This window comes from Bradyrhizobium sp. SZCCHNRI1009 (assembly GCF_032487575.1).
In the GTDB taxonomy this organism is placed as follows: Bacteria; Pseudomonadota; Alphaproteobacteria; order Rhizobiales; family Xanthobacteraceae; genus Bradyrhizobium.
The window spans coordinates 1-56,639 of sequence record NZ_JAUEUL010000030.1 but is presented as its reverse complement, the minus strand read 5'-3'; the positions used below and the strand labels follow the sequence as shown (position 1 = coordinate 56,639).

52 protein-coding genes (1 of these 52 running past the window's edge) are annotated in these 56,639 nt (G+C 66.8%); 13 read left to right on the top strand and 39 right to left on the bottom strand.

The genetic code is table 11. The annotated features are described in order from the left end of the window. Nucleotides 1-179: the 3' portion of a catalase/peroxidase HPI gene (gene katG / locus QX010_RS30415; protein ID WP_316183331.1), read on the top strand. The gene continues 2,002 nt to the left of window position 1, outside the view; only the last 179 of its 2,181 coding nucleotides appear in the window; its start codon lies off the left edge, out of view; the stop codon is at nucleotides 177-179. A gap of 95 nt (nucleotides 180-274) precedes the next feature. On the opposite strand, the gene QX010_RS30410 is transcribed toward katG, so the two are convergent. Further along, nucleotides 275-1,090: a lytic murein transglycosylase gene (locus QX010_RS30410; protein WP_316183330.1), complete on the bottom strand. Its 816-nt coding sequence runs from the start codon at nucleotides 1,088-1,090 to the stop codon at nucleotides 275-277. A gap of 592 nt (nucleotides 1,091-1,682) precedes the next feature. Here QX010_RS30410 and QX010_RS30405 point away from each other — a divergent pair. Then, nucleotides 1,683-2,270 carry a PepSY domain-containing protein gene (locus tag QX010_RS30405; protein WP_316183329.1) on the top strand — a complete coding sequence of 196 codons (588 nt, stop codon included), beginning with the start codon at nucleotides 1,683-1,685 and terminating at the stop codon, nucleotides 2,268-2,270. A 9-nt stretch (nucleotides 2,271-2,279) separates the two neighbouring features. Here the strand turns inward: QX010_RS30405 and QX010_RS30400 are convergent, their stop codons facing one another. The 9 genes from QX010_RS30400 to QX010_RS30360 form a co-directional block, all read right to left on the bottom strand. After that, on the bottom strand, nucleotides 2,280-2,972 hold the full coding sequence (locus tag QX010_RS30400) for a helix-turn-helix domain-containing protein (protein WP_315803482.1): 693 nt from the start codon (nucleotides 2,970-2,972) through the stop codon (nucleotides 2,280-2,282). 148 nt (nucleotides 2,973-3,120) lie between these two features. After that, nucleotides 3,121-3,843: an HAD-IA family hydrolase gene (locus tag QX010_RS30395; protein WP_315803481.1), complete on the bottom strand. Its 723-nt coding sequence runs from the start codon at nucleotides 3,841-3,843 to the stop codon at nucleotides 3,121-3,123. After that, nucleotides 3,840-4,784, bottom strand: coding sequence for a CbbX protein (gene cbbX / locus QX010_RS30390; RefSeq protein WP_316183334.1), 945 nt, complete (start codon nucleotides 4,782-4,784; stop codon nucleotides 3,840-3,842). The genes QX010_RS30395 and cbbX overlap by 4 nt, the downstream gene beginning before the upstream one ends. 162 nt (nucleotides 4,785-4,946) lie before the next feature. Further along, nucleotides 4,947-5,366 (bottom strand): ribulose bisphosphate carboxylase small subunit, encoded by a 420-nt coding sequence (locus QX010_RS30385; RefSeq protein ID WP_316183328.1) that lies wholly within the window; start codon nucleotides 5,364-5,366, stop codon nucleotides 4,947-4,949. Nucleotides 5,367-5,441: 75 nt separating this feature from the next. Next, nucleotides 5,442-6,902 (bottom strand): form I ribulose bisphosphate carboxylase large subunit, encoded by a 1,461-nt coding sequence (locus tag QX010_RS30380; protein WP_315803479.1) that lies wholly within the window; start codon nucleotides 6,900-6,902, stop codon nucleotides 5,442-5,444. Nucleotides 6,903-6,937: 35 nt separating this feature from the next. Then, entirely contained in the window at nucleotides 6,938-8,020 is a 1,083-nt protein-coding gene (gene fba / locus QX010_RS30375; protein ID WP_315803478.1) for a class II fructose-bisphosphate aldolase, read from the bottom strand. Between the two features lie 44 nt (nucleotides 8,021-8,064). Next, nucleotides 8,065-10,092, bottom strand: coding sequence for a transketolase (gene tkt / locus QX010_RS30370; RefSeq protein WP_316183327.1), 2,028 nt, complete (start codon nucleotides 10,090-10,092; stop codon nucleotides 8,065-8,067). Further along, nucleotides 10,089-10,964, bottom strand: coding sequence for a phosphoribulokinase (locus tag QX010_RS30365; protein ID WP_315803476.1), 876 nt, complete (start codon nucleotides 10,962-10,964; stop codon nucleotides 10,089-10,091). The genes tkt and QX010_RS30365 overlap by 4 nt, the downstream gene beginning before the upstream one ends. Nucleotides 10,965-10,999: 35 nt before the next feature. Continuing rightward, on the bottom strand, nucleotides 11,000-12,055 hold the full coding sequence (locus QX010_RS30360) for a class 1 fructose-bisphosphatase (protein WP_316183326.1): 1,056 nt from the start codon (nucleotides 12,053-12,055) through the stop codon (nucleotides 11,000-11,002). A 146-nt stretch (nucleotides 12,056-12,201) separates the two neighbouring features. Between QX010_RS30360 and QX010_RS30355 the strand changes: the two genes are divergently transcribed. After that, nucleotides 12,202-13,122, top strand: coding sequence for a LysR family transcriptional regulator (locus QX010_RS30355; RefSeq protein WP_316183325.1), 921 nt, complete (start codon nucleotides 12,202-12,204; stop codon nucleotides 13,120-13,122). A gap of 48 nt (nucleotides 13,123-13,170) precedes the next feature. Here the strand turns inward: QX010_RS30355 and bchJ are convergent, their stop codons facing one another. The 16 genes from bchJ to bchF form a co-directional block, all read right to left on the bottom strand. Further along, nucleotides 13,171-13,836 carry a bacteriochlorophyll 4-vinyl reductase gene (bchJ, locus tag QX010_RS30350; RefSeq protein ID WP_316183324.1) on the bottom strand — a complete coding sequence of 222 codons (666 nt, stop codon included), beginning with the start codon at nucleotides 13,834-13,836 and terminating at the stop codon, nucleotides 13,171-13,173. 1 nt (nucleotide 13,837) lies between these two features. Further along, nucleotides 13,838-15,442, bottom strand: a complete 1,605-nt coding sequence (gene bchE, locus QX010_RS30345; protein WP_316183323.1) for a magnesium-protoporphyrin IX monomethyl ester anaerobic oxidative cyclase — start codon at nucleotides 15,440-15,442, stop codon at nucleotides 13,838-13,840. 95 nt (nucleotides 15,443-15,537) lie between these two features. After that, nucleotides 15,538-16,749 (bottom strand): 5-aminolevulinate synthase, encoded by a 1,212-nt coding sequence (gene hemA, locus QX010_RS30340; RefSeq protein ID WP_316183322.1) that lies wholly within the window; start codon nucleotides 16,747-16,749, stop codon nucleotides 15,538-15,540. Then, nucleotides 16,746-17,798: a putative photosynthetic complex assembly protein PuhE gene (gene puhE, locus QX010_RS30335; protein ID WP_316183321.1), complete on the bottom strand. Its 1,053-nt coding sequence runs from the start codon at nucleotides 17,796-17,798 to the stop codon at nucleotides 16,746-16,748. Before puhE ends, hemA begins: the two co-directional genes overlap by 4 nt. Nucleotides 17,799-17,811: 13 nt before the next feature. Further along, nucleotides 17,812-18,873 carry a magnesium-protoporphyrin IX monomethyl ester (oxidative) cyclase gene (gene acsF / locus QX010_RS30330; RefSeq protein WP_316183320.1) on the bottom strand — a complete coding sequence of 354 codons (1,062 nt, stop codon included), beginning with the start codon at nucleotides 18,871-18,873 and terminating at the stop codon, nucleotides 17,812-17,814. Next, the gene (locus QX010_RS30325) at nucleotides 18,870-19,175 is read right to left on the bottom strand and encodes a hypothetical protein (RefSeq protein WP_316183319.1); all 306 of its coding nucleotides are present in this window, start codon (nucleotides 19,173-19,175) and stop codon (nucleotides 18,870-18,872) included. Before QX010_RS30325 ends, acsF begins: the two co-directional genes overlap by 4 nt. Beyond that, nucleotides 19,172-19,651 carry a photosynthetic complex assembly protein PuhC gene (puhC, locus tag QX010_RS30320; protein ID WP_316183318.1) on the bottom strand — a complete coding sequence of 160 codons (480 nt, stop codon included), beginning with the start codon at nucleotides 19,649-19,651 and terminating at the stop codon, nucleotides 19,172-19,174. The genes QX010_RS30325 and puhC overlap by 4 nt, the downstream gene beginning before the upstream one ends. A 13-nt stretch (nucleotides 19,652-19,664) precedes the next feature. Then, entirely contained in the window at nucleotides 19,665-20,288 is a 624-nt protein-coding gene (puhB, locus tag QX010_RS30315; protein ID WP_410051993.1) for a photosynthetic complex putative assembly protein PuhB, read from the bottom strand. A gap of 26 nt (nucleotides 20,289-20,314) precedes the next feature. After that, complete coding sequence (gene puhA / locus QX010_RS30310) at nucleotides 20,315-21,094, bottom strand: photosynthetic reaction center subunit H (RefSeq protein ID WP_316183316.1); 780 nt, start codon at nucleotides 21,092-21,094, stop codon at nucleotides 20,315-20,317. Between the two features lie 19 nt (nucleotides 21,095-21,113). Further along, entirely contained in the window at nucleotides 21,114-22,544 is a 1,431-nt protein-coding gene (locus tag QX010_RS30305) for a BCD family MFS transporter (RefSeq protein ID WP_316183315.1), read from the bottom strand. After that, entirely contained in the window at nucleotides 22,541-23,242 is a 702-nt protein-coding gene (gene bchM / locus QX010_RS30300) for a magnesium protoporphyrin IX methyltransferase (protein ID WP_316183314.1), read from the bottom strand. The genes QX010_RS30305 and bchM overlap by 4 nt, the downstream gene beginning before the upstream one ends. 13 nt (nucleotides 23,243-23,255) lie before the next feature. Continuing rightward, on the bottom strand, nucleotides 23,256-24,161 hold the full coding sequence (gene bchL, locus QX010_RS30295) for a ferredoxin:protochlorophyllide reductase (ATP-dependent) iron-sulfur ATP-binding protein (RefSeq protein WP_315803462.1): 906 nt from the start codon (nucleotides 24,159-24,161) through the stop codon (nucleotides 23,256-23,258). Beyond that, nucleotides 24,158-27,748 (bottom strand): magnesium chelatase subunit H, encoded by a 3,591-nt coding sequence (locus QX010_RS30290; RefSeq protein ID WP_316183313.1) that lies wholly within the window; start codon nucleotides 27,746-27,748, stop codon nucleotides 24,158-24,160. The genes bchL and QX010_RS30290 overlap by 4 nt, the downstream gene beginning before the upstream one ends. Continuing rightward, the gene (gene bchB, locus QX010_RS30285) at nucleotides 27,723-29,279 is read right to left on the bottom strand and encodes a ferredoxin:protochlorophyllide reductase (ATP-dependent) subunit B (RefSeq protein WP_316183312.1); all 1,557 of its coding nucleotides are present in this window, start codon (nucleotides 29,277-29,279) and stop codon (nucleotides 27,723-27,725) included. The genes QX010_RS30290 and bchB overlap by 26 nt, the downstream gene beginning before the upstream one ends. 1 nt (nucleotide 29,280) lies before the next feature. Then, complete coding sequence (locus tag QX010_RS30280) at nucleotides 29,281-30,567, bottom strand: ferredoxin:protochlorophyllide reductase (ATP-dependent) subunit N (protein WP_316183311.1); 1,287 nt, start codon at nucleotides 30,565-30,567, stop codon at nucleotides 29,281-29,283. Further along, entirely contained in the window at nucleotides 30,564-31,157 is a 594-nt protein-coding gene (bchF, locus tag QX010_RS30275; RefSeq protein WP_316183310.1) for a 2-vinyl bacteriochlorophyllide hydratase, read from the bottom strand. The genes QX010_RS30280 and bchF overlap by 4 nt, the downstream gene beginning before the upstream one ends. Nucleotides 31,158-31,386: 229 nt before the next feature. Between bchF and QX010_RS30270 the strand changes: the two genes are divergently transcribed. The 6 genes from QX010_RS30270 (at nucleotide 31,387) to QX010_RS30245 (ending at nucleotide 37,539) form a co-directional block, all read left to right on the top strand. Next, a complete protein-coding gene (locus QX010_RS30270) occupies nucleotides 31,387-32,283 on the top strand; it encodes a B12-binding domain-containing protein (RefSeq protein ID WP_316183309.1) in 897 nt (298 codons plus the stop codon). 138 nt (nucleotides 32,284-32,421) lie between these two features. Next, a complete protein-coding gene (ppsR, locus tag QX010_RS30265; RefSeq protein WP_315803456.1) occupies nucleotides 32,422-33,789 on the top strand; it encodes a transcriptional regulator PpsR in 1,368 nt (455 codons plus the stop codon). A gap of 14 nt (nucleotides 33,790-33,803) precedes the next feature. Then, entirely contained in the window at nucleotides 33,804-34,718 is a 915-nt protein-coding gene (gene chlG / locus QX010_RS30260; RefSeq protein WP_315803455.1) for a chlorophyll synthase ChlG, read from the top strand. Further along, the gene (locus QX010_RS30255; protein WP_316183308.1) at nucleotides 34,715-36,049 is read left to right on the top strand and encodes a BCD family MFS transporter; all 1,335 of its coding nucleotides are present in this window, start codon (nucleotides 34,715-34,717) and stop codon (nucleotides 36,047-36,049) included. Before chlG ends, QX010_RS30255 begins: the two co-directional genes overlap by 4 nt. Nucleotides 36,050-36,052: 3 nt before the next feature. Then, on the top strand, nucleotides 36,053-37,264 hold the full coding sequence (locus QX010_RS30250; protein ID WP_316183307.1) for a geranylgeranyl diphosphate reductase: 1,212 nt from the start codon (nucleotides 36,053-36,055) through the stop codon (nucleotides 37,262-37,264). A gap of 11 nt (nucleotides 37,265-37,275) precedes the next feature. After that, the gene (locus QX010_RS30245; RefSeq protein ID WP_315803452.1) at nucleotides 37,276-37,539 is read left to right on the top strand and encodes a hypothetical protein; all 264 of its coding nucleotides are present in this window, start codon (nucleotides 37,276-37,278) and stop codon (nucleotides 37,537-37,539) included. 258 nt (nucleotides 37,540-37,797) lie between these two features. On the opposite strand, the gene QX010_RS30240 is transcribed toward QX010_RS30245, so the two are convergent. Next, complete coding sequence (locus tag QX010_RS30240) at nucleotides 37,798-38,232, bottom strand: c-type cytochrome (RefSeq protein ID WP_410051992.1); 435 nt, start codon at nucleotides 38,230-38,232, stop codon at nucleotides 37,798-37,800. Between the two features lie 329 nt (nucleotides 38,233-38,561). Between QX010_RS30240 and ppsR (QX010_RS30235) the strand changes: the two genes are divergently transcribed. Both ppsR (QX010_RS30235) and QX010_RS30230 read left to right on the top strand, forming a co-directional pair. Then, a complete protein-coding gene (gene ppsR / locus QX010_RS30235) occupies nucleotides 38,562-39,932 on the top strand; it encodes a transcriptional regulator PpsR (RefSeq protein ID WP_316183306.1) in 1,371 nt (456 codons plus the stop codon). Next, entirely contained in the window at nucleotides 39,933-42,107 is a 2,175-nt protein-coding gene (locus tag QX010_RS30230; protein WP_316183305.1) for a GAF domain-containing protein, read from the top strand. A 435-nt stretch (nucleotides 42,108-42,542) separates the two neighbouring features. On the opposite strand, the gene QX010_RS30225 is transcribed toward QX010_RS30230, so the two are convergent. The 12 genes from QX010_RS30225 to QX010_RS30170 all read right to left on the bottom strand — a co-directional run bounded on the left by QX010_RS30225 (nucleotide 42,543) and on the right by QX010_RS30170 (nucleotide 53,618). Next, a complete protein-coding gene (locus tag QX010_RS30225; protein WP_316183304.1) occupies nucleotides 42,543-43,226 on the bottom strand; it encodes a biliverdin-producing heme oxygenase in 684 nt (227 codons plus the stop codon). Between the two features lie 18 nt (nucleotides 43,227-43,244). After that, on the bottom strand, nucleotides 43,245-44,171 hold the full coding sequence (gene pufM, locus QX010_RS30220) for a photosynthetic reaction center subunit M (RefSeq protein WP_315803447.1): 927 nt from the start codon (nucleotides 44,169-44,171) through the stop codon (nucleotides 43,245-43,247). 18 nt (nucleotides 44,172-44,189) lie between these two features. After that, on the bottom strand, nucleotides 44,190-45,035 hold the full coding sequence (gene pufL / locus QX010_RS30215; RefSeq protein WP_315803446.1) for a photosynthetic reaction center subunit L: 846 nt from the start codon (nucleotides 45,033-45,035) through the stop codon (nucleotides 44,190-44,192). A gap of 129 nt (nucleotides 45,036-45,164) precedes the next feature. Next, nucleotides 45,165-45,353 (bottom strand): light-harvesting antenna LH1, alpha subunit, encoded by a 189-nt coding sequence (gene pufA / locus QX010_RS30210; protein ID WP_315803445.1) that lies wholly within the window; start codon nucleotides 45,351-45,353, stop codon nucleotides 45,165-45,167. 16 nt (nucleotides 45,354-45,369) lie between these two features. Next, nucleotides 45,370-45,600 (bottom strand): light-harvesting antenna LH1, beta subunit, encoded by a 231-nt coding sequence (gene pufB / locus QX010_RS30205; RefSeq protein ID WP_315803444.1) that lies wholly within the window; start codon nucleotides 45,598-45,600, stop codon nucleotides 45,370-45,372. A 150-nt stretch (nucleotides 45,601-45,750) separates the two neighbouring features. Further along, complete coding sequence (locus QX010_RS30200) at nucleotides 45,751-45,978, bottom strand: hypothetical protein (protein WP_315803443.1); 228 nt, start codon at nucleotides 45,976-45,978, stop codon at nucleotides 45,751-45,753. Between the two features lie 29 nt (nucleotides 45,979-46,007). Continuing rightward, a complete protein-coding gene (gene bchZ, locus QX010_RS30195) occupies nucleotides 46,008-47,459 on the bottom strand; it encodes a chlorophyllide a reductase subunit Z (protein WP_316183303.1) in 1,452 nt (483 codons plus the stop codon). Next, nucleotides 47,459-49,009, bottom strand: a complete 1,551-nt coding sequence (bchY, locus tag QX010_RS30190) for a chlorophyllide a reductase subunit Y (protein ID WP_316183302.1) — start codon at nucleotides 49,007-49,009, stop codon at nucleotides 47,459-47,461. Before bchY ends, bchZ begins: the two co-directional genes overlap by 1 nt. Before the next feature lie 31 nt (nucleotides 49,010-49,040). Then, a complete protein-coding gene (locus tag QX010_RS30185) occupies nucleotides 49,041-50,051 on the bottom strand; it encodes a chlorophyllide a reductase iron protein subunit X (RefSeq protein ID WP_315803440.1) in 1,011 nt (336 codons plus the stop codon). Beyond that, nucleotides 50,048-50,989, bottom strand: coding sequence for a chlorophyll synthesis pathway protein BchC (bchC, locus tag QX010_RS30180; RefSeq protein ID WP_316183301.1), 942 nt, complete (start codon nucleotides 50,987-50,989; stop codon nucleotides 50,048-50,050). The genes QX010_RS30185 and bchC overlap by 4 nt, the downstream gene beginning before the upstream one ends. A gap of 89 nt (nucleotides 50,990-51,078) precedes the next feature. Continuing rightward, on the bottom strand, nucleotides 51,079-52,221 hold the full coding sequence (locus tag QX010_RS30175; RefSeq protein ID WP_316183300.1) for a methyltransferase: 1,143 nt from the start codon (nucleotides 52,219-52,221) through the stop codon (nucleotides 51,079-51,081). A gap of 527 nt (nucleotides 52,222-52,748) precedes the next feature. After that, entirely contained in the window at nucleotides 52,749-53,618 is an 870-nt protein-coding gene (locus tag QX010_RS30170; protein WP_315803437.1) for a polyprenyl synthetase family protein, read from the bottom strand. Nucleotides 53,619-53,740: 122 nt separating this feature from the next. Between QX010_RS30170 and crtD the strand changes: the two genes are divergently transcribed. After that, the gene (gene crtD / locus QX010_RS30165) at nucleotides 53,741-55,270 is read left to right on the top strand and encodes a 1-hydroxycarotenoid 3,4-desaturase CrtD (RefSeq protein ID WP_316183299.1); all 1,530 of its coding nucleotides are present in this window, start codon (nucleotides 53,741-53,743) and stop codon (nucleotides 55,268-55,270) included. Nucleotides 55,271-55,290: 20 nt separating this feature from the next. After that, complete coding sequence (locus QX010_RS30160; RefSeq protein ID WP_316183298.1) at nucleotides 55,291-56,130, top strand: hydratase; 840 nt, start codon at nucleotides 55,291-55,293, stop codon at nucleotides 56,128-56,130. The last annotated feature ends 509 nt before the right edge of the window (nucleotides 56,131-56,639 follow it).

Here is a 56,639-nt window from a genome sequence, read left to right as displayed (position 1 = left end):
AGACCGGCGCGATCAAGTGGACGGCCACCCGCGCCGACCTCATCTTCGGCTCGCACTCGCAACTGCGCGCGCTGGCCGAGGTCTATGCGAGTTCGGATGCCAAGCAGAAGTTCGTCAAGGACTTCGTCGCCGCCTGGACCAAGGTGATGAACCTCGACCGGTTCGAGCTGAAGGCCTGAGGCGAGACGCCGACTGACTGCTCATACAGAGAAGCGGCGCTTCAGCGATGAAGCGCCGCTTTTTTGACGGAACAGGCTTATCAGTCGCGGGCCTGTCAGCGCGCCGCGGCCGAGCCGCCGCCGTCGATCTGGCGGCCCATCAGCGCGATCGCCTTCTGATAGACGCCGGCGGCGTTCCAGGCCTCGATGGCTGCGAAGTTCGGCTCGCCCGGCTGATATCCGGCGCCCGCCTTCCAGCCATTGGCACGCAGGAAGTTCGCCGTCGAGGCGAGCGCATTGGCGGCGACGTCGAGATTGCCGACGCCATAGGCCAGGATGTTCTTCGGCATGAACTGGGTCTGCCCGACCTCGCCATGCATCGAGCCGCGGGTGTTGCCAGAAAGCACGCCGCGGTCGATCAGCTTGAGCGCGGCATAGAGCTGGTCGGTGAAGAACTCCGGACGGCGGCAGTCATAGGCGAGCGTCGCGATCGAGGACAGCATGTGCTGATTGCCGCGCTGGCTGCCGAACGCGCTCTCCATGCCCCAGATCGCGATCAGCGGTCCGGGCGGCACGCCGTAGCGCTGTTCGATCGAGGCGAACATCGCGGCCTGCGACTGCTTGAGCTGGCGCCCGCGCGCGACGATCGCAGCAGCGCCGCGCTTGACGAGGAACTGATCGAGCGACAGCGAGAAGCTGCGCTGGCCACGATCGGCCGCGATCGTCGCCGAGGCGTAGTTGGTCTGCATCAGCGCTGATATCGCGGTGCCGCCGACGCCCTTCGCCCTCGCCTCCTCGCTGAATTCGCGCTTCCACGCCTCGAACCCCGCCGGCGACGAGCCGCACTGCGCCGCCTGCGCAACGCCGCCGCAGGCAGCGAGCAGCGTCGCGGCGGTGAACGTGAAGGTGATCATGGCCCGGCGTTTGCTCATTCAGACTCCTCTGGTCGCGTCCGCCGATGCGGCTCGCACCATTATCCTGCGGGACATCGGACGCCGCTGGCGGCGGTCATATCGGCTGCCCCGGTTTGCAACGGCGACAACCTACCGGAAATGGAAGAAAATCATAGCCGGGCGGGAATTAGCCGCAGATGAACGAGCGTCGACCATCGCCTGTGTGCGCACCAGCACCGCTGGCGGAACCGATCGCCATGCGGGTTCCAACGATCGCCTTCTGAAATCGCGATGCCCGGCTGCGGCCGCATCGGAGTTCGGCCCACCCGGCATTATTATACGGTTTCGTTTAGCGAGAGCGGCGTGAGACGCGCGGGCGCGTTCGCGCATGGACGGGTGCGTCACCAACGTCGAGATCGTCGGCCTCGACCACGATCTCCGCTCCGCTCGTCCGCGGCCTCGAGAGCCGCGCAGGAATGGGTCTCTTCTGGATCCAGACATCTCCCGGGGGAGCCAACCTTGACAGGTCCTCCGGCCGTCATTATAAAACGATACAGTTTCGTTTTATCGCAACCATTTCCCAAGGGAATGCTCTACAAGCACCGACCGAGATCGGAGACAGCAGGCCGTCATGAAACGAATCATTCTTTTGAGCTTGATCCTGCTGTCGTGGACTCCCCTGGCGCACGCCGTCGCCGGGACCGGCAGCGGCATGCAGACCGAGAGGGATCCACAAGTCTCCACCGATCCGGCACTGAGTCAGGAGACGATCGATCGCGAGCTCGACAAGTTCCGGCGGACGGAGGTGTCACTGCACCAGGCGCTGCGGATCGCCGAGAGGATTCATCCGGGCTCCAAGACCGCGGACATCAGCTTCGAAGGTGGGCTCGACGCCCCCGTCTACAAGGTCCGAACCCTACAGAGCGGACGGATCTGGGAATCCGACATCGACGGCACCACGGCAAAGGTGCGCAACAGCGTGCTGTTCTCCACCGTGGATGGACTGAGCGAAAGCGACCGTAACAGCCTGGCTGCCCTCACCACGGTCCGGCTCAAGATGTCGGATGCGATTCGGATCGCCGAGCGCTCGGCGGCCGGCCGGGCGATCAGTGGCGGCCTGATGAACAAGGACGGCAAGCTCGCCTTCGTCGTGGTCGTCGTCAGCGGCAACGATCTCAAGCAGGTGACGCTCGAACCGTCATCGCTGCGGCGACGCTGATCGCGCCGCTCACGCCTTCGGCTGCAGCGTCAGGAACGTCTTGACCCGGTCACGGACGAAGCCGGGCAGCTCCCTGCGGATCGTCCTTTCGCTCTCGCCCATGAGCGAGCGCATGATCACCGGCATGACGATCAGATCGATGAAGATCTCGGCAGAGGCGGCCGACGCCTTCGACGGCGTCCGGCGGGCGGTCGTGGCCGAGGCGCCGATCGTCTCGCCGAGCAGCACCGCCACGGCATGGGCGGCCCGTTTGCGTGAGACGTCATGAAACTGACAACTGAGATCGGGAAACCGGTAAGCCTCCCCGATCGTGACCCGTAACAATCCCAGCGAGTCCTTCAGCGCGCGATCGACGATGGCGATGGCAAGTCCGACCAGTTTCTCCTGTGCGGTGCCGGCCACCGGCGTGTAGGATCCCAGATTCATCACGTCGTTGATGGAGCGCGCGACGACGGCGGCAAACAAGGCGGCCTTGCCGGTGTATCGGGCATAAATCGTCGGCTTGCTGGCGGGAGCGCGTTCAGCGATCTCGTCGATGCTGGCACCGTCGAAGCCACGCTCGAGAAACACCGCGCGCGCAGCGTCCAGAATACGCTCCTCGATGTTTCCAGCGAGCGCCTTCGGCGGCCGTCCCACCCGCCCGCGAAACGCTTCCGTGCGGGCAACGTCCGTACGTTTCAATTTGGCCTGCGTGCGGGCCATACTCAACGACCTCGACTCGACATGAAGACATGTCGTCAAGGGATTACACGTTCTTGTCGAGACGGCAATAGAACGACCACGCCACGCGGCTATGCGCATGGTGGCGTACATAATCGGCAACGTATCACCACAAACACCTCAAAATACCTCAGGCAACAAACTCCCCGAGGTCATCGAGCACGGCGAGCGCACCGTCGAACGTGTCGTCATGAAAGTAGAGGCTGCGCGTGATCAGCACGGGAACGCCGGCGCGGGTCGCAGCCATCAACCCGTTACCGGAGTCCTCGATCGCGATGCAACTGGCCGCGGGTAGATCGAGCTGCGACAAGACCTCCAGGTAGACATCCGGTGCAGGCTTCTTGCGCGCGACATCGTCGGCCGCCACGACGGCGGCAAATCCTGCCTCCCAGTCGGCGCCCAGCACGGGCGCCAACAGGGCATCGATATTGCCGCGCGTGGTCGTCGTCGCGATCGCGAGCCGCTGCCCGCGGGCCGAGGCAGCCTCCAGCAAGGCTTGAACGCCCGGGCGCAACGGGCAGCCCTTGTCGGCCATCAGCGCGGCAAACCGCTCCGTCTTGATGCGATGAAGCCGGGCAACGACGGCGTCGCTGAGCGGCGGACCCGTGCGCCGCATCTGGTCGAACGCACGGACGCGCTCCTTGCCACCGGTGACACGCAGCAGCTCCTTGTAGATGCGGCGGCCCCAGTGCCAGTCTATGCCCACCGCGACGAACGCCTCATTGAAGGCCTCGCGATGGATCTCCTCGGTCTCGGCCATCGTGCCGTCGACGTCGAAGATCAGTGCGCCGGCGTCGGCGATGCGGCGCCGGAGGTCGTCGAGCGGCGCGTTCCTCACCAGAGCCAGACTCATGATTGCGCCTCCACCCTGCCGTCTCCCGCGTCGGCCCCCTTGGCGAACACGCGGCTTGCCAGCACGTCGCTGGCTTCGATCGACATCACGTCATCGGACGTCAGCACGCGGTCGAGCCGCGACACCAGCCGGTTGGCCTGGCGCAGGCGGATCCGATCGAGCGCGTTGCGGATCGAGCGCGCGTTGGAGAACAAGGACTGGGTGCGCCGGACGGCGATGTACTTCTCGAAGGCGGCGCGGGCCTCCGGCGTGAAGCGGTAGTTCTGCCCCTCCAGCATCATCTCGGAGATCGTCAGCAGCTCGGCTTCCGAATAGTCGGGGAAGTCGATGTGGTGGGCGATGCGCGAGCGGAAGCCGGGATTGCTCTGGAAGAACTTCTCCATCCGGTCGGCATAGCCGGCAAGAATGACCACGAGGTCCTCGCGCTGCGACTCCATGATCTGCAGCAGGATCTCGATCGACTCCTGGCCGTAGTCGCGCTCGTTCTCGGGACGGTAGAGATAATAGGCCTCGTCGATGAAGAGGACCCCCCCCATCGCCTTCTTCAGCACCTCCTTGGTCTTCGGCGCGGTGTGGCCGATATATTGGCCGACGAGATCGTCGCGGGTCACGCTGATGACGTGGCCGCGGCGGACGAAGCCCAGCCGATGCAGGATGCCGGCCATGCGCAGCGCGACCGTGGTCTTGCCGGTGCCGGGATTGCCGGTGAACGACATGTGCAAGGTCGGAAACGTCGTCGCCAGCCCCATCTTGCGGCGGATCCGCTCCATCATCAGCAGCGAGGCGATTTCGCGGATTCGCGTCTTGACCGGGGTGAGCCCGACCAGCTCGCGGTCGAGCTGCTCCAGCACGGGTGCGATGTCGACGCTCTCGAACTCGCGGCGCAGGTCGACGGTGTCGACCGGCGTGGCCTTGTCGGCATCCGCCTGCGTGGCCTGCATCATGGGCTGGTGCTCCGCTTGGCCGAAGTTCGCACACGCTGGCGGCAGATCCTCCCGCGAACTCCGGCAAGCAGGGGACGCCGTCGAATCGGACTTGATCAATGCGGCAGAGCCGGCGCTGAAGTCCCCTCCCCGACGGGATGGGACTTCAGCGCGGTATTCTTATGAGTAGCGTTCGCCTTCAGGGCGCTCGGCCGCATAGGACCGCGTCGAGTAACGCAGATTGCGTCCGACGGTTTCCTGGCGGTCGAGCCGGAAGCCCGGCTCGTTCTGCGGCCGGTTGACGATGAAGGACAGCCGGATCGACTCCCAGCCATGGCTGGAGTCGAAGGCCGAGATGCGGATGTAGCGGTCGCCATAGATCTTCCGGCATTCGGACAGCTCGCGCATGATGCCGGCGGCGTCGCGCAGGTCGAACATCGGCAGGCCCCACATCTCCCAATAGGTGTTGCGGGGATGCGGATCGTCGGTGAACTCGATGTTCACGGCCCAATTCTTCTCGAGGCAGTACTGGATCTGGGCCGTGATCTGCTCGTCGGTCAGGTCGGGCAGGAAAGAAAAGCAACCCTGGGTCACGCGCATGTTGAAATCTCCTGATGTTGTGCTGCCGGGCGAGCCGGTGTCCGGCCCGCAGCACGGCGACGCATCGAACGTGGTTCAAGCGGCGGGGGTCACGGTCGGCACGAAGTCCGGCGAGTCCGTCGATTCGTAGTTGAAGGTGACGTCCTTCCAGATCTCCAGCGCCTCGCGCAGCGGCGTGCAGGTCTGTGCCGCCTTGGCCAGGATCTCAGGACCTTCATGCACGTAGTCGCGGCCCTCATTGCGGGCCAGGATCATCGCTTCCAGCGCGACGCGGTTGGCAGTCGCACCGGCGGCGATGCCGCGGGGATGGCCGATGGTGCCGCCGCCGAACTGCAGCACGACGTCCTCGCCGAGCAGGTCGAGCAACTGGTGCATCTGGCCGGCATGGATGCCGCCGGAGGCCACGGGCATCAGCTTGTTCAGGCTCGCCCAGTTCTGGTCGAAGAACACGCCATGCTCCAACCGCATCGGGTTGAAGTCCTCGCGGCAGATGTCGTAGTAGCCGCGGGTCGTGTTGGGATCGCCTTCGAGCTTGCCGACCACGGTGCCGGCATGGATGTGGTCCACGCCGGCGAGCCGCATCCACTTGGCGATGACGCGGAACGACACGCCGTGCGAGCGCTGCCGGGTGTAGGTCGAGTGCCCGGCGCGATGCAGATGCAGGATCATGTCGTTCCGGCGCGCCCACTTCGCCATCGACTGGATCGCGGTGTAGCCGATCACGAGGTCGATCATGATGATCGTCGAGCCGAGCTCCTTGGCGAACTCGGCACGCTCATACATGTCCTCCATCGTCGCCGCTGTCACGTTGAGGTAGGTGCCCTTGATCTCGCCGGTCGCCGCCTGCGCCTTGTTGACCGCCTCCATGCAATACAGGAAGCGCTCGCGCCAATGCATGAACGGCTGCGAGTTGATGTTCTCGTCGTCCTTGGTGAAGTCGAGTCCGCCCTTCAGCGCCTCGTAGACCACGCGACCGTAGTTGCGGCCGGACAGGCCGAGCTTCGGCTTGACGGTGGCGCCGAGCAAGGGACGGCCGAACTTGTCGAGCCGCTCGCGCTCGACGACGATGCCGGTCGCCGGACCCTGGAACGTCTTCACATAGGCGACAGGAAGCCGCATGTCTTCGAGCCGCAGCGCCTTCAGCGGCTTGAAGCCGAACACGTTGCCGATGATCGAGGCCGTCAGGTTGGCGATCGAGCCCGGCTCGAACAGGTCGAGATCATAGGCGATGTAGGCGAAATAGCTGCCCGGCGAGCCCGGCACCGGCTCGACCCGGTAGCACTTGGCGCGATACTTCTCGGCGGCGGTCAGGCGGTCGGTCCACACCACGGTCCAGGTCGCGGTCGAGGATTCACCGGCGACGGCAGCGCACGCCTCGACCGGGTCGACGCCATCCTGCGGCGTGACGCGGAACAGCGCGATGACATCGGTGTCCTTGGGCTGGTAGGACGGCTCCCAGTAGCCCATCTTCTTGTATTCCATCACGCCGGACTTGTAGCGATCCTTGCCGCGGACGGTGATCGATTGGTCGTTCATGTGTTCCTCCTGAATGTTCATTATCGCCGTTGATGTCAGGCAGCTTCAGTCATTCCCCCAATTCGCGGATCGAGCGCGCCGGAGCGGTAGCGCTTGGCCATCTCCGACAGCGGCAGCACCTTGATCTTCGAGGCGTTGCCGGCGGCGCCGAACTGCTCGAACCGCTCGCGGCAGAGATCACGCATCGAGTCCATCGCCGGCTTCAGGAACTTGCGCGGATCAAATTCGACCTTCGAGGACGCGCCGACCTTGCGGAAGATCGCGGTCATCGCCAGCCGGCAGTCGGTGTCGATGTTGACCTTGCGGACGCCGTGGCGGATGCCGCGCACGATCTCCTCGACCGGCACGCCCCAGGTCTGCGGCATCTCGCCGCCGAACTGGTTGAACATGTCCTGCAGGCTCTGCGGCACCGAGGACGAGCCGTGCATGACGAGATGCGTGTTCGGCAGCCGGCGATGGATCTCCTCGATGACGTTCATGGCGAGGATCTCGCCATCCGGCTTGCGCGAGAACTTGTAGGCGCCATGCGAGGTGCCCATCGCGATCGCCAGCGCATCGACCTTGGTGGCGCGGACGAAATCGACCGCCTGGTCGGGATCGGTCAGCAGTTGGTCGCGGCTGACCTTGCCCTCGAGGCCGTGGCCGTCCTCCTGCTCGCCGCCGCCATGCTCGAGCGAGCCGAGCACGCCGAGCTCGCCCTCGACCGAGGCGCCGACCCAATGCGCCATGTCGGTGACGCGGCGGGTGATGTCGACGTTGTAGTCGTAGTCGGCGGCCGTCTTGGCATCGGCCTTGAGCGAGCCGTCCATCATCACGGACGTGAATCCGTATTTGATCGCGGTGGCGCAGGTCGCCTCGTCGTTGCCGTGGTCCTGATGCAGGCAGAGCGGGATCTGCGGATACATCTCCTCCAGCGCGTCGATCATCTTCGACAGCATGATGTCGCCGGCATAGGTGCGCGCGCCGCGCGAGGCCTGGATGATCACGGGGGCATCGACCGCCGCGGCCGCCTCCATGATCGCGAGCCCCTGCTCCATGTTGTTGATGTTGAACGCCGGCACGCCGTAGCCGCGCTCGGCCGCATGGTCCAGCAATTGTCTGAGCGTGATCCGCGCCATGTTGGTCTCCGTCCCTGTTTCGATGTTCTGTATGGCGGCGCGGCTCAGGACGCCCGCGCCCGGATGATGTTGCGCATCGCCGCATCGGCGACCGCCGCAGGCGTGATGCCGAATTCGCGGTACAGCACCTCGGCCGGCGCCGAGGCGCCGAAGCCGTGCATGCCGACGAACTCGCCGGCATCGCCGAGCCAGCGCGCCCAGTCACCCTCGATCGCGGCTTCGACTCCGATACGTGGCGCAGCGCCGAGCACCTCGGCGCGATACTCGGCGGACTGCTTGCGGAACAGCTCGAAGCAGGGGGCCGACACCACGGCCGCCTGGACGCCTTCGACCGCCAGCAGCTTGGCCGCCTCCAGCGCGATCGCCACCTCCGAGCCGGTCGCAATCAAGGTCACGTCGCGCCCAGCCTCGGGCTCGACGACCACGTAGGCGCCGAGCGCCACCTTGTTTTGATCAGATGCTTCGGTACGGAACGCCGGCAGCCCCTGCCGCGACAGGCACAGCACCGACGGCGAGGTCTCCGCACGCAGCGCGCAGTCCCAGGCTTCCGCCGTCTCGACCGCGTCGGCCGGGCGGAATACCAGGAGGTTCGGAATGGCGCGCAGGCTCGCGACATGCTCGACCGGCTGATGCGTCGGGCCGTCCTCGCCGAGGCCGATGGAATCGTGCGTCATCACGTGAATGACGCGGATGCCCATCAGCGCGGCCAGGCGAATCGCCGGCCGGCTGTAGTCGGCAAAGGCAAGGAAGGTGCCGCCATAGGGAATGAAGCCGCCATGCAGCGCGATGCCGTTCATGGCCGCAGCCATCGCGTGTTCGCGCACACCATAGTGGATGTAGTTGCCATCCATCGCGGCCGGTGTGACGGATTTGTGCGTCTTCGCCTTGGTCAGGTTGGAGTGGGTCAGGTCCGCCGAGCCGCCGAGCAGGTTCGGCAGCACCGTCGCGATCACATCGATGACGTTCTGCGACGCCTGGCGGGTGGCGATCTTCGGCCGCTCGGCCGTGAGCTGCGCGATGAACTGCGCCATGCGCTCGGCATAGGCGGCCGGCAGCTTCCTGTTCAGCGCATCATGACAGGGCGAGCGGTCCGCGGTGCACAGCCTGCGCGCACGCTCCTTCCAGGCCTGGCGCACGCTGCGGCCGCGCGCGCCGATCTCGCGCCAGCTCACCAGCACGTCGGCCGGGACCTCGAACGGACGGTGCGGCCAGTGCAGTGCCGCGCGGGTCTTTTCGACCTCCTCCGGCCCGAGCGGCGCGCCATGCGCCTTCTCCGAGCCCTGCCGTCCGGGTGAGCCGAAGCCGATCGTGGTCCGGCACGCGATCATGGTGGGGCGGTTGCTCTGCCGCGCCACAGCGATCGCAGCCTCGATGGCTTCGGGATCATGGCCGTCGATGCGGGACGTCGCCCAGCCCGACGCGGCGAAGCGTCCGAGCTGATCATCCGAGCAGGCGAGATCGGTCGAGCCGTCGATCGAGATGCCGTTGTCGTCGAACAACACGATCAAGCGATTCAGCTTGAGATGACCCGCGAGCGAGATCGCCTCGTGGCTGATGCCCTCCATCAGGCAGCCGTCGCCGGCGATCACGTAGGTGTAGTGATCGACCAGATCGTCGCCATAGCGCGCGTTCATCAGGCGCTCGGCGAGCGCCATGCCGACCGCCGTCGCGATGCCCTGCCCGAGCGGACCGGTGGTGGTCTCGACGCCGGGCGTGTGGCCATACTCCGGATGGCCCGGCGTCTTGGCGCCCCATTGCCGGAACCGCTTCAGCTCATCGATCGTGACGGCCTCGTAGCCGGTCAGATGCAGCAGCGCATAGAGCAGCATCGAGCCGTGACCGGCCGACAGCACGAAGCGGTCGCGATCGGGCCAGGCCGGATCGGCGGGATCGAATTTCATGAAGCGCGAGAAAAGGACGGTTGCCACGTCGGCCATGCCCATCGGCATGCCTGGATGACCCGATTTCGCCTTTTCGACGGCGTCGATCGCGAGGAAGCGGATGGCGTTCGCCATCTCGGCATGGCTGGGATCGGCTTTCGGAGCCAGCGTCTGCACGGCGTTGGCGGTCATAGCGTGCGCCTCTTTCGGTCCATCAGTTGCATGATCATGGGGGTGAGAATGAGCTGCATCGCGAGATCGAGCTTGGCGCCGTGGATCACGATCGAATTGGCGCGCGACATGAAGCTCTGCGGGATCATCGAGAGCAGATAGGGAAAGTCGATGCCGCGCGGGTTCTTCAGCCGGATCACGACCATCGATTCATCGGGCGTCGGGATCCAGCGGGCAACGAACGGGTTCGAGGTGTCGACCGTCGGCACACGCTGGAAGTTGATGTCGGTCTCCGAGAACTGCGGGATGATGTAGTTCACGTAGTCTGGCATGCGGCGCAGGATCGTGTCGGTGACCGCCTCGGTCGTGTAGCCGCGCGACGCGCGGTCGCGGTGCAGCTTCTGGATCCACTCCAGGTTCATCACCGGAACAACGCCGATCTTCAGATCGGCGTGCTGCGCGATGTTGACCTTCTCGGTGACGACCGCGCCGTGCAGGCCTTCGTAGAACAGCAGGTCGGAGTCCTCCGGCAACCGGCTCCACTCGGTGAAGTTGCCGGGCCTCGTGTCGTAGAGCCGCGCCTCCTCCTCGTCGTGGACGTAGTGGCGCGTCATGCCGGTGCCGGTCTCGGAGTAGTCGCGGAAGGTCTTCTCGAGCTCCTCGAACAGATTGGTGTCGGGGCTGAAATGGCTGAAGTGCTTGTTGCCGAGCTCGGCCTCCTCGACCATCTTGCGGCGCATCTCCTCGCGATTGTAGCGATGGAAGGCATCGCCCTCGATATAGGCCGCCTTGACGTTCTCGCGGCGGAAGATGTTCTCGAAGGTCTTCTTGACCGACGTGGTGCCGGCGCCCGACGAGCCGGTGATCGAGATGATGGGATGACGACGTGACATGAACTTTCTCCGGAAGGCGCGTTCGGCAGGCGGGCTCAGCGGAACAGGCCGCGCCGCGCGAACAGGGGCGCATCGCTGGTTTCGAACAGCGGCTCGATGCCCTCATGCAGTTGGTCGACGTCGCGGACGAGGCGGACGTCGCCCATGATCAGCGGCGCGCGCTGATGCGGCGAGCGCGCCGACAGTTCGAGGATGCGCGCGCGGCCGCTCGAGGCTGAGCCGCCGGCCCATTCCATGATCAGCGCCATCGGATGCGCTTCGTAGACCAGCCGCAGCCGGCCCTCGCGATAGCCCGGGCGGGAGTCGGCCGGATAGAGGAACACGCCGCCGCGCATCAGGATACGATAGGCCTCGGCGACCAGCGAGGCGATCCAGCGCATGTTGAAGTCGCGGCCGCGCGGGCCGGCGGCGCCCGACAGGCATTCGTCGACATAGTTGCGCACGGTCCCGCTCCAGTGGCGGCGGTTCGACGCGTTGATGGCGAACTCCGGCGTATCCTGCGGGATGCGGATCCCGGACTTGGCGAGCATGAACTCGTGCAAGGTCGGATGCAGGACGTAGAGATCGACGCGATGGTCGATCGCGAGCACCAGGCAGGTCTGCGGTCCATAGACGAAGAAGCCGGCGGCAAGCTGTGCCGTGCCGGGCTCGAAGAAGCTGGAGAGCACGTCGCGCCCCCGCGGGCGGATCGAGAAGATGGTGCCGACGGAGATGTTGTTCTGCAGGTTCGACGAGCCGTCGAGCGGGTCGATCGCCACGCAAAGTGGGGCAGCAGCATTGACCGTTTCCGGCCGGTCGCCCTCTTCGGACAGGATGCCGGCGACCGGAGCCCGGCGCAGCGCCTCCCGCATCAGGTTGTCGGCGACGATGTCGAGCGCCTTCTGGACGTCGCCGTCGGCGTTCACGGTGGCAGCGCCTTCGTCGACGCCGGACAGCGGCGCGACCGCGATCTGCCGCGCGAGCTCGCGCGCCGCCCCGGCCAGAGCCGCGATGACCGCGGCGCAATCGGCGTCGGCACCCTGCGCCGCCAGATGTGCCTGCAATGTCTGATGATGATCCATCTGGTGATCCATGGGCCACTCCCTCGCCATCAGATCCTCTGCCGGGAACTTGATGAAGCCGCACGAATGCGTCGTGCCGCGCTGCTATCAACACTCGATTTGCCTAATTAGGGAAATTTCAATATCTTTGGATAGACCAAAGTTTTCCTTATACTGGCGATCTCACCGAGGGTTCCATGAGCCGGCACTTCTCCCGCGATCTCACCATCCGCCAGCTTCGGGCGCTGGCCGCCGTGCAAAACTCGGGGTCGGTGACGTCAGCGGCCGGTCGGTTGAACCTCACGCAGCCGGCCGTGACCCTGCAGATCCGCAATCTTCAGGAGCTCGCCGGGCTGCCGCTGATCCAGCGCACCACCGACGGCATGATCCTGACCGAGGCCGGGCGCAGCGTGCTGGCGCTGGCCGAACGCGTCGAGGCCGCCTTGCAGGATTGCGAGCAGGCGCTCGACATTCTCGCCGGACGCAGCGGCGGCCGCGTGGCGATCGGCGCGGTCAGCACCGCGAAATATTTCGTGCCGTTTGCGATCGCGGAATTCTCGCGGCGCTTCCCCAAGATCGACGTCACCTTGCGGATCGGCAACCGCGACAGCCTGCGCGAGGCGCTGCGCGGCTACGATCTCGACATCGCCATCATGGGCCGGCCGCCGGCCGACGTGCCCGTGGATATGCGGCCCTTTGGCAAGCACCCGCACGTCATCATCGCCCCGGCCAACCACCGGCTGGCGCGCCGCAAGCGGATCGCGGCCGGGGATCTCGCCGGCGAGGTGTTCATCACCCGGGAGCCGGGATCGGGCACCCGTCTGCTGATGGAGACATTCTTCGAGAAGCATGGTCTGAAGCCAAAGACCAGCATGGAGATGGACAGCAACGAGACCATCAAGCAGGCGGTCATCGCCGGCCTCGGCATCGCCTTCATCTCGCAGCACACCGTCGCCCATGAGCTCAGCGAGGGGCGGCTGGTGACGTTGAAGGTCGCGGGCCTGCCGATCATCCGGCAGTGGCACGCGGTGCGCCGCGCCGACAAGCTGCTGCTGCCGCCGGCGCAGGCGATGCTGGATTTCCTCGGCAAGGAGGGCGCGCGGTTTCTGCCGAGCTGAGCGCCGCACCCGATGCCAAGGCGGCGTCGCGTCTCGCATGGCGCCGTCTCACCAATCGATCTCGAACCGGCAGGCCTCGTCACCCCAGGCTTCGCAGGCGATCTCACGCGCATGGGCGTCGGGGTGCACGAGCGTTGCGAACAGCGTCTCGAAGGTCGCAGCGTAGAAGTCGCAGATGGCGTGATCGCCGTGATGGCCGCGGCACAGCGGACAATGGCTGATCTGGTAGATGGTGGGCCGGCCCGGGCGTGCGGTGAAGGTGCCGGTCCCGGCAAACGTCCAGGCATGCGCGGATATCGCCCGCGTCAGCGCGCGGCTCGCGAGCCGGGCCGGCAGCAGCCGGAGCACACGTTGCGCCGCGCCGGGGATGCGATGCGCAAGCAGATAGGCGCCGGTCAGCCGCCCTGCCCTGGTGCTGACGGCACGCGCGGTCTCGTCGTCGAGCTCGGTCCGAAGCGCACGATGGAGCCGCGAGACCTCGGCTTCGTCGACCATCGCCGCTGGAGGCGTCGCGAGATAGGTGTCGAGCCGCGCGGCCGCGAACACGCAGCGCGCGGCCTCCTCACCGTGCAGCAGGCGCAAGGCTTCCGCGGTCTGGATGATCGCATTGGGGCCGATGCGCCCGGCGATGTGGCTTTCAGCGAGACCGTCCGCATGGTCCGACGTAGCGGCCGCGCGCCGCAGCGGAACATGCTGAGCGCGCGTGCCGTGCATGTCAGTGCACCCTCGTCTCGGCCTCTTCGCTCATCTGCTCGGTGCCGCCGCCGCAGGCCATCAGCTGGGCCTGCTGCGGTCCGCTCAGCTTGCGATTATGGCTCGTCTTCCATTCGATCTTGCCGGGATCAGCGCGCTTGCGCGACGTATCGAAGCCGAAATCGACCTTGCCCTTGGACTGCGGCCCCCAGTAATTGACGCGGCCAAGATCGTAGAATTTCCGCTCGAAGCCGGATTTCAGGAACGCCTTGAGGCAGCCGAGCAGATAGCGCCTGCGCTCGCCCGAGCCGGCCCACGGGTACGAGAACAGCGCCTTGTGCATGTAGAAGCGGCGGTAGTTGTTCATGACGCCGTCGAGCAGCTCGCCGCGATCCATTGCGTCGGGCTTCATGATCGGCGTGACGAAATTGTACTTCTCGTAGTCGAAGATCTCGACCTTGTCGCCGAGGTCGCGGAACAGGTCGGAGAATGGCCACGGCGTGTACATCGCCCAGTTGGCGAGGTCCGGCTTCCAGTCGCGCGCCATCTGGTAGGTCTCTTCCAGGGTCTCGCGGGTCTCGTTCTCCAGGCCGACGATGAACTGCGCTTCGACGACGATGCCGGCGTCGCGCAGCAGCTGGATCGCCTTCTTGTTCTGCGCGACCGTGGTCTCCTTGTTGAAGCGGTCGAGCTTCATCTGCGCCGCGGCTTCCGTCCCCAGCGAGACGTGGATCAGGCCGGCCTTGCGGTACAGCGGCAGCAGCGCCTCGTCGCGCAGGATGTCGGTGACGCGGGTGTTGATGCCCCAGAGGATCTTGAGGTCGCGGCGGATCAGCTCCTCGCAGAAGGCTATGAACTTCTTCTTGTTGATGGTCGGCTCCTCGTCGGCGAGGATGAAGAAGCCGACATCGTGCTCGCGCATCAGTGTCTCGATCTCGTCGACCACCCTCTTCGGGTCTCGGATGCGATAGTCGCGCCAGAACTTCCACTGCGAGCAGAAGCTGCAGGTGAACGGGCAGCCGCGCGCCATGTTGGGGATGGCGACGCGCTTGTTCATCGGGATATAGATGTATTTGCTCCATTCGAGCACGCTCCAGTCGGGCGTGATCGCATCGAGATTCTTCACCGTCGGCGCCGCCACCGTGGCCACCACCTCCGAGCCGTCGCGATAGGCGATGCCCCTGATGCTGCGGCGGTCGTTGTCCCAGCGGCCGTCCTCGCGGGCGCGCATCAGGTCGACGATGATCTCCTCGCCCTCGCCGCGCACGATGGCGTCGATCCACGGCGCCTCGGTCAGCACCTGCTGGTACATGAAGGTGGCGTGGATGCCGCCGAGCACGGTGAGCGCGTCGGGATGCTCTTCCCTGGCGATCTCCAGCAGCCGCTCGGCCTTGTAGATCGAGGGTGTGATCGCGGTGCAGCCAATCACGTCAGGCTGTTCGCTGCGCAGAATGGCGCGGACCTGATCCTCGGAGAGATCGTTGGTCATCGCATCGATGAAGCGAAGGTCCGTGAAGCCCGCGGCCTTCAGCGCGCCGGAGATGTAGGCCGCCCAGGCCGGCGGCCAGTTGCCGGCGATCTCGGCGCCGCCGGAGTGATAATTCGGATGCAGCAACAAGATCCGCACGGCGTTCTCCCCGACTACCAATTTGTCCAACAATCTTAACGTCAAGTTAGATTGACAAATTGATATGGCTCAAACGCCGTGCAATTCCTCTTCCGTCAGGCCGCCAGCGCGAGGCCCATCTCGGCCCAGATCTCCGAGAGCGCCGACACCAGATGCTCAATGTCCGCATCGGAGTGATAAGGCGACGGCGTGATGCGCAGCCGCTCGGTGCCGCGTGGCACCGTCGGATAGTTGATCGGCTGCACATAGATGCCGTAGCGGTCGAGCAGGACGTCGCTGATCCGCTTGCACAGCACGGGGTCGCGCACCATCACCGGCACGATGTGGCTGGGATTGTCGAGATGGCTGACGCCGGCCTCGTCGAGCCGGCGGCGCAGCCGCGCGACGCGGTCTTGATGCCTTGCACGCTCGACATTGCTCGCCTTGAGATGCCGGATGCTGGTGAGCGCGCCGGCGGCGACCGCGGGGGGCAGCGAGCTGGAGAAGATGAATCCGGAGGCGAAGCTGCGGACGAAATCGCAGACGGTGCTGGACGCCGTGATGTAGCCGCCGATCACGCCGAACGCCTTGGCCAGGGTCCCCTCGATCACGGTCAGGCGATCGGCGACACCGTCGCGCTCCGAGATGCCGCCGCCGCGCGGACCGTACAGGCCGACGGCGTGGACCTCGTCGAGATAGGTCATGGCGTTGTATTCGTCGGCGACGTCGCAGATATCGGAGATCGGCGAGATGTCGCCGTCCATCGAATAGACGCTCTCGAACGCGATCAGCTTCGGCGCCTTGGGATCGAGATCCGACAGCTTGTCGCGGAGGTCGGCGACGTCGTTGTGGCGCCAGATCCGGGTCTCGCAGCGGCTGTGGCGGATGCCCTCGATCATCGAGGCGTGGTTGAGCTCGTCGGACAGGATCACGCAGCCGGGCATGCGCGCGGCCAGGGTCGACAGCGAGGTCCAATTCGAGACGTAGCCGGAGTTGAACAAGAGCGCCGCCTGCTTGCCGTGGAGGTCGGCGAGCTCCTCCTCCAGCAGCACATGATAGTGATTGGTGCCGCTGATGTTGCGGGTGCCGCCGGCGCCGGCGCCGCAGCGGTCGAGCGCCTCGTGCATCACCTCCAGCACCTTGGGGTGCTGGCCCATGCCGAGATAGTCGTTGGAGCACCACACCGCGACATCGCGCTCGCCATGGGGGCCACGATAGGTCGCACGCGGGAAGGCGCCGGCCTTGCGCTCGAGGTCGGCGAACACGCGGTAGCGTCCTTCGCGCCTGAGACCGTCGAGCTGGCGGCGGAAATAGTCTTCGTAGTTCATGGTACTCCCCCCTGTGCTGTGTTCGGATCGACCGGCGGCGTGACCGACACCGCGGCCAGTCCCGTGATGGTTTGCGCCTGCGCGTCAGCGCGGGCCTGGCGATAGGCCTGGCGGAACTGCTCTTCGAGCCGCTGCCGCGCCAGGGCGGCAGCAGTCTTCTGCGCCGACATCGACGTCTTTGGCGCAGGCATGGGGCGCTCCACCTCAGGCGTGGCCGGCACGACGGCCAGCACCGGACGCGCCATGGGCATCACGGGCGCCGGTGCCGGGATGGCAGCGACGGTCGCCATCGCGGGCTCGACTGGCGCGCTCCAGCGCCACAGATTGATCACCGGCATCGGCAGCGCCATGAAGCCATGCTCGAGCAGGCCGAGCGCGATCAACGAGGCGAGCAGTGACAGCGCGACGCCGTCGAAAGAGGATTTGGCGCCGAGCGCGGCAGCAGCGACCAGCACGGTCGCGGTGGTCGCCGCGGCAATCGAGAATGGGAACAGCAGGTTGGTCGACTTCTTGGCGAAATAGCTGCGCATGAAGCGAACCTGCTGCGGCAGCAGTTCGTCGTTCAAGGTGCGCACGCCGAGGAACAGATTGATCTTCGCGCTCTGCCTGAGCACCAGCAGCGCGGCGAAGGTCCACCAGCTCAGACGGTTGGGCGCGCCCGATGTCACCGCGAAGACGAGGCCAGCGGTCGCGATCAGCGCCAGCTCGTGATAGGCGATCGCCTGCAGCGCGAAGCCGACGCGCGAGGCCGGCGTGCAGTCGCGCGGGCACGGCTCGGGGCGTGGGCCGGTGATCCAGCCGGCGAGCAGCGACATCTCCACCGTGCCCCACAGCAGGATCGCGCAGGTGAAGGCGCAATAGGCGTTGGCGTCCTCGGCGGCCTGGCTCGACACCGCGACGCCCGACAGGGCCGCGACGAACGCCGCGGCCGTGCCCCATTTGAACGCGGCCGGATGGCGGGCGGCGAGCCCGACCAACGCCAGCACGGCGCCGGTCGAGAACCACCAGACGAACACGACATAGGGAATGGCAATCGCGGTCGCGCCCATGGCCGGCTCCTTGTCACCAGGCGGGTTGCAGCCTGATCTCCCGTGGCAGCGCGTTGCTCTTGGCCGGCAGCATGTAGAGCCGGCCGAAGGTCAGCGCCGCCTTGAGCGGCAGCACGGCGCGCTTGAGCGTGCCCATGATGCCGCCCTGCGCCTTGGCATCCGCAATCGCCTCCGATATCCCGCGCAGCCGCTTCAGGCCGTCCCAGAAGCGCGGATTGTCGATGTCGAGCATCACCGGGAAGACCTGCCGCGAAATCTCCGAGGTGATGCGGAACACGCGCATGTCGTACTCGTCCACGGGCATGCCGAGCGCCTCGTAGAAGGCGGGACGCATGTGGTCGCGGACGTGCATCGTGGCGAACACTGCGAGCAGGAAGAACTTGATCCACAGCTTGTTGAGGCCGTTGAGCAGCTTCGGATCGGCGCGCATCAGCAGCGCGAACGCCTCGCCGTGGCGGAACTCGTCGTTGCACCACCTCTCGAACCACTTGAAAATCGGGTGAAACTGGCGCTCCGGGTTCCGCTCCATCTGCCGATAGATGGTGATGTAGCGGGCATAGCCGATCTTCTCGGAGAGATAGGTCGCGTAGAAGATGAACTTCGGCTTGAAGTAGGTGTACTTCTTCGTCTTGGTGAGGAAGCTCAGATCGACGCCGATGCCGTGATCCTTGAGGATTTCGTTGATGAAGCCGGCGTGGCGGGCCTCGTCGCGGCTCATGAACTGGAACAGCTCGCGGATGTCGGGATTGGTGATCCGCTTCTTGATCTCGGCATAGAGCACGCAGCCGGAGAACTCGGCGGTCAGCGACGACACCAGGAAGTCCTTGAACTCGGCGCGAAGCGCCTCCGGAAGATCGTTGAGATCCTTGTCGAATTCCGGCGTCCGCACGAAGTGCTTGCGGTTGTGGTCGGCGCGCAGCTCGGCCATGACAGCATCCCATTCGCGGCGCACCAGGTCGACATTGAGCCGGTCCATCGCCGCGAAATCCGTGGTGTAGAAGCGTGGCGTGAGGATCGTGTCCTCCAGCGCCATCTTGGTGGAGATATTGCCGGATCCGCCTTCCATTGCGATCATCTGACCCTCCCGTCCGAAAAGCTGACGTCGTACAGTTCCGTGAGCTCGAGATAGCCCGCGACATGCATCATCGCGCGCTTCAAGGGACCGGCCCGAACGACGGTAGCGGTGCGCCGCAAATTGAGCTGCTCGCCGAACTTGACCGTGATCGGCTCGCCATGAATGACGACCTCGTCACCCGGGCGGATGCCGACATCGCGGTCCAGAGTGACATGCGCGTGCAGCGTTTCCGAGGTCTGCTCGACCTCGATGCTGCAGCCGATCTCGAAGCGGCGCGGCTCGTTGGCCCATAATCCTCTCATCGCGTTTCTCCCATCGTCATCAGCTCCGTGAACCGGCGCTTGTTGTCGTTGCCGAACGACCCGAGATCGACGCGCCGTCCGGTCGCCGGATCGTCCAGGCTCATGCGTCCATCGGACCAGCGGTTGATCGTGAAGGCCGGCCCCGAACCGATCGCGTGACGCTGGCGATCGAACGCCATGCTGCGCAGGACCGTGCGCAGGAAGCCGTCGCCGCCGGCCTCGACGACTCCGACCACCTTGCCGCTGTCGGGCGACACGACGGAGATGCCGCCATCGGGACGGTCCTCGAACCGCAGCGCCACCGTTTGCACGGCGACAGCGTGATCGATGTGGACAGTGCCTACACCCGTCCAGCGGCCGACGCCGGCCGCAACCAGGGTGAAGGCAACCAGTGCGAAGGCCGCGCGCAGCGCGCCCTTCGGAATGACGATCTCAGGTTCGGCGTGAACATCGACATGGCTCTCGGCTTGGCTCATGACATCCTCCTGATCACGCCGCGCTGGCGACCGCACCCGCAGGCGACGCGCCTTGCGGCTGTCCGTTGCCCGCGGCGATCGGCTGCGCCGCGACCGCGCCGTCCGAGGCCGCGACCAGCGCCTTTGCGAGGATCTCGGCCGCCTCGCGGGCATCAGGCACGCCGCGCAGCATCGGCTCGACCTCGTTCAGCCGCCACGGACGCGCATGCGGCCACAGCAGCAGATAGGACAGCCGCTGCTGGGCGGTGACGCCGAGCGGCAGATCGCCGGAGCCGTCGGAGAACAGCTTCACGTCGGCGCGCGAGACCTGCTTGAACGGCACGTTCAAGGTCATCGGCAGCACGGCGCCGAACTGCAGCAGCACGCGGCGGCTGGTGATGGTGTAGCGCGTGGTGCGGCTGTAGAGCACCGCGAGGCCCGTGAGCAGCAGCGTCGCGAGCGCCACAGGCGTCACCAGCGAGGACGCGCCGGCGAGCGAGGCCGCGAGCGGCTGGTGATCCAGCGTGCCCGTCACCACGCGGGCGCCGAACAGCGCCGCGAAGTAGGCGAGCACCAGGCGCAGGTGGAAGACGCGCAGCAGCAGCGCCTTCACCGTGGGCTGTCCCTGCCACAACAGGCGCTCGCCTGCCGGCAGCATCAGCTGATCCTGGTCCCGACCGGTGCTCACAGCAGCGGCTCCTGGCGTGCAGGGGTCGCATAGAGATGGCCGCCGCCGTAGTAGCCGACGATCTTGTCCTCCTCGAGCTTGGTGACCTGATCGGGGCTGGCGAGACCGGGCACGCTGGCGAATTGCGAGCCGAGAATGGCGTCGACCAGCACCGCCTTGCGCGACTTGTCGACGATGGCCATGGTCATCGGCAGCAGCACGTGGCGTCCGACGATGCCCTCGACCTCGACTTCGAGATAGCGGATCAGCATCTCGGCGCGGTCGACCCAGACCTCGCGGACCTTGCCGCCGAGCCTGCCGTCGCAGCCGATCACCGGCATGCCGCGCGGATCCGGGTCCTCCGAGGCGATGAAGATGCTGCCGTCGACGCGCAGCGGCACGATCGCGGGGATGTTGTCCATGGTCAGCTCCGGCTCGTCCTTGCGCGCGGCGAAGGAGCCCGGGCCGACGCCGTCGAGCATCGGATTGCCGGTCGGCAGATAGGGCGTGCCGGGCCAGGGATACATCGGCGTGACCGGCACATCGGCGCGGTCGTTGTCCCAGTTCGGCAGAGTCGCGGTGCGCCCGCCATGCATGTGATAGGTCTTGGGTGACGGCGGCGTCGGGAAGCCGTGACCGCTCGACGCCGTCTGCCGGCCGATCCGGCCTTCGAACTGCAGCGGATAGCCTTCGCGCTTGTCCTCGGTGCGCAGGTAGAAGATCAGGCCTGCGAAGAACACCCAGAACCCGTAAAGCACCACCTGGGCGACATCGATGTAGCTCGTGAAAGACGTCATGGCTTCCTCCCCGACTGGGCTAACCTGGAAATTCAACGATTCCGAATTGAAGCTGCTGTGGCTCCGCCGCCCGCCGCCGCACCAGCGGCCCGATCACCGCAAGGGTGACGAACAGCAGCGCGATCTCGACGTGGTAGACGATGCTGTAGCCGGTCGCCGGCCCGGCGAGCGCGACGCCGAGGCTTCCATTCGATGCCAGCTGCGACATCACATCGCGAATGGCGCCACCGCCGGCGATGGCTACACCCGCTGACGTCGCCTGCACTGCGCCCCAGGCGCCGAGCGCGAGCCCGCTCTCGCCGTTCTGCACCAGCGCCATCGCCGCCGTCAGCGTGCCAACCGCGAACAGGCCGCCGCCGAATCCGATCAGCGTCGTGCCGATCCGGAACAGCAGGGGCGAGGCGAGCGGCGCCGAGAAGATGACCGCGGAGAACGCGAACAGCCCGACGAGTCCGCCGAGCGCTGCGATCCGATAGGGATCGGCGCCCTTGCCCAGCTGGCGCGCCGACAGGCCGAAGCCTGCGAGCGTGCCGGCTGCGAACAATGCGGTCAGCGCCGTGGTTTCGCCGACCGTGAGGTGAAGGATCTCCGCGCCATACGGCTCGAGCAGGATGTCCTGCATCGTGAAGCCGGCCGTGCCGAGCCCGACCGCGACCAGCACCCGCATCGAGCCGCCGGCCTCGCGGAACTGCCGCCAGGAATCGCCGAAGCGCGGCCGCTCACGTGCAGCCGACGTGCGCGAGGGATCGCGCGCCTCCTGCTTCCACAGCGCGATGATGTTGAGCACCATCTCGGTCAGCGCCGCGCCCTGGATGACCTGGATCAGCCGCATCTCGCTGAACTCGGCGAGCAGCCCGCCGAAGGTCAGCGCGCTCGCCATCATGCCGAACATCAGCATCACGTAGAGGAAGGCGACCACGCGCGGGCGCGACTGCTCAGGGGCAATGTCTGTGGCAAGGGACAGGCCGGCGGTCTGGGTCGTATGCAGGCCGGCGCCGACCAGCAGGAAGGCCAAACCCGCACCGATGCGGCCAGCGATCACCTGGCCCGGCGCGTCGCCCGACGACAGCAAGAGCAGCGCGAACGGCATGATCGCGAGGCCGCCGAACTGCAGCAAGGTGCCCATCCAGATGTAGGGCACGCGGCGCCAGCCCAGCACCGAGCGATGATGGTCGGACTTGAAGCCGATCAGCACCCGCAGCGGCGCAAACACCAACGGCAGCGCCACCATGGTCGCGACCAGCCAGGAGGGCACGCCGAGCTCGACGATCATGACGCGGTTGAGCGTGCCGTTGAGCAGCACCACCGATATGCCGATCGAGACCTGGAACAGCGACAGCCGCATCAGGCGCGACAGCGGCAGCTCGGTCGAGGCGGCATCCGCGAACGGCAGATAGCGCGACGACAGCCGCGTCCACAGTTGCAGGACCGATGGTGCGCGCGCGCTCATGACGGACGGAGCTCCAGCGCTTGCGAAATGTAGAAGCCGTTGGCGATGCGGCTGCTGCGCGCGCAGCGCCAGTCGGCGAGATCATGATTGTCGGCGATGAGACGATACAGCTTCTGCTCCGCGACCGGCTCGATCGACGGCGCGCGATTGCCACGCGGAAACAGGCCGCCGACCGCATGCATGACGGCCAGCAGCGGCGTGCGCGGTGCGTAGGTCATCAGAATGGATTCGGAAGTGCGCGCGGCGAGGCCCGCCACGATCCGCACCGCATCCTCGGCGCGGTAGTGGATGAAGGAATCCATTGCGACGACGAAGTTGAAGCCGCCATGCTTGGGATCGAGCATGTCGCCCGCCACGAACTTGATCGCGCTGCGGCTGATGTCGTCGGGCAGCCGGCGCTGGGCGATCTCTATAAGCGTGGGCGAGATGTCGACGGCGACCACCTCGGCGCCCCGCCGCGCGGCCTCGATGGAAAAGCTGCCGGTGCCGCAGCCGGCGTCGAGAACCCGCGCGCCGCGCAGATCGAGCGGCAGCCATGACAGCAGCGTCCGCCGCATCTCGTCACGGCCGGCCCGCACCGTGGCGCGAATGCGGCCCACCGGCGCGTCCGAAGTCAGCCGCGTCCAGGCGGCGACCGCGGTGCGGTCGAAATAGGTCTCCACTTCACTGCGCCGGGCGAGATAGTCCGCTGTGGTCATCGGCTAGCTCCACTCAATCGAAGCCAAGGAGATCGAAGATGTCGCGGTCCTTGAGCGGCACCGCCTGCATCGGCTCGACGCCGGCGAGCAGCGAGGCGGCGAGGCGCAGATATTCGTTCTGGGCGCGCTCGACGTCCGGCGAGGGCTCCATCTCGAACAGCGTGCACTTCTTCAGCCGGCTCTTCCGGATGACGTCGAGATCGGGAAAATGCGCCACCGTCTTCAATCCGGCGCGCTCGTTGAACTTGTCGATCTGGTCGGTGGCGGCGCTGCGGTTGGCGATCACGCCGCCGAGCCGCACCGGATAGTTGCGCGACTTGGCCTGGATCGCGGCGACGATGCGGTTCATCGCGAAGATCGAGTCGAAATCGTTCGCAGCCACGATCAGCGCACGATCGGCGTGCTGCAAGGGCGCGGCGAAGCCGCCGCAGACGACGTCGCCGAGCACGTCGAAGATCACCACGTCGGTGTCCTCGAGCAGGTGATGCTCCTTGAGCAGCTTGACGGTCTGGCCGACGACATAGCCGCCGCAGCCGGTGCCGGCCGGCGGCCCGCCGGCCTCGACGCACATCACGCCATTGTAGCCCTGGTAGACGAAGTCCTCGGGGCGCAACTCCTCGGCGTGGAAATTGACCTGCTCGAGGATGTCGATGACCGTCGGCACCAGCCGCTTGGTCAGGGTGAAGGTCGAGTCGTGCTTCGGATCGCAACCGATCTGCAGCACGCGCTTGCCGAGCTTGGACAGCGCCACCGAGAGGTTCGACGAGGTCGTACTCTTGCCGATGCCGCCTTTGCCGTACACCGAGTACACCTTCGCGGTGTCAATGACCACGTTCGGGTCGAGTTGCACCTGGACGCTGCCGGCCCCGTCAGGTCGGCGCGGCGCCGTCGTCGGCGGAGGTCTCAAAGTCACGTTCATGCGGCAACTCCCACGCCTTCGAGGCGATCTTCGAGCTCTTCCCCGGCCTTGCGCAGCACGTCGAGCATTTCGGGGTCCGGGGTCCAGTAATTGCGCTCATGCGCCTCGATCAGGCGATTGGCGATCTTCGCCGACGCGGCCGGATTGAGCGAGGCAAGCCGCTCGCGCATCGCGGGGTCGAGCACGAAGGTCGTCGTGATCTGCTGATAGACCCACGGCGCGACCTGGCCCGTGGTGGCCGACCAGCCGATCGTGTTGGTCACGTGCGACTCGATCTGGCGCACGCCCTCATAGCCGTGAGCGAGCAGCGCCTCATACCATTTCGGATTGAGCGTGCGGGTGCGGGTCTCCAGCGCGACCTGCTCCGACAGCGTGCGCACCGTGCCCTCGCCGCGGGTCTGGTCGCCGATATAGACCGGCGCGGCCTCGCCCTTGGCGCGCTTCACCGCGCGGCTGATGCCGCCGAGCGTATCGAAATAGTGATCGATGGTGGTGACGCCGAGCTCGACCGAGTCGACGTTCTGATAGGCCGCATCGACCCCGGCGAGCACATGGCCGAGCAGCGCGTCGCGCCTGACAGGGCGGCCGTCGGGGCCATAGGCAAAGCCCTTGCGGCGCGTGTAGACGTCGGCGAGCTCGTCCTCGTCGGTCCAGGCGCCGCAATCGATCAGGTGATTGACGTTGGCGCCATAGGCGCCCTCGGCATTGCCGAACACGCGCAGCGCGGCATCGGCGATCTCGCCGCCATGGGCGGCCTGGAACGCCAGCGCATGCTTGCGCACGTAATTGAATTCGGCCGGCTCATCCGCCGATGCCGCGAGCAGCGCGGCTTCGGCCAGCAGCTTGGTCTGCAGCGGCATCAAATCGCGGAAGATGCCGGAGAGCGTGATCACGACGTCGATGCGCGGGCGTCCGAGCTGCTCCAAGGGGATCAGCTTCGCGCCACAGAGACGGCCATAGCTGTCGTGCCGCGGCTCGGCGCCCATCAGCCAGAGCGCCTGCGCGATCGGACCGCCCTCGGTCTTGAGATTGTCGGTGCCCCACAGCACCAGCGCGATCGTCTCCGGCAGCTTGTGGCCCTCGCCGGCATGGCGGGCCAGCAGCCGCGCCACCTGGCGCTCGGCATCCTTGAGCGCGAAGGCGCTGGGGATGCGGAACGGGTCGAAGCCGTGGAGGTTGCGGCCGGTCGGCAGCACGTCGGTGTTGCGCAGCAGATCGCCGCCCGGCACGGGGCGGATGTAGCCGCCGTCGAGCGCATGCACGATCGCGGGCGTCTCGCTGTCGGTGGCGAGCAGCCGGTCGAGTTCGGAGCGCTTGGCCAGATCGGTGATGCCGGCGAGGTCGAGCAGCTCGGCGCGCTGCTGTTGCAGCGGCGGCGCGCCGACGATGTGCAGGCCATGCGGGATCAGCGAATATTCCAGCTCCAGCACGCTGGCGGAGAGCGCAGCGATGCGCGCGTCGCGCTCACCGCTCCACAGCGGCTCAGCCGCGGCGAGATCGACCGCCGCCGCCTGCGCCTGGATCAGCGCGGCGCTGTCCGTCCTCACCTCCTCGGTCGCATCCGGCGACAGATTGCGCCAGGCATCCAGCGAGGACTTCAGGTCGGCAAGGCCCTTGTAGAGACCGGCACTGGTGATCGAGGGCGTGAGATAGCTGATCAGGGTGGCACCGCCGCGCCGCTTCGCCAGAGCGCCCTCGGACGGATTGTTGGACGCGTAGATGTAGAAGTTCGGCAGGTCGCCGATCAGCCGCTCCGGCCAGCATTCTGCGGACAGCCCGGCCTGCTTGCCCGGCATGAATTCGAGCGCGCCATGGGTACCGAAATGCAGCACGGCATGGGCGCGGAAGTCCTCGCGCAGCCAGCGATAGAACGCCGCGAACGCATGCGTCGGCGCGAAGCTGCGCTCGAACAGCAACCGCATCGGATCGCCTTCGTAGCCGAAGGCGGGCTGCAGGCCGACGAACAGATTGCCAAACTGCTCGCCGAGCACCAGGAGGCTGGCGCCATCGGTCTGATGACGGCCGGGCGCCGGGCCCCACTGCTTCTCGATCTCGGCGAGATGACGTTCGCGCCGGACATGCTGATCGACGGGAATGCGCGCCGCGACATTGGCGACGGTGCCGAAGCGCTCGGCATTGCCCTTGAGCACACGGTTGCGCAGCGCGTCCACAGTATCCGGGACGTCGATCGTGTAGCCTGCCGCACGCAGCGATGTCATCACATTGTGCAGCGACTCGAACACCGAGAGATAGGCCGCGGTGCCGGCGCTGCCGCCGTTCGGCGGGAAGTTGAACAACACCACGCCGAGCTTCCGCTCGGCGCGCGCCGAGCGGCGCAGCTCGACGAGCCTCGCGACGCGCGCGGCGAGTTGCGTCGCGCGCTCCGGCAGTGAGGCCATGTCACGGCCGGCATCGGCCATCGCCGACCGGCCGCCGAACACGGTGGGGCCGACGGCGCCGTCGAGCTCGGGGATCGCGACCATCATGGTGGCTTCGACGGGCGTCAGACCGCGCGCGTCGTCGTGCCACTGCTCGACGGTCTGGAACTCCAGCGGATGCGCCGCGATCAAGGGCACATCGAGGCCGGCCATGACCTGCTCGGCCGCACGCGCGTCGTTATAGGCGGGACCGCCGACCAGCGAGAAGCCGGTGAGCGAGATCACCGCGTCGACGGTGGCGACACCGTCCTTCTGGAAGTAACGCGCGATGGCGGGGCGCGAGTCGAGCCCGCTGGCGAACACCGGCACCACGGCGAGCCCGCGCGCCTCCAGCGCGGCGATCACACCATCATAATGCCCGGTGTTGGCGGCGAGCAGATAGGAGCGCATCAGGATCACGCCGACGCGGCCAACCGCCTTCGATGTGGTGGGCAGCTCGTCGGCGCGCTCCACGATCCGCTGCGGCAGACGCGGGTGGTAGAGCCCGACATCCGGATAGGTCACCGGCTCGGCGGCATTCAGCCTGCCGCGCAGCGAGGCGCGCGGCCCGTCGGCGTAGCGGCCGACTAGGAAGCGCACCATGTTCGCAAAATTCTGCTCGGAGCCGGCGAGCCAATATTGCAGCGTCAGGAAATAGGCGCGCAGATCCTGCGCGGTGCCAGGGATGTAGCGCAGCAGACGTGGCATCCGCTGCAGCATCTTCATCTGGCCCTGGCCGCTGGAAGAGCCTGAGCGGTTGCTGCCGCGTAGCCGCTTCAAGAGGCCGAGCACGCCGGTGGCCGAGCCCGACATCGTCAGCTTGCCGAGCCGGGTCAGGCGCACGACCTCGCCGGCCGACAGGCAGCCGATCATGGCGTCGCAGTGGTCGCGGCGCGCCGCCAGCGCGGGCAGCACCGGCTGGATGTGGTCCTCCATGAACAGCATGGTGGCGACCACGATGTCGCCGGTGGCGATGTCGTCGAGGCAGTGCGCGAGCGCGTTCGGATTGCAGCCCCACTCGTCGGCCGCGTGAACCTTGAGATCGAGACCGGGCAGCTCCGCCTGCAATGTCGTGCGTGCACGCACGGCAGCCGAGGCGAGATGGCTGTCCATCGTCACGATCACCACCCGGATGGGTGTGACGTCAGCGACCGAAATGCGCTTTGGCATCGTACAAGGTCTCGAGCGTGATCAGGTTGACGTTGCGCTCGCGCGCGAACCGTTCGGTGTTGCGGCGCGCCTTGCCGCGCACGAAGAAGGGAATCTTGGTCAGCTCGCGCTCGGCGTCGGAGGCCCAGGCGAGTTCAACCGATGCGACGGTTTCAACGACGCGCAGCTGCGGCTGCTGTGGCGGTGCCGCTGGCGCGGCACCGAGATGCGATGGCGCGTGATCGGCGAATTCGTGATCCTCGCGGAACATGCCGAGCAGATGCTCCTCCAGGCCCATCATCAGCGGATGCACCCAGGTGTCGAACAGCACGTTGGCGCCTTCGAAGCCCATCTGCGGCGAGTAGCGCGCCGGGAAATCCTGCACGTGGCACGGCGCCGAGATCACGGCGCAGGCAATGCCGAGCCGCTTGGCGATATGCCGCTCCATCTGCGTGCCGAGCACGAGCTCCGGCCGCAGCTCGCCGACGCGGGCCTCGACCTCGAGATAATCGTCCGTGATCAGCGGCTCGACGCCGTAGATCGCGGCGGCTTCGCGGATCTCGCGAGCGAACTCGCGCGCATAGGTGCCGAGGCCGACGACCTCGAAGCCGAGCTCCTGCGTCGCGACGCGCGCTGCGGCGACCGCGTGGGTCGCATCGCCAAAGATGAAGACGCGCTTGCCGGTGAGATAGGTCGAGTCGACCGAGCGCGAGTACCACGGCAGCCGGCTCTCGGTGCGCGCCAGCACGGGCTCCGTACCGACGCCGGCAAGGCTCGCGACCTCCTTGATGAAGTCGCGTGTCGCGCCGACGCCGATCGGGATCGTGCGCGTATAGGGCTGGCCGAACTGGCGGTTCAACCATTGCGCCGCCGTCAGCGCGATCTCGGGATAGAGAACGATATTGAAATCGGCTTGTGGCAGACGAGCGAGATCTGATGGCGTCGCATTCCACGGCGCGACCACGTTGATCTCGATGCCGAGCTCCACAACCTGCCTGGTCACTTCCGCGAGGTCGTCGCGATGACGGAAGCCGAGAGCCGTCGGACCAAGCAGGTTGCAGACTGGACGGGCGCCTGTCTTCCTTTCACGGCGGGGGGAGCCATCAGCGGAAGACGCAGCCAACGCCCGTACAATCCGGTAGAACGTTTCCGAAGCGCCCCAATTCTCCTTGCGCTGATAGGCCGGCAGCTCGAGCGGGATCACCGGAATCGGAAGCCTCAAGGCCTGCGCCAGCCCGCCGGGATCGTCCTGGATCAGCTCGGCCGTGCAGGACGCGCCGACCAGCATCGCAGCCGGCTGGAAGCGCTCATAGGCCGCGCGTGCCGCGCTCTGCAGCAGATCCGCGGTGTCGCCGCCGAGATCACGCGCCTGGAAGGTGGTGTAGGTGACCGGCGGCCGGCGGTCGCGGCGCTCGATCATCGTGAACAGCAGATCGGCGTAGGTGTCGCCCTGGGGCGCGTGCAGCACGTAGTGCACGTCGCGCATCGCGGTCGCGATGCGCATCGCTCCGATGTGCGGCGGTCCTTCATAGGTCCAGACCGACAGCTGCATCTCACACCGCCAATCGGGTTTGCCGCAGCAAGGGCCGCGCGAACAGCTCGGCGAGATCGCCGGCCTGCTCAAAACCCTGGATCGGCGTGAAGATCAGCTCGATCGACCATTTCGTCGTCAGGCCCTCGGCCTCCAGCGGGTTGGCAAGGCCGAGTCCGCAAACGACGAGGTCGGGCCGGGCTTCGCGGCAACGATCGAGCTGCCGCTCGACGTCCTGGCCCTCGCTGAGCTGCGTGCCATCAGGCAGCAGCGCCAGCTCGGAGTCGAGATGCTCGCGGTGCAGATAGGGCGTGCCGACCTCGATCAGCTCCATGCCGATCTCGCGCGCCAGGAAACGCGCCAGCGGGATCTCGATCTGCGAATCCGGAAACAGGAAGACGCGCTTGCCGGCGAGCTGCGCGCGGTAGCGCGCCAGCGCCTTCTCCGCGCGCGCCTTGAGCGGCGCGATTGTCCGCTCGACATGCGCGCGCGACACGCCGAAGGCGTCGGCCGCGGCTACGAGCCACAGCGCCGTGCCTTCGCCGCCGAGCGGGAATGGCGCCGCGATGCGGCGGCAGCCGCGCTCTTCAAGCGCGCGTGCGGTGTCGCCGAGGAAGGGTTGCGCCAGCAGCACCCGCGTTTGCGGGCCGATCGCCGGCAGCTCCGACGAGCGCCGCGGCGGCAGGAACGCAACCTGATCGATGCCGAGCGCCGCAAAACTCCGCCTGAACTGATCCTCGACGACATCGGCGAGCGCGCCGACCACGAGCAGCGATGGCCGCGCAGCCCGATCGGCTGCGGGGAGCACCGGCACGAGCGACGCGAGGCAGGCATCCTCGCCCTGCGTAAACGTTGTCTCGATGCCGCTGCCGGAGTAGTTGAGCACGCGCACATCAGGTGAGAAGCGCTGCGACAGCCGCAGCGCCGCGCGTGACAGATCTAGCTTGATCACTTCCGATGGGCAGGAGCCGACCAGGAACAGCAGCTTGATCTCGGGACGGCGCGCCAGCAGCTGACCGACGATGCGGTCGAGCTCGTCATTGGCGTCGACGAGCCCGGCGAGATCGCGCTCCTCCATGATCGCGGTGGCGAAGCGCGGCTCCGCGAAGATCATCACGCCGGCGGCCGACTGGATCAGATGCGCGCAGGTGCGCGAGCCGACGACGAGGAAGAACGCGTCCTGAATCTTTCTGTGCAGCCAGACGATGCCGGTCAGGCCGCAGAACACCTCGCGCTGGCCGCGCTCACGCAGCACGCCGTCCGGCGAAGCAGGTGGTTTCACGGCACAGGCTTGTGCATGAGCATTCATGACGCGCGCTCCGCACGGGACGTCGCCGCCATCGCCTCGTCCTGCAGCCGCGCCGCGCGCAGCTTGAGCAGGAATTGCGCGGCGTTGATCGCATAGGCTGCGTAGGCGGCGAGCACGAGCAGCATCTGCTGCTGGGCGCTGCCGACATGGCCGATGATCGCAGCCAGATAGGCCGTATGCAGCGCGATCACCAGCATCGAGAACACGTCCTCCCAGAAGAAGGCCGGTGCGAACAGATAACGTCCGAACACGACCCGCTCCCAGATCGAGCCGGTGATCATGATGGTGTAGAGCAGCGCCGTCTTGAGAACGACGGAGGCGGTCGCGAGCCACAGCCCCTCGCCGGTCGCGAGATAGCGCGCCACGAGGCCGAGGCTGATCAGGAAGACGAGAAATTGCAGCGGCGCCAGAATGCCCTGCACCAGAGTCCATGGCGTGGCGTCGCGCCGGCGCTTTTCCTCAGCCGTGTAAAGCGCTTGCCGCTTTGCACGCGACGCCGGGTCAGGCGTGAAGCAGAGCTGGCTCCAGAGCGACGGATCAGTGGCGGATGTGAACTGCGCATCACACGATGTGTAAAGATGATTTGACAACATCGGTGCCCAGTGATGCGATGACGACAACCACAGGGGGATTGGTGGTGCACCGCACTCGGTCTGATCAACGTCACGTTGTGCAGTTCGCAGGTGGCGCATCGCAAATCCCCGAGTGCGAGCCCGATGGGGAAACGCTAGACCTGGGCAGGAAGAGTGTCAATCAAAATTGACGTCAAATAATATTGACGCAACGAGTGACGTGCGCTCATATGGAGGGGAGGCGCTTATGACCGAGCTCAATGAGACAGCCCGATTTCCGCGAGCCCGCTTTCGGACGAAGCGTGGGCAGCCCGGTTTTCATTCGCCGGCATCGCCGCGCATCGTCGCGCCGCTGCGCACCACACGCCATCCCCAACTCAACGACGCGATCGAAGCCGAGATCATTCCGCGGCTCGTGATGGCCCATGCCTCCGCGCTGGAACGCGTCCCGGCGATCATCACGGCCTCGGCGCAGGAGGCGGCTGATTTCGCCGAGCTCGTGCTGGACGCGGACGATGTTGGCGCGGTGGCCTGCATCCAGGCGCATCGCGATCACGGCGAGACCCTGGAGCGCATCTATCTCGATCTCCTGGTCCCCACCGCGAACCATCTGCGCCATCTGTGGGCGGACGACGAGCGCGACTTCGCCGACGTCACGCTCGCGCTGTGGCGGCTGCAGCAGCTGCTGCGGCATTTCAGCCCGGCCTTCTGCGCCGAGCTCGCGGTCGCGCCCGCAGGACTGCGCGTGCTGCTGACCACGGCGCCGGGCGACAGGCGCGAGCTGGGCCACATGATGTTCGGTCTCGTGCTGGCGGGCGAGTTCTTCCGTCGCGACGGCTTCGACACCTGGATCGAGCCCGACACGGCCGATCGCGGCTTCGTCGAGACGCTTCGCTCGCAGTGGTTCAATGTCGTCGAGTTCTTCGCCACCAGCGACAGGAAGCTTGACGATCTCGCCTCAAACATAAGGATGGTCCGGCGCGAGTCCTCCAACCAGGACGTCGGCGTGCTGGTCTGCGGTCCTGCTTTTATTGAACGGCCTGAACTCGTTCTCCTGGTCGGTGGCGACGGTGTCGTCTCCGATCCGAGCAGAGAGGCTTCGCAAGCCCGGCACGTCGTCAGTCTTCTGACCGAACGGCGATAGCTGAGGGTGCAGTGAAGATGAATGCTGGAACGAGACTTGCCGCGCGAAGGCTCCTTGACTGGGAGGACAACGGCGTTGGTGAGGGCGTTCAGAGCTCCGAAAGAGTCGCTTGGCGACCTCAATGCGGATGTTGCGGGCATGCTGGTGGCCGCAGCGTCCGACATTGCGCTCGCGCTCGACGCCGACGGCAACATTCAGGACCTGGCTTTTCAACAAGCCGGCCTGCCGCTTGAACTGAGAAACACAGACGCGTGGATCGGCCGATCCTGGCAAGCAACAGTGTCCGAGGAAAGCCAGACAAAGCCAGAGCTGCTGCTCACGGAGGCCTCCCAGCGCAAGGTGTCGCGCTGGCGCGAGGTGCGTTATCCGGCCGCGCGCGGGCCTGACATCCCGATCCTGTTCGCGGTGGTGGCGATCAAGGGCGCGGCGCGCTTCATCGCGGTCGGCCGCGACGTGCGCGCCACCGCCGCGCTCCAGCAGAAGCTGATCGAGGCGCAAGTTGCCATCGAGCGCGACTATTCGCGCATGCGCAACGCCGAATCGCGCTACCGGATCCTGTTCCAGATCACGTCGGAGCCGGTCCTCATCGTCGATGCGGTGAGCCATCGCATCGTCGAGGCCAACCCGGCCGCGGCCGCCCTGCTCGATCACGGCGCCGCCAATCTGATCGGCAAGCTGTTCCCCGATGCGCTGCTGCTCGACGACATGGCGATGTCGCAATCCCTGTCGCTGGCGATCCGCTCGCAGGGCAAGATCGAACGCGCCAGGATCCGGCTCGACGGCGGCCGCGACTATCTGCTCGACGGCACCTTCTTCCGGCAGGACAACGCGTCGCTGTTCCTGCTGCGGTTCTCGCCGCTGGCCACGCAGCCTGCACTCCCGAAGAGCTCCGACGTCAACACCCAGCTCGTGCAGTTCGTCGAATCGGCCCCCGACGGATTCGTCATCACCGACATGGACGGCCGCCTGCTGCACGCCAACGCCACCTTCCTGCAGCTCGCGCAGATCGAGAACATGCACCAGATCCTGGGCGAGACGATCGACCGCTGGATCGGCAAGTCGGCGATCGATTTCTCGGTCATGCTGACCAATCTGCGCCAGCATGGCAGCGTGAAGCTGTTCTCCAGCGTCGTCCGCGGCGAGCACGGCTCGCCGGTCGACGTCGAGATCTCCGCCAGCACGGTCGGGGCGCCCGGCCAGGCCAGGCTCGGCTTCACCATCCGCAATGTCGGCCCGCGCATCTCCAGCGACGGCGGCGACCACGGCTATATTCCACGCTCCCGTGAGCAGCTCGCCGAGCTGATCGGCCGCGTGCCGCTCAAGGAGCTGGTGCGCGAGACCACCGACGTGATCGAGCGGATGTGCATCGAGACCGCGCTCAAGCTGACCGGCGACAACCGCGCGACCGCTGCCGAGATGCTCGGCCTCAGCCGACAGAGCCTCTACGTCAAGCTGCGGCGCTATGGCCTTGCCGAGCCGAGCGAAGAAGACAGTCAGTTGGAATAGGTGGAACAGTTGCAATGACCGAGATCGCGCCCGTCCCGCTCGCTCCAGGGATTCCATCAAGGCTTCAGCCCTCGGCCGTTCTCGAGCTGTTGAAGCCGATCACGTGGTTTCCGCCGATCTGGGCGTTCGGCTGCGGTGTGGTGTCGTCAGGCGCGCCGCTGGCGTCGCGCTGGCCGATCGTGATTGCGGGCCTCGTGCTCGCCGGGCCGATGGTGTGCGCCACCAGCCAGGCCGTCAACGACTGGTTCGACCGTCATGTCGATGCGCTCAACGAACCGGACCGCCCGATCCCGTCGGGCCGCATTCCCGGACGCTGGGGTCTCCATATCGCGCTGATCTGGACGGTGCTGTCGCTTGGCGTCGCCACCCTGCTCGGCACCTGGGGCTTTGCCGCGGCGGCGCTCGGCCTTGCGCTCGCCTGGGCCTACAGCGCGCCGCCGATCCGGTTGAAGCAGAACGGCTGGTGGGGCAACAGCGCCGTCGGCCTCTGCTATGAAGGACTGCCCTGGATCACCGCGGCGGCGATCATGAGCGCGCAGGCGCCGTCCTGGCCGGTGCTCTCGATCGCCCTGCTGTATAGCGCCGGCGCGCACGGCATCATGACCCTGAACGACTTCAAGTCGATCAATGGCGATCGCGTCAGCGGCGTCAATTCGCTGCCGGTGCTGCTCGGGCCCGAGCGCGCCGCGCGCCTCGCCTGCATCACGATGGCGCTGGCGCAGGTCGCGGTGCTCGTGCTGCTGATCGTCTGGAGCCGACCGGCCCATGCCACGATCGTCGCAGCGCTGATCGCGGCCCAGCTGGTGCTGATGCGGCGCTTGATGACGAATCCGCGCGAGCTCGCGCCCTGGTACAACGGGACCGGCGTGCTGCTCTACGTGCTGGGCATGCTGGTCACGGCCTTCGCGCTGGCGGGGTTGCCGGCATGAGCAACGCTGCGCCCGCTCCTCTGTCCTGGTTCGGCATCGTCAGGTTGGGCCTGGTGCAGACCGCGCTTGGCGCGGTCGTGGTGCTGACCACCTCGACCTTGAACCGCGTGATGGTGATCGAGCTCGCTCTGCCGGCCATGATCCCCGGCCTCCTGGTCGCGATCCATTACGCGATGCAGGTGCTCAGGCCCTGGCTCGGTCATGGCTCCGACGTCGGCGGGCGTCGTTTCGCCTGGATCGTCGGCGGCATGGCCGTGCTCGCCGCCGGCGGCCTGCTGGCCGCCGCCGCTACCGCGCTGATGGCGACGCATCTCGCTCTCGGTCTCGCGATCGCCGTGGTCGCCTTCATCATGATCGGCATCGGCGTCGGCGCCGCCGGCACCTCGCTGCTGGTGTTGCTCGCCAAGCGCACCGCGCCGGCGCGGCGCAGCGCCGCCGCCTCGATCGCCTGGATCATGATGATCACCGGCTTCATCGTCACGACCGCGGTGGCCGGCAAGGCGCTCGATCCGTTCTCCGGCGAGCGGCTGATGCTGGTGTCCGGCACGGTGTCGGCGATCGCCATGGTGCTGACCTTGCTGGGTGTCTGGGGGATCGAGCAGCCCGACGCGTCTCCTCACACGACCTCCGGCGCCGCGAATCGCTCCGGCTTCATGGAAGATTTCCGCGAGATCTGCCGGGAGCCGCAGGCGCGGCGCTTCGCGATCTTCATCTTCGTCTCGATGCTCGCTTACAGCGCGCAGGACCTCATCCTGGAGCCGTTCGCCGGCAGCGTGTTCGGCATGACGCCGGGCCAGACCACGCAGCTCTCTTCCGTGCAGCACATGGGCGCGCTGATCGGCATGATCCTGATGCCGGCGATGGCGAGCCTGCATGCCGACTGGCGGACGCGGCCGCAGCCCTGGATCATCGGCGGCTGTCTCGCCTCGGCGCTGGCGCTGCTCGGCCTGGTCGCCGCCGCCACCGTCGGCCCGGCCTGGCCGCTACGCGCGTCCGTGCTGCTGCTCGGCATCACCAACGGCGTCTACGCCATCGCCGCGATCGGCGCGATGATGAACATGGTCAGCGAAGGCCGCGACAATCGCGAGGGCACGCGCATGGGCCTGTGGGGCGCCTCGCAGGCGATCTCGTTCGGCATCGGCGGCTTCGTCGGCACCGCGGCGGCGGACGCCGCGCGTCACCTTATGCCGTCGACCGCCTCGGCCTACGCGGCGGTGTTCGCCGCCGAAGCCGCCTTGTTCGTTCTCTCCGCCTGGCTCGCGATCTGGATCAAGCGCCCGCGCGAGCAGACGTCGCCGCTTCAGCCACAGCCGGCCAACCAGGGAGCCTGACCGATGAGCCCCTCCTCCAGCCCCAAGACCTTCGACGCGGTGATCATCGGCGGCGGACCGGCCGGCGCAACGGCCGCGAATGATCTGGCCCGTCACGGCCATCACGTGCTGCTGCTCGACCGAGCCGGCCGCATCAAGCCGTGCGGCGGCGCCATTCCACCGCGGCTGGTCGCCGAGTTCGAGATTCCCGACCATCTGCTGGTGGCCCGAATCTCGTTCGCCCGCATGGTGTCGCCGAGCAACCGGGACGTCGACATGCCGATCGACGGCGGCTTCGTCGGCATGGTCGATCGCGAGCATTACGACGAGTGGCTGCGCGCACGCGCGGCGGAAGGCGGCGCGATCCGCCGCACCGGAACCTTCAGCCATATCGCGCGCGACGACGACGGCAGGTCGGTGGTGCACTACGTCCGGCGCATGGACGACGGCAGCGTGCGCGAGGACAGCGTGCGGACGCGCGCCGTGATCGGCGCCGACGGGGCGGTCTCGGCCGTGGCGCGCCAGTGCATCCCCGAAGCCGGCGAGATGCGCTACGTGTTCGCGTATCATGAGATCATCCGCTCGCCGGACCGCAGCCATCCGGTGTTCGATGCCGCGCGGTGCGATGTCGTCTATCGCGGCCGGCTGTCGCCGGACTTCTACAGCTGGGTGTTTCCGCACGGACCGACCACCAGCATCGGCACCGGCAGCGCGCATAAAGGCTTTTCGCTGCGGGGCTCAGTCGCCGAATTCCGCAAGGCTGCCGCGCTCGACGATCTCGACACCATCCGCCGCGAAGGCGCGCCGATCCCGCTGAAGCCGCTGTCGCGCTGGGACAATGGCCGCGACGTCGTGCTGGCCGGCGATGCGTCGGGCGTGGTGGCCCCGGCCTCCGGTGAAGGCATCTATTACGCGATGGCTGGCGGCCGCGCGGCCGCCGACGCCGTTGCCTTGTTCCTTAAGACCGGCGATGCAGCCGCCCTGGCGACGGCCCGCAAATCCTTCATGCGCAGGCACGGCGCCGTGTTCTTCATCCTCGGTCTGATGCAGCGCTACTGGTACACGAGCGATGCCCGCCGCGAGCGCTTCGTCGCGATCTGCCGTGACAAGGACGTCCAGCAGCTGACCTGGGACGCGTACATGAACAAGGAATTGGTCCGCGCCAAGCCGCTGTCGCATGTGCGCATCTTCTTCAAGAACATCGCGCACCTCACCGGGCTCGCGAGGGCGGCGTAGCGGCTCGCGCGATGGATGAGCTGTTTCACAGCCCGCATCTGGTCGACCTGATCCTAACGGTGGTCGCGGTGGAGCTTGCGGCCGTGACGTGGATCTGGCAGCGCCACCGCCGCGGCATCAGCCCGCTCGCGCTGCTGCCCAATCTGCTCGCCGGGGTGTTCCTGCTGCTGGCTGTACGTTGCGCGCTGACCGGGGCGCCGTGGTTCTGGCTCGCGGGCTGCCTCGCCGCCTCCGGCCTCGCCAACGCGGCTGATCTCAGGCAGCGGTGGCGTTGAGGCATATCGCCTCTTCAAATGACTCATGCGCTCGGCCCGCGCAAACCCCGCTGACGCAAAGGGCACCCACAGCTGTCGTCCCGGCGAACGCCGGGACCCATAGCCACCGGCAACTATCGGTTTCACAGAAGGCTCAACGCGCAGCGTGCCCCAAGGGAGATCACGCGGTATGGGTCCCGGCGTTCGCCGGGACGACACGGGTGCGTGCGGAAGGTGCGCGGGCAACCGCTCAGAACCTGAGCGCGGTACCGACGCCGCTCACTTCTTCTCAGAGAACGTCTTCAGATACGCGATGACGTCCTTGCGCTGCTGCTCGTTGGCGAGCTTGAACACCATCTTGGTCGAGCCGGTCGCCTGATCCGCCTTGCCCTTGTCGGTGAGGAACTTCTTCAGGAAGGCGTTGGGATCCGGGAGGTATGCGAAGATATTGTCCTCGGTCCAGACGAGCCCCGCCTCGCCGGCATGCTTGTTCAGCTCCGAATAGGCAAAGCCCGGATAGGTCCCGGTGGGCCGGCCGACGACGCCGGTGAGGACCGGACCGACGGCGTTCTTCGCCTCCGGTCCGATCCGGTGGCACGTCATGCACTGCTTGAAGACCTGCTCGCCCTTGGCAGCGTCCCCGCCGTCCAACGCGAACGCGGCACCCGCCGACATGGCAGTCATGACCACTGCAACCAAACCCGATCGAAGCATATGCGACCTCCCGATGCGTCGTTTCGTTCGCCCTTGTGATTTGCTCCTTACAGGTAACAGTGTCATGCGATCTTGTCATGTCTGGTTCAGGCGAAAGTGAGCGAATAAGTCGCAGCTCGAACATGCAATAGGCGCAGGGATACCAACGAAAGCTGGATGCTCCGAAATAAGCCTTGACAGCGAGCGCCCTGCATGGGCTAACGACATTCTCAAGACTCTCAATACGTTAGCGGGATGGGGCGCAACACCTTCAAAATGCGCGCCAAATGAACTGGCCGCGATCCCCCGAGCGTCTCAAGAGGGTGCCAAAGATAACGGGTGCCAAGACCATGGCCGAGTTTCACGGTCCACGACCCGACGTGACATTGCTGCTGGACATGGACGGCGTGATCCGTGAGGCGACGCTGTCGCCGAACATGTCAGCCGAGAATGTCGACATCTGGCTCGGCCGTCCCTGGTCCGAGATCGTCGATGATGCGAGCGAGAAGATCGAGCGCATCATGCAGGACACCAAGCGGACCGGCATTTCCGCGTTCCGGCAGATCACGCAGCGGTTCCCGAGCGGTCTCGAACTGCCGATGGAATTCACGACCGTGCTGCTCGGCGGCCGGGCCGGCATGCTGGCGATCGGCAAGAATCTGCAGGCGGTCGCGGAGCTCCAGGCCCGGCTGATCTCGGCCCAGCAGACCATCGAGCGCGACTACTGGAAGCTGCGCGAGATCGAGACGCGCTACCGCCTGGTCATCGAGGACTCCAACGAGGCTGTGCTGCTGACGAAAGTGTCAGATCTGCGCATCGTCGAAGCGAATCGGACGGCGGCGGCCGCGCTCGGCGTTTCAAGCCGTCGCCGGGACAATCTGGTGGGCCGCGAGTTCCTGCAGGAGATCCCGCAAAAGGATCGCGAGCCGGTAGAGCTGATGCTGAGGCGCGTCCGCGACCAGGGCAAGGCGCCGGGCATCGTGATTCACCTCGGCCACGACACCGCACCCTGGATGCTCCGGGGATCGCTGATGACCAGCGAGACCGCGCCGATGTTCCTGCTGCAGATGGCGCCGATCGGCAAGGCCGCGCAGCCCGGCCCGGTTCCCGACGATCCCGAAGCGCTGATCGACAATCTTCCCGATGCTGTTATCAGCATCGATGGCACCGGTGCCATCAAGCGGGCCAATCGGGCCTTCCTGGAGCTGGTCGAGGTCGGATCGAAAGAGGCGCTGATCGATGAGAAGCTGAGCCGGTGGCTGACGCGCCCCGGCGCCGACCTTTCGGTGCTGATCTCCAACGTCGAGCGCCATGGAGCCGTCCGGCTGCTGTCGACCACGATCCAGGGCGAGCTCGGGACCGAGACCGAGGTCGAGATCTCGGCTGCCGCCCATGGCCTCGACGGCCAGCGCCGGATCGGCCTGGTGTTGCGCAACATCGCCAGGCGGTTGTCGCCCGCGGCGGAGCATGACAATCTGCGGGTCGCCCTCGCGGGCCTCAATGAATCCGTCGGCAAGACACCGTTGCGCGACCTGGTGAGGAGCACGGTCGAAGTCGTCGAGCAGCATTACGTCCGCGCTGCGCTCGAGCTCGCCAACGGGAACCGGACGTCGGCTGCCGAAATTCTCGGCCTCAGCCGCCAGAGTCTTTACGCCAAGCTCGATCGGTATAATCTGAGCCAACTCGAAGAAAGCGACGAGGAAACCGAAAAGGGGAGATAGTTGCCCGTTCCGCTGACAACGCCGGCCTTCGGCCACGCTACTCTTGCGGATTGCGAGCGTGAACAGATTCATCTCGCAGGCTCGATCCAGCCGCACGGCATTCTCCTGGCGGTCAAGGAGCCCGACAACATCGTCATCCAGGCCAGCACCAATGCGGCCGTCTTCCTCAACACCGGCTCCGTGGTCGGCCGTCCCTTGCGCGATCTTGGCGGCGACCTGGCCCTGCAGATCCTGCCGCATCTCAACAGCCCGCTCCATCTGGCTCCGATGACCCTGCGATGCACCGCCGGGGCGCCGCCGCGCCGGGTCGACTGCACGCTTCACCGACCCTCGAATGGCGGGCTGATCGTCGAGCTGGAGCCGGCGACGAAGACGACCAACATCGCGCCTGCGCTCGACAGCGCCTTCCACCGCATCACCTCGGCCTCATCGTTGCTCGGCCTGTGCGACGAGACGGCGACCATCTTCAGGGAGATCGCCGGCTACGACCGCGTCATGGTCTATCGCTTCGACGAGGACGGCCATGGCGAGGTCTTGTCGGAGCGGCGGCGGCCGGATCTGGAGGCCTTTCTCGGCAACCGCTATCCGGCATCCGACATTCCGCAGATCGCGCGCCGGCTCTACGAGCGCAACCGCGTGCGCCTCCTGGTCGACGTCAACTACACGCCAGTGCCGCTGCAGCCGCGCATCTCGCCGCTCAACGGCCGCGACCTCGACATGTCCCTGAGCTGCCTGCGCAGCATGTCGCCGATCCACCAGAAATACCTGCAGAACATGGGCGTCGGCGCGACGCTGGTGTGCTCGCTGATAGTCAGCGGAAGGCTGTGGGGACTGATCGCCTGCCATCACTATGAGCCGCGCTTCGTGCCGTTCGACATTCGCGCGGCAGGCGAGGCGCTGGCCGAGACCTGCGCGATCCGGATCGCGGCGCTGGAGAGCTTTGCCCAAAGCCAGTCCGAGCTGGTCGTGCGCCGGCTGGAGCAGCGGCTGGTCGAAGCGGTGTCGCGCGACGGCGAATGGCAGGCGGCGCTGTTCGACGGCTCGCAGTCGCTGCTGCAGCCGCTCGGTGCGAGCGGCGCGGCGCTGCTGTTCGAGGGCCAGGTCACGACCGCCGGCGACGTCCCCTCGACGCAGCGCATCCGGGATCTCGCGGCCTGGCTCGATCGCCGGCGCAACACGCCGGGAGCAGCCCCCGAGGGCTTGACGGCGACCAGCTCGCTGACGCTCGACGAACCGTCCTTTGCCGACATCCGCTCGATCGCCAGCGGCCTGATCGCCGCACCGCTGTCGGCGAGCGAGGGCGAGTATCTGTTGTGGTTCCGGCCGGAGCAGGTGCGGACGGTGACCTGGGGCGGCGATCCGCTCAAGGCCGTCATCATCGGCGACGATCCGTCGGATCTGTCGCCGCGGCGCTCGTTTGCGAAATGGCATCAGCTGGTCGAAGGCAAGTCCGAGCCGTGGTCGAGCGCCGAGCTCGCCTCCGCCCGCGTCGTCAGCGAGACGGTCGCCGACGTGGCGCTGCAGCTGCGTTCGGTGCGCATGGTGATCGCGCAGGACCAGCTCGCCACGATCAGCGCCCAGGTGCTGCGCTCGGAGCAGCCGGTCATCATCGCCGATGTCGAGGGCCGCATCCTGCTGATGAACGAAGCATTCGAGCAGCAGCTGCGCGCCTCGCATCCGCACATCCCATATCTGCGCGACCTCGGCAGCTACTGCACCGCGCCGGCGGAATTCCGCGCCAATCTCGACGACCTCATGCGCAACAAGCGCAGCTGGCGCGGCGAGCTGACGCTGACGGGCGGCGCCTCGCCGCAACGGCCGTTGATGGTGCGCGCCGACCCGGTGATCGCGCCGTATGATCGCGTGCTCGGCTTCGTGCTGATCTTCTCGGACTTGACCGAGCGCAAGACCGCCGAGGCGGCCCGGGCGCGCTTCCAGGAAGAAATCGACGGCGCCCGCCGGCCCACGCTGCGGCTCGATCAGAGCGCAAGCCTGATCTACAAGGAGCTCGCCGCGTCTACCGTCGAGAACGCGCAGCTCGCCGCGCTGGAGGTGACGCACGGTGCGCAGGCCGGCAGCATGCCGGAGATGCTGGAGAGCATCCGCAATTCGACCACGCGGACGCTGGAGATCCTCGAGCACCTGGTGTGGTATCGCTCGCAGAGCGAGGAGTGAGACGAGGGAGAGTGTCTGCGGTACGTCGTTGATGAATGCCGTCCCGTACCCGCTTTGACCACGTAGCTCGTACTTTGACGATATCGCCCGATATCTCACCACGCTCTCGGTCTACTCCCCTCCCCCTTGCGGGCAGGGCTATCGCATATGGTGAAAGAGGCTGGGCGCGCAGTCGTCCCGCGACCGTCCTTCGAGACGCCCGCCTCCGGCGGGCTCCTCAGGACGAGGCCAGTTTCGCGGCAGGATTCTCAATCCTCATGGTGAGGAGCGCCGTCTTCGGCGCGTCTCGAACCATGAGGCCCCTAACAAGGGCCGGGTCATATGCGATGGCCCTGCCCTTGCGGGGAGGGGAGCCGGCCGTCGCCGGCGGAAACACATCGGCTCCAACGCCGTGCCCTGTCGGACGAGATCGATTTGAGCTGGACGTCGGCGGCCTCAGCCAGCGAGCCCAGCCGCCTGCTGGAGCGCCTGCGACAGCGCGATGTTCAGCTGGAAGGCCGTGGCGGCTTCCTCGATGACCGCATCATGCTCGGCCATCGCCGCGCCGGCCTGCTCCAATGCGTCCCTGTAGTGATCCTTGAAGCGCGGAATATCGGCGATCTCCGTAAACTCGTAGAACGATAGCGCCGCGGGCTCCAGTTCGAGCGAGCGCGCCAGGATCTTCTTGATGATCTGGCCGCCGCTGAGATCGCCGAGATAGCGCGTATAGGCGTGCGCCAGCAGCGGATGGCCGGAGCCGGAGCCTGCCTCGTGGATAGCACGAACATAGGCGATCGCCTCGGGCAGCAACGGCAGATTGCGCGCTTCGAGCTCAGCGAGATCGGCCTTGATCGCAGCGCTGCGATGCAGCTCCAGCCGCACGATGCGGCCCGTCACTGGCGTGCCCTGATGGCGGAGCAGCTCCGCTTCGAGCGTCTCGTAGACCGGCAGCAGATTGCGCAACAACAACGCGTAGGCCTGTCGCGTACCGCGCCCCCGCAACAGCTCGGCCACGATGCCGGTCCGCTCCGCGGTGACGTGGAGCGCCTTGGTACGCTCCCGCATCGCCTGCAAAAGACTGGCCGGACGCATGCTGCGCCCGGCCATCTCGATCCGATCCAATTCGACTCTGTCCAACATGCCTCGACCTGCAGGACTTCAGCGCGGCGGCGCCAGCCCGTGTTTCACGCCCCAGTCGAACCAGTTATCGACCACGGTGCCCGACAGTAGGATACCGATGCCGCCGGTCAAGGTGCAAAGCACGGCGAACCACCAGGCCCAGCGATGGATCGACTCGGCCGTCGCATTGAAGCCCATGGTCCAGCGCCAGAACAGCGCACCACGTTCGAAGGCCGTGCCGCGATCGACGATCTGCTCGAGCTCACGCTCGCCGCCGTAGCGGCTGATCGCCAGCACCGTCGCGCCATGCATCGCGAACAGCAGCGCCGACCCGTACAGGAAGGCGATCGAGAGCATGTGGAACGGATTGTAGAACAGGTTGCCGTGGGTGATGGAGAAGTTGTTGGTCCAGTCGAGGTGCGGGAAGATGCCGAACGGCACCGCCTCGCTCCAGCTCCCCATGAAGATCGGCCGGATGAAGCCGAGCACCAGATAGAGCCAGATTGCCGACGCGAACGCCCACGACACATGCGTGCCGAGACCGAGCGCCCGCGCGCGGCGATAGGTCCGCGCCCACCACAGCAGGATCGACGTCGTCAGGAAGAAGCCGGCCATCAGCCACCAGCCGCCCTCCTGCAGCGGCGGGAAGATCTGCAGGCCGTATTCCGGCGCCGGCGGCTGCAGGGCCAGCCACGGGAACTGGCGGATGAACTCGAGCGGGCTCCAGTTCACCGACGCCAGCATGTTGAGACCGATGATCTCGATCGCAACGAAGCCCGACATCAGCGACGCGAGGCCGAGAAAGCCGAGATAGACCGGCCCGACCTGGGCATCGCCGAGCTTGCCGAACCAGTAGTTGAAGCTGCCCTTGCCGATGCGCTCCCAGACGCCGGGCTCGATCGGGATACCCGGATAGATCGCACTACGAACTTGGATCTGCGTGAAGATGTTCTGGTATTGGGCCATGACGACCTCTCCTTGAACTCATTGCGGCGGCGACCAGATCGGGACGTGGCGCCACCAGTCCCACCAGTCCGACCAGGCATTGCCTTCCGGCATCAGCCAGGCGGGACCGGAGATGACGATGCAGACGGCGCTGAAGAACACCGCCGACAGCGCCAGGAACAGACCGAGGCGATGGATGCCGAGCGTGCCGATGGAGTAGCCGAGGAGATCGCGGAACATGGTGTTTTCATGCTCCGGCGACTTCATCTCCTGGCCCTTGCCCGGGTTGGCGGCCGACAGGATCAGCGAGCCGTGCAGCGCGAGCGCGAGACACGTCGTGAAGAAGAACGTGATCGCGATCATGTGCGCAGGATTGTAGTGGAAGTTGCCGAACTGATAGCCGGTGTTCGACACCCAATCGAGGTGAGTGATGATGCCGTAGGGGAAGGCGTAGCTCCATGATCCCATCAGCACCGGCCGGATCACCTCCAGCGTAAAATAGGCGAAGATCGCAAAGCCGAAGGCGAACGGCACGTGATAGCCGATCGCGAGCTTGCGGCAGATCTCGACCTCGCGCAGCGCCCATGAGACGAAGGCGCCGAGCGCACACACCGTGATGAGCTGCCAGAAGCCGCCCTCGGTGAGGGGCGCGAACGACAGCCCATATTTGGCATCGGGCGGGTTGATGCTGATCTGCCAGAGATTCCACGTCGGTCCGAGCGCCGTGGCGTAGAGGATCAGCGCCACGCCGACAAAGGTGAAGAAGATCGTCGTCACGCCGAAGAAGCCGACGTAGAACGGTCCGACCCAGAAATCGAAGAGGTCGCCGCCGATCAACGTGCCGCCGCGGACGCGGTATTTTCGTTCAAAGCTGAGCATTGCCATCGGTCCTGCCTCCGCTGCCCGTCGCGCGATATGCTACGTGTCGTGAATTCGTTGGACGAGAGGATTTGGGAAGCGGGCGAACGGGGTCTGCCGCCGTCGCCCGTCCGCTTCCCTCTGGTCGTCGAGCTGCTAGCTGAGCTTCACCGGCGTTGCCGGATCGGAGATCGACGACGTCTTCGCTGCACGCGGCCCCTCCAGCCAGTTGAACCGGTTGGTGCTGAGCAGGATGAAGTGAATCACCAATGCCAGTCCGAACAGGAACACGCCGAGAGCCACGAGAACCCTGCGGGGATCGAACAACAACCACAAGCGCCACATAGTTTTCTCCTTTCGATCAGGTCAGGTAGGAGAGCGCGAGAGTGGCGTAGTGGGCTGCCCCATCCATCGCCGCCTTGTAGCCAGTCGGCCCGGGCAGCCAGGGACGCCACATCCAGGCGAGAATGTGGGCGACGATCGCAACCGCCGTGAAGACCACAAAGCTCGTCATGAAGATGCTATGGAATTCCCTCGCCTCCGCTTCGGTCAGCCCCGACAGAGAGCCTCCCTTGTTTGGTACGTCCACCATAGTGGTACCTCCTGGTGTTGGCCTTTCGGCCGGATGCCGTTCACCGAGATGAGCGGCGTCGAAGTGTCATCCCGTCGCCGGGATGACATCCGTGCGGCGAGCCGCACGAACTCCTTGCATATCCAGAGAGCGCACTGACCGCTCTCGAACTCAAAGTCCCATGAAGGACGAGGTCGCGCAGTTCGCGGCCTTGATCCTTGCTTCACCGACGATCGCGCCGAGCGGCGCGGGCCGGTGGCCGGTGATGATGGAGCCGATCCGGCGCAGCACGCCCTCGACCATCAGCACGGCGAAGCACATCGCGTAGACCAGGAGATAGTCGATGCGCTCGCGCGATCTCGGTGCGACGTCACGATCCATGCGTTCGTATAACGACATCGTCCTCTCCCTCTCCGCTATCCCCGCGCCTACGCGGCCTGGCCCGTTGCGAGCTGCGACCGCGCATGCGCGAGAACGTCCTCCGTCACCTTGTCGAGTCCCGCCTGGCGCGCACCGCGCTCGGCGGCGTCGCGCAGCCGCTTGGCCGCCGAGATCCGCACCAGCACCGGCTGGGTCTCGATGATCTGGTCGAGCGCGAGCTTGGCCCCGTCATCCCATGGCAGCTCACGCTCAAGCCGCGCCGGCGTCGCCGCGATCTGGTCGAGCTGGGTTGCGAGCGGCAGGATGTTGAACAGCGCATCGAACAGCGCGTTGCAGACCTCCTGCACGACGTAGGTCGCCCCCGCATAGCCCATGAACGGCGTGCCGGTGTGGCGCCGGATCACCGTGCCCGGGAACGAGGCCGGGATGTAGATCGACCGGTTGCCGGCTTCCGCCGCATACATGCGTTCGTTATAGCTGCCGAACAGCACCAGCGGCGGCCGCTCGTGGATGGCCTTGCGGATGGCGTCATTATCGGTCTTGGCGCCGGCACAGCGCGAGATCGCGAAGTGGCAAGGCAGCCCGAGCTCCATCTCCAGGAAATTGCGCAGACCGCGTGCGTAGGTCTCAGAGGCGACGATGCCGAAGCTCGCGGTGCCGAAGAAGTCCTGCGTCACCGAGCGCCAGAGGTCCCACAGCGGCTTGATCGTCGTATGCTTCTCCCGGGTGATGAACGGCTCGGGATCGAGGCCGAGCATCTCGCCCAGCGAGCGCAGGAATTTCGTCGTCGAATGCAGCCCGATCGGCGCCTGCAGATAAGGCCGCTCCAGCGTCTCGCACAGCAGGCGACCGAACTCGCGGTACATGCAGATGTTGACGTCGGCATTGACCAGCTTCGGCACGTCGGCGAGATGGCTGCCGAGCGGGAACACCATGTTGATCTCGGCGCCGATGCCTTCGACCAGGCGGCGGATCTCGGCGACATCCGACGGCATGTTGAAGGTGCCGTAGATCGGCCCGATGATGTTGACCCTGGGCTTCTCGCCGTCCGCGCGCGGCTTGCGCTCAGGAATCCGGCGTGGGCCGTATTCGCTCCACAGCCAGCTCAGCGCGCGGTTGGCGCTCTGCCACTGGTCCTCGTCGATGGTGCGCGGCAGGAAGCGCTTGATGTTGGAGCCTTCGGGCGTGACGCCGCCGCCAATCATCTCGGCGATCGAGCCGGTGACGACCACCGCCGGCAGGTCGGGATCGAGCGCGGCGCGGGCGCGCTTCATCGCCTGCTCGGTGCCCTTCTGGCCGAGCTCGTCCTCGCCTAACCCCGTCACGACGATCGGCAGCTCATGCGGCGGCAGGCCGTCGGTGTAGTGCAACACCGAGGTCACCGGCAGGTTCTCGCAGCCCACGGGGCCGTCGATGATGACCTGCAGGCCCTTGATCGCGGTGAACGCGTAGACCGCCCCCCAATAGCCGCCGGCGCGATCGTGGTCGAGGATCAGCATCACACCATCTCCTCGGACTTGCGCGCCTTGGCCTGCGCCGCGACCGCCTTGCGGTACTTGTCGCGGAAAGCAGGACGCGCGACAGGGGTGCCCTGCCACACGCCCGCGGTGTCGCCCTCACCGACACCTTCGAAGAAGTCGCGCATCTCGTCGAAGCGGGCCTTGCCTGAGATCGCCGCGTTGACGACCTGCGCCAGCGAGCCGGCTCCGGAGACGCCGAACAGCGGCCGCGCCGAAATGAGATTGGTGAAGTAGAGCGACGGGATCGCGCGCGCCTTGGCTTTCTGCACGATCGGCGTGGTGCCGATCGCAAGATCCGGCGCGAACGCATCGACCGCCGCGAGATCCTGCTCCAGCGAGGCGCGGTACTGCACGCGCACGCCGCGGCTCTCGAGCCAGGCACAGTCGGCCTCCGACCAGCGCGTGCGCGGACAGGCCGTGCCGACATAGCGCAGGTCGGCGCCGCTCTCGACCAGCAGACGCCCGACCAGCAGCTCCGATCCCTCATAGCCCGACAGCGTGATCCGGCCGCGGATCGGAGTCGCCGTAAGCGCGCCGCGGATCGCCGGCAGCACCGCGTTCTTGGCCGCATCGATCTGCGCGCGCCCGACGCCGCAGACCGCGCCAACGGCCTCCAGCCACTCCGCCGTGCCATCCCAGCCGACCGGCGCCGAGCCGATGATCGGACGGCCCGCCGCCTCGAACTCACGGATCGAGGCCGTGTAGAACGGATGGATCGCCGCCACGGCCGCGCAGTCCAACGCGCCATACAGCTCGCGCCATTCGCGCGTCGGCACCGCGGGACCCGCGGCGAGACCAAGCGGCGCCAGCATCATGCCGATGCCGACGGGATCGGCCGGAAACATCTCACCTAACAGCGCGATGGTCGGCCGATCGCCGCGCGGCACGCGTGGCGCCTGCACCGGACCCTGCTCCGCCTCGCGGCGCGCGTAGCTCAGCATCGCGCCGGCGAGCACGTCCTTGGCCTCGGCATGGGTCGGCACGCCAAACCCGGGCACGTCGATGCCGATGACGCGGACGCCGTTGATCTCCTTCGGGAGAATCTGCAGCGGCACGCCCGACGCGGTGGGCACGCAGAGATTGATGATGACGACGCAGTCGTAGTTGGCGGGGTCCGCCAGCTTGAACACGGCCTCGCGGATGTCCTCGAACAGCTTGCCGGTGACCAGCGTCTCGGAATTGAACGGGACGTAGCCGACGCTGCGCCGCGCGCCGTAGAAGTGCGATGTGAAGGTGAGGCCATAAACGCAGCAGGCCGAGCCCGACAGTACCGTCGCGGTGCGCCGCATGCGCAGGCCCACGCGCAGCGAGCCGAACGCCGGGCACATGCTCTGCGGCTGGTCGTGCGGCCCGGCCGGATAGTCGGCCGCGTAGCGCGCCAGCACCTCGCTCTTGCCGGCGGCATCGGCCGCACGCTTGAGCTCGGCCTTGCCGGCGTGGCAGCCGAGCGCCTCGGGCTGCGCCGGCAGAAGAGCTGCCGCTGCGCCGCTCTGCACGCTGATTGCCTGATGGACCACAGGATCGCTCATTGCATTACATTCCGCTCGCCGACCGATCCCATCACACGCTGTCGTAGATCACTTCGAGCGACGGCTTGGCCACTGCGGTGCTGCCGCACATGTCCTCGAGCGTCGCCTGCTCCAGCACCACGTCGCGCCCGACCTCCGAGGCCTTGAACAGCCCGAGAAGACCGTCATGCGTCAGCGGATGCGGATGCCGCGGCGGCGCCTCGGCGACGTTCTGGGCGAGGTGCTCAAACAGCGCCGCCCAGGGCGTGCCGGGGCGGCCGATGATCTGATAGCTCGCGCTCTTGCGGCGGATGTCGTCGTCGGCCGGGATCGAGGCCAGCACCGGAATGCCGGCGGCTTCCGCGAACGCCGCAGCCTCGCCGGTGCCGTCGTCCTTGTTGATGACGATGCCGGCGACGCCGACATTGCCACCGAGCTTGCGGAAATACTCGACCGCCGAGCAGACATTGTTGGCGACGTAGAGCGACTGCAGGTCGTTGGAGCCGACGATGATCACCTTCTGGCACATGTCGCGCGCGATCGGCAGGCCGAAGCCGCCGCAGACGACGTCGCCGAGGAAGTCCAGCAGCACATAGTCGAAGCCCCAATCGTGGAAGCCGAGCTTCTCGATCAGCTCGAAGCCATGGATGATGCCGCGTCCGCCGCAGCCGCGGCCGACCTCGGGCCCGCCAAGCTCCATCGCGAACACGCCGTCGCGCTTGAAGCAGACGTCGCCGATCTTGACCTCCTCGCCGGCGAGCTTCTTCTTCGACGAGGTCTCGAGGATGGTCGGGCAGGCCCGGCCGCCGAACAGCAGCGAGGTGGTGTCGCTCTTCGGATCGCAGCCGATCAGCAGCACCTTCTTGCCCTGCTGCGCCATCATGTAGGACAGGTTGGCGAGCGTGAAGCTCTTGCCGATGCCGCCCTTGCCGTAGATCGCGATGATCTGCGTGGCCTTCTTCGGCGCAGCCGTCACCGGCGCATCCGGCTCGATCGCGGCCTCGGCACGCAAGGCATCCGTCATCGCGGCAAGATTGGCGGTGATCTTGGTCGGGGCGTTCATGCGGCAGCTCTCCAGTCCAGGACCATCTTGAGACATGAGGGATCGTCGAACGCGGTCTGGTAGGCACTCTCCGCGGACAAGGCGTCGGCGTGGTGCGTGATCAGCCCGTCCAGCGACAGCCGACCGGTGTCGATGAGATTGCGCACCGCGAGCAGATCCTCGTGCGTCCATTCGGCGGCGACGCGGATCGCCGCCTCGCGCATGAAGGCCGGCGGGTAGGAGAAGGAGAGCGGCGCGCTGTAGAAGCCGGCGAGGATGATCTCGCCACGTGGCGCCAGGCGAGCAATGAGGCTGTCGAGCAGCCCGGCATCGCCGCTGGCATCGAAGATCAGCCGATAGTCGGGTCTGCTGTCCTCTGAGGGATCGATGACGCGATAGCCCGTCGCACCAACGGCGCGCTCCGGATTGCTTTCCCACACCACGGGCGGATCGCCGCCCATCGCCACGATCAGCCGCGCCAGCAGACGGCCGAGCACGCCATGGCCGACGACGCATTCGGCCTGGCCGTCACCACCGATCTGCAATGCATGATAGGCGGTGGCCGCCAGTGCCAGCAGCACGCCGCGCTGGCCCGTCGTCTCATCGATCGCAACAAGGCGCTGTGCGGGAACGTTGAGGCGCGAGGCGGCAGCACCAAACAGGCTCCTGACCTCGCCGAAGCAGCGCGCCGCGCCCGGCACGAACACGCGCTCGCCTTTGCGAAAGCCGGAGCTTGGCGCGGCGTGCGCGACGCGGCCCACCGCCTCGTAGCCCGGTACGAGCGGATAGCCCATGCCCGGGAAGGACGGCATCCGTCCCTCGTACAGCAGCCGCTCGGTGCCGGTGCTGATCGCGCTCCATTCGATGTCGACGGTCAGGCAGTCCGGGGCATCCGCCAGCTGCAGCTGTTGCAGCGACAACTCCCTCGGCCTCCCCAGTACGACGGCGATCGCGTCCATAGCCCAACTCCCCGGCGACGCCCGCTTAGTTACGGATGTGAGGTTAGTCCGACTATGGAGAGTGTCAATATATATTTACAGTTTGAGTGTCAGCTTTTCGCGACAATCACGCTGGCGATCAGCGGGATCCGGGTGCGAAGCACTCGCACCTGCGAAAAACCCGCCGCGTGGAGCAGCTCGCGCAAGCGGGCGGGGCTGCGCGGCCGCCCCTGCCCCATCGCGCGCAGATAGATCTCGAAATAGGCGCTGACGCCATCGCTGCCGCCGGCCGCCTCGCGCATCGGCTCGCCCAGCAGCAGCACGCCATCGTCAGGCAGCGCGGCGCGCAGCTTCGCGAGCAACCGCGCCACGGCCTCGTCGTCGTGATCGTGCACGACCCGAATCAGCGAGATCACGTCCGCGCCGGTCGGGAGCGCATCGTCGTAGAAGCTGCCGGCCGTGATCGTGACGCGATCGGCCAGCCCGGCCTTGGCGAGACGCTCCTGCGCGATCGCGGCGACCTCCGGCAGATCGAACAGCTTGAGCTGCAGCTGCGGCGCAGCCCGCGCGGCGGCGGTCAGGAAGCTGCCGTCGCCACCGCCGACATCGAGCAGGCAACGGTGGCCACTCAAGGGATAGGCTGCGAGGACGACGTCCGCGATCATCGGCTGCGACGCCGCCATCAGCGCCGTGTAGGGCGCGACGCTGTCGCGTGTCAGCGCATCGCCGGTCTTGTCCAGCGCATACGGCCAGTACTGCGCGAGCCGGCGCTCGCGGTCCTGTCCGCGCAGCAGCGCCACGGGATCGGTGAGATCGGCATACAGCGCGGCGTGATGTCGAACCATGGCGGCGATGCCGGGATTGCCGAGCAGCGCCGCGCCGAGCGGCCCGAGCCCGTAGCACGCACCGCGGCGCTCGAGCAGCTGAAGCGCGGACGCCGCCTCGCACAAGCTCTCCATCGCGGCCTCGGGCACCACCGCGCGCGACGCCAGCGCCGCGAGATCGCACGGCCCGGCGCGCAACGTCTCGAACAGATCGAGCTGCACGCAAGCCGCCAGCGTCTGCGAATAGACGAACCCTGCGCACAGGTCGAACAGCTCCGCCGCCCGCCTGCGCGCAATCGGCCGCGTCAACGGAAACGCCGACGCCCAGCGCTGGAACGCCGCACTCGCGAGCAGCGCGTCGCGCCAGCCGCGCCAGCGATCAATGAGGCTGATCGGGGGCGGAGTGTCGTGGCGGACGACGGTCGACACGGATCAATGCTCCAGTCGGCGGGCAATAGCGCATCGACGCGCACCACTGCCCACCCTCCCCTGGAGGACAGGGCAATCGCATGTGGCGATCGCCGTTTTGTGCTCGTCTCTCTCCACGTCGTCATGGCCGGGCTTGTCCCGGCCATCCACGTCGGCCGGCATGCTGAGAGCGACGTGGATGCCCGGGACAAGCCCGGGCATGACGGAGTAACTAACTTGCAGGATCGTTCGTCGCGACAGCCCGGAATTTCCACATGCGATTGCCCTCCCCTGAAGGGGGAGGGTCACCGCGCGCAACGCGCGCGGTGGGGTGGGGTGAGCCCGGAAACAGGTGAGGATGGGTCGAGGCAACATCAGGTTTGCCGGCACCGGCGCCCGCGAAGCCATCAGCACCACAGGCGCGGACAGTCCGTCACCCCACCCCGCCGCGCATGCCGCTGCGCGCATGCTCGGCGCCCCTCCCCCTCCAGGGGAGGGTGGGCACTGTGCGCGCGGCGCGAGCGTTGCCATTCAACGCGGCCGAAACATCACGCCGCCGACGCCGCCAGGCGGCGCGGCACCAGGCGCTTGGCTTCCTGCTCCATGAGCATGCGCAGCTCGTGCGCGTGGGCGCAGGGCGGCATGGTGCGGATGCCGTCGGCGACGAGATCGTGCAGATAGCTGACGGCGCCGGTGAGCCCATAGATCAGTACAGCGTTGGGCCGGCCATGCGCGGCGTCCTGGCCGACGGGCTTGCCCGCCTCCTCTTCATCGCTGGCGGCATCGCGGATGTCGTCGGCGACCTGATAGGCCTCGCCGATGGTCTCGCCCAGCGTGCGCCACGCCTCCGGATTCTCATGCCCCGCTGCAGCGGCGCCCGACACAGTGGCCGCCGCAAACAGCGCGCCCGTCTTGGAGCGGTGATAGCGCGACAGGTCGATCTGCGGCTCGCACTCCCAGGCTTGCCCGGCCGAGATGCCATGCGGCACGCCGACGGCATCGCCGATGGTCGCGATCAGCTGCGCCAGCCGCAGCGGCGAGCAGCGCGACTTGGCGAGCGTCTGGAATGCGAGCACGATCAGCGCATCGCCCGCGAGCACCGCGAGCGGCTCGCCGAACGCGGCATGCACCGAGGGCCGCCCGCGTCGCAGCGCCGCGTTGTCGAAGCACGGCAGATCGTCATGCACCAGCGAGGCGCAGTGCAGCAGCTCGATCGCGGATCCCGCCGCATCGGTCGCGGCCGGCTCGTCGTCGCCGCAGGCGCTGGCCACCGCATGACAGAGCCGCGGACGAACCCGCGCCCCCTTGGGAAACACCGCGGCCTGCATGGCGGCCGAGAGGCGCGGCGGGCATCCGGGCCGGTCGGCCAGGGCGACCGCTGTGACGAGGGATTTCTCGATCCGGGCCATCACGTCCATGCCAGCCTCCCCTGCCGCGAGGCCCATGCCGGTCCTCGCCTATGTAAATTTCAACTTACACCCATACTGTAAATCATGCTAGACATTTCCTGCGTCAGGCCGAGCGGACAGGAGCACAAGCGATGGCCGATCACCGCGTGATCGTGGTTGGCGCCGGCATCGCCGGCCTCAGCGCCGCGCTCACCCTCGCCGCGCGTGGCGCCGAGGTGACCGTGATCGAGCGCGCCGCCGCGCCTGGCGGCAAGATGCGCCAGATCGCGATCGGCCCTGCCCGGATCGACTCCGGCCCCACCGTGTTCACGATGCGCTGGGTGTTCGACGAGCTGTTTGCGGAGCTCGGCACGGCGCTCGAGGATCATCTCACGTTGACGCCGCTCGACATCCTCGCGCGCCACGCCTGGACCGACCGCAGCCGGCTCGATCTGTTCGCCGATGAGGAGCGATCGGCCGATGCCATCGGCCATTTCGCCGGGCGCAGCGAGGCCGAGGGCTATCGCGCGTTCTGCCGCGATGCTCGCCGCATCTTCGAGGTGCTCAGGGATCCCTTCATCCGCACCCCGGCGCCGAGCATGACGCATCTGCTGCGCAATGCCGGCTTCCGCGATCTCACGGCGATCCGTCCGTTCCAGACGCTGTGGAAGGCGCTCGGGGGCTATTTCCGCGATGCCCGACTGCAGCAGTTGTTCGGCCGCTACGCGACCTATTGCGGCTCGTCGCCCTTCCATGCGCCGGCGACGCTGATGCTGGTCGCCCATGTCGAGCAGGCCGGCGTCTGGCTGATCGACGGCGGCATGCATGAGCTCGCCGCGTGCCTCGCGGCGCTGGCGCGGCGCCACGGCGTCAGCATCCGCTATGACGCCGAGGTCGCCGGCATCGTTACGAGCGCCAGTCGCGCCGCGGGCGTACGGCTCGCGACCGGTGAGCAGATCACCGCCGACGCGGTGATTGCGACGGCCGATGTCGCCGCGCTGGCGCAGGGGCTGTTTGGCGCGGACGCCGCGCGCGCGCTGCCGGCGATCCCGCAGTCCGCGCGCTCGCTCTCGGCGATGACCTGGAGCTGCCTCGCGCGGGCCGACGGCTTTCCGCTGGTGCGGCACAACGTGTTCTTCTCGCGCGACTACCGCGCCGAGTTCGATCAGCTGATCGACCGCCGCGCGATGCCGGCCGAGCCCACCGTCTATGTCTGCGCGCAGGATCGCGACGACCAGCCGCGCGAGGCCGGCGGCAACGAGCCGCTGTTCGTCCTGATCAACGCGCCCGCGTCAGGTGATCATCATCGCTTCGCTCCCTCGGAGATCAGCCAATGTGCCCGCCAGACCTTCGACCTGTTGCAGCGCTGCGGCCTCAGCATCGCGACGACGCCGGAATTGACCCGGGTGACAACGCCGACGGACTTCAACCGGATGTTTCCTGGCACGGGGGGCGCGCTGTACGGCCGCAGCTCGCACGGCTGGATGGCATCGTTCCAGCGGCCGGGCGCGCCGACCAGGCTGCCGGGGCTCTACGTGGCGGGGGGCAGCGCGCATCCGGGACCGGGCGTGCCGATGGCGGCGCTGTCGGGCCGGATGGCCGCTGCACGGGCGACCGCGGACCTCGCTTCGACCGCATTGTCCCGGACCACGGCTATGCGTGGTGGTATGTCGACGCGCTGAGCGATGACGGCCGCTTCGGCATGACGCTCATCGCCTTCGTCGGCAGCGTGTTCTCGCCGTACTACGCGTGGGCGCGGCGGCGGGGAGCGGCTGATCCCGAAAATCACTGTGCGCTCAACGTTGCGCTCTATGGCGCGCGCGCGCGGCGCTGGGCCATGACCGAGCGCGGACGCGGCGCAATCACGCGCGAGCCTGCGAGCCTCGGGCTCGGTCCGAGCAGCCTCGCCTGGAACGGCCGCGAGCTCACCATCGAGATCAGCGAGGTCAGCGTGCCCTGGCCGCTGCCGCTGCGCGGTCGCGTCCGCGTCGTGCCGACGGCGCTGAACGAGATCGCGTTCACGCTCGATGCCGAGGGACGCCACCGCTGGCAGCCGATCGCGCCATGCTGCCGCGTGTCGGTCGATTTCGATCATCCGGATCTGCACTGGCGCGGCGACGGCTATTTCGACATCAACCATGGCGACGCGCCGCTGGAGCGCGACTTCCAGAGCTGGCAATGGTCGCGCGCGGCGACGCGCACCGGCACCGTGATCTCCTATGACACGGTCGCGCGCGACGGCGCCAATACGTCGCTCGCGCTGCACGTCGACCCCGCGGGCCGTCTGGAATCGATCACGCCGCTCACGGAGGCGCCTTTGCGCAAGACGCTGTGGCGCGTCGACCGCAGCGCCCGCGCCGACGCCGACGCACCGGTGCGCGTCGTGAGCACGCTGGAGGACGCCCCGTTCTACGCGCGCTCCCATCTCGCCGCCCGTCTGCACGGCGAGGATGTCGCGGTGATGCATGAGAGCCTGTCGCTCGACCGCTTCCAGATGCCGATCGTGCAGGCCATGCTGCCGTTCCGGATGCCGCGGTGGTGAGGGCTGGAGAGGACGAGGTTGATCAAGAGGCCGATAAGAACGCAAACGCTTCGCCCCAGGGCGTGTGCTTTCGCGACAAACCAACAGGTGTCGTCCCGGACAAGCTGTGACGCGCCCCAGCGCGTCACAGCGCCGATCCGGGATCCATACGCCGCGGCCTTAATGATGGGCAAAATGCCAATAGCCAGCCTGCCTCAAACCGCTCCCTGGGGGTATGGGTCCCGGCGTTCGCCGGGACGACGACTGAGAACATGGCGCCGACTTCCGATAAAAATAAATCTCTTGCGATTTTTCGTGAATCATGATTATCTCCGCGCATCCCGCCTCACTACAGAGGGGCGTAGCGCGCGATCGTCACGACACGCGAGGTGGGGATGCGATGGCCGCGATTTTGCCGCAGCGTGTCTTCGGATGCGCGGACGAACGGCAGCTTGCGGACGTGAAATCGCAGCGTCCTGATACCCCGACGCTGGTATCAAGCCGCGATGGCGCTGATGTGCCGCGTGGTG

Bases quoted from the DNA above. Each gene is read 5' to 3' on its own strand.
- QX010_RS30405 (WP_316183329.1), top strand. From the start codon at position 1,683: ATGAAACGAATCATTCTTTTGAGCTTGATCCTGCTGTCGTGGACTCCC.
- pufB (WP_315803444.1), bottom strand. From the start codon at position 45,600: ATGGTGGACGTACCAAACAAGGGAGGCTCTCTGTCGGGGCTGACCGAA.
- bchM (WP_316183314.1), bottom strand. From the start codon at position 23,242: ATGACCACAGCGGACTATCTCGCCCGGCGCAGTGAAGTGGAGACCTAT.
- pufA (WP_315803445.1), bottom strand. From the start codon at position 45,353: ATGTGGCGCTTGTGGTTGTTGTTCGATCCCCGCAGGGTTCTCGTGGCT.
- bchY (WP_316183302.1), bottom strand. From the start codon at position 49,009: ATGAGCGATCCTGTGGTCCATCAGGCAATCAGCGTGCAGAGCGGCGCA.
- QX010_RS30355 (WP_316183325.1), top strand. From the start codon at position 12,202: ATGAGCCGGCACTTCTCCCGCGATCTCACCATCCGCCAGCTTCGGGCG.
- QX010_RS30325 (WP_316183319.1), bottom strand. From the start codon at position 19,175: ATGAGAGGATTATGGGCCAACGAGCCGCGCCGCTTCGAGATCGGCTGC.
- puhB (WP_410051993.1), bottom strand. From the start codon at position 20,288: ATGCTGCCGGCAGGCGAGCGCCTGTTGTGGCAGGGACAGCCCACGGTG.
- hemA (WP_316183322.1), bottom strand. From the start codon at position 16,749: ATGAACTACGAAGACTATTTCCGCCGCCAGCTCGACGGTCTCAGGCGC.
- crtD (WP_316183299.1), top strand. From the start codon at position 53,741: ATGGCCGATCACCGCGTGATCGTGGTTGGCGCCGGCATCGCCGGCCTC.
- QX010_RS30290 (WP_316183313.1), bottom strand. From the start codon at position 27,748: ATGCCAAAGCGCATTTCGGTCGCTGACGTCACACCCATCCGGGTGGTG.
- bchB (WP_316183312.1), bottom strand. From the start codon at position 29,279: ATGCAGCTGTCGGTCTGGACCTATGAAGGACCGCCGCACATCGGAGCG.
- QX010_RS30280 (WP_316183311.1), bottom strand. From the start codon at position 30,567: ATGAATGCTCATGCACAAGCCTGTGCCGTGAAACCACCTGCTTCGCCG.
- QX010_RS30200 (WP_315803443.1), bottom strand. From the start codon at position 45,978: ATGTCGTTATACGAACGCATGGATCGTGACGTCGCACCGAGATCGCGC.
- chlG (WP_315803455.1), top strand. From the start codon at position 33,804: ATGACCGAGATCGCGCCCGTCCCGCTCGCTCCAGGGATTCCATCAAGG.
- QX010_RS30255 (WP_316183308.1), top strand. From the start codon at position 34,715: ATGAGCAACGCTGCGCCCGCTCCTCTGTCCTGGTTCGGCATCGTCAGG.
- QX010_RS30410 (WP_316183330.1), bottom strand. From the start codon at position 1,090: ATGAGCAAACGCCGGGCCATGATCACCTTCACGTTCACCGCCGCGACG.
- QX010_RS30400 (WP_315803482.1), bottom strand. From the start codon at position 2,972: ATGGCCCGCACGCAGGCCAAATTGAAACGTACGGACGTTGCCCGCACG.
- QX010_RS30270 (WP_316183309.1), top strand. From the start codon at position 31,387: ATGACCGAGCTCAATGAGACAGCCCGATTTCCGCGAGCCCGCTTTCGG.
- puhE (WP_316183321.1), bottom strand. From the start codon at position 17,798: ATGGGCGCGACCGCGATTGCCATTCCCTATGTCGTGTTCGTCTGGTGG.
- fba (WP_315803478.1), bottom strand. From the start codon at position 8,020: ATGGCGCGGATCACGCTCAGACAATTGCTGGACCATGCGGCCGAGCGC.
- QX010_RS30160 (WP_316183298.1), top strand. From the start codon at position 55,291: ATGACGCTCATCGCCTTCGTCGGCAGCGTGTTCTCGCCGTACTACGCG.
- ppsR (WP_316183306.1), top strand. From the start codon at position 38,562: ATGGCCGAGTTTCACGGTCCACGACCCGACGTGACATTGCTGCTGGAC.
- QX010_RS30245 (WP_315803452.1), top strand. From the start codon at position 37,276: ATGGATGAGCTGTTTCACAGCCCGCATCTGGTCGACCTGATCCTAACG.
- QX010_RS30365 (WP_315803476.1), bottom strand. From the start codon at position 10,964: ATGTCACGTCGTCATCCCATCATCTCGATCACCGGCTCGTCGGGCGCC.
- bchZ (WP_316183303.1), bottom strand. From the start codon at position 47,459: ATGCTGATCCTCGACCACGATCGCGCCGGCGGCTATTGGGGGGCGGTC.
- QX010_RS30170 (WP_315803437.1), bottom strand. From the start codon at position 53,618: ATGGACGTGATGGCCCGGATCGAGAAATCCCTCGTCACAGCGGTCGCC.
- QX010_RS30240 (WP_410051992.1), bottom strand. From the start codon at position 38,232: ATGCTTCGATCGGGTTTGGTTGCAGTGGTCATGACTGCCATGTCGGCG.
- pufL (WP_315803446.1), bottom strand. From the start codon at position 45,035: ATGGCAATGCTCAGCTTTGAACGAAAATACCGCGTCCGCGGCGGCACG.
- QX010_RS30305 (WP_316183315.1), bottom strand. From the start codon at position 22,544: ATGAGCGCGCGCGCACCATCGGTCCTGCAACTGTGGACGCGGCTGTCG.
- ppsR (WP_315803456.1), top strand. From the start codon at position 32,422: ATGCTGGTGGCCGCAGCGTCCGACATTGCGCTCGCGCTCGACGCCGAC.
- QX010_RS30225 (WP_316183304.1), bottom strand. From the start codon at position 43,226: ATGTTGGACAGAGTCGAATTGGATCGGATCGAGATGGCCGGGCGCAGC.
- pufM (WP_315803447.1), bottom strand. From the start codon at position 44,171: ATGGCCCAATACCAGAACATCTTCACGCAGATCCAAGTTCGTAGTGCG.
- tkt (WP_316183327.1), bottom strand. From the start codon at position 10,092: ATGACCGCCAACGCCGTGCAGACGCTGGCTCCGAAAGCCGATCCCAGC.
- cbbX (WP_316183334.1), bottom strand. From the start codon at position 4,784: ATGCAGGCCACGCAGGCGGATGCCGACAAGGCCACGCCGGTCGACACC.
- QX010_RS30380 (WP_315803479.1), bottom strand. From the start codon at position 6,902: ATGAACGACCAATCGATCACCGTCCGCGGCAAGGATCGCTACAAGTCC.
- QX010_RS30395 (WP_315803481.1), bottom strand. From the start codon at position 3,843: ATGAGTCTGGCTCTGGTGAGGAACGCGCCGCTCGACGACCTCCGGCGC.
- QX010_RS30360 (WP_316183326.1), bottom strand. From the start codon at position 12,055: ATGGCGAGGGAGTGGCCCATGGATCACCAGATGGATCATCATCAGACA.
- bchL (WP_315803462.1), bottom strand. From the start codon at position 24,161: ATGAACGTGACTTTGAGACCTCCGCCGACGACGGCGCCGCGCCGACCT.
- puhC (WP_316183318.1), bottom strand. From the start codon at position 19,651: ATGAGCCAAGCCGAGAGCCATGTCGATGTTCACGCCGAACCTGAGATC.
- bchJ (WP_316183324.1), bottom strand. From the start codon at position 13,836: ATGCACGGCACGCGCGCTCAGCATGTTCCGCTGCGGCGCGCGGCCGCT.
- QX010_RS30185 (WP_315803440.1), bottom strand. From the start codon at position 50,051: ATGAACGCCCCGACCAAGATCACCGCCAATCTTGCCGCGATGACGGAT.
- QX010_RS30385 (WP_316183328.1), bottom strand. From the start codon at position 5,366: ATGCGCGTGACCCAGGGTTGCTTTTCTTTCCTGCCCGACCTGACCGAC.
- puhA (WP_316183316.1), bottom strand. From the start codon at position 21,094: ATGACGTCTTTCACGAGCTACATCGATGTCGCCCAGGTGGTGCTTTAC.
- QX010_RS30250 (WP_316183307.1), top strand. From the start codon at position 36,053: ATGAGCCCCTCCTCCAGCCCCAAGACCTTCGACGCGGTGATCATCGGC.
- acsF (WP_316183320.1), bottom strand. From the start codon at position 18,873: ATGATCGCAATGGAAGGCGGATCCGGCAATATCTCCACCAAGATGGCG.
- bchC (WP_316183301.1), bottom strand. From the start codon at position 50,989: ATGGACGCGATCGCCGTCGTACTGGGGAGGCCGAGGGAGTTGTCGCTG.